At 68.0% G+C, this 57,317-nt stretch carries 49 protein-coding genes and 3 pseudogenes (2 of these 52 only partly in view); 32 read left to right on the top strand and 20 right to left on the bottom strand.

The annotated features are described in order from the left end of the window. The 3 genes in view from ACJASC_RS08675 to ACJASC_RS08665 are tightly spaced (at most 25 nt apart) and all read left to right on the top strand, a layout consistent with a single transcriptional unit that may run on beyond the window. A protein-coding gene (locus tag ACJASC_RS08675) for a glycosyltransferase (protein WP_415145241.1) crosses the window boundary here: on the top strand, positions 1–162 show its 3' end. Its footprint begins 1,824 nt before the window's first position; only the last 162 of its 1,986 coding nucleotides appear in the window; the start codon falls outside the window, past its left edge; it ends in the stop codon at positions 160–162. After that, complete coding sequence (locus ACJASC_RS08670; RefSeq protein WP_415145239.1) at positions 159–1,223, top strand: glycosyl hydrolase family 8; 1,065 nt, start codon at positions 159–161, stop codon at positions 1,221–1,223. Before ACJASC_RS08675 ends, ACJASC_RS08670 begins: the two co-directional genes overlap by 4 nt. Positions 1,224–1,248: 25 nt before the next feature. Then, positions 1,249–1,812 carry a hypothetical protein gene (locus ACJASC_RS08665; protein WP_415145237.1) on the top strand — a complete coding sequence of 188 codons (564 nt, stop codon included), beginning with the start codon at positions 1,249–1,251 and terminating at the stop codon, positions 1,810–1,812. Positions 1,813–1,832: 20 nt separating this feature from the next. On the opposite strand, the gene ACJASC_RS08660 is transcribed toward ACJASC_RS08665, so the two are convergent. The 4 genes from ACJASC_RS08660 to ACJASC_RS08645 form a co-directional block, all read right to left on the bottom strand. After that, the gene (locus tag ACJASC_RS08660) at positions 1,833–2,588 is read right to left on the bottom strand and encodes an SDR family NAD(P)-dependent oxidoreductase (RefSeq protein ID WP_415145332.1); all 756 of its coding nucleotides are present in this window, start codon (positions 2,586–2,588) and stop codon (positions 1,833–1,835) included. 14 nt (positions 2,589–2,602) lie between these two features. Next, positions 2,603–3,934, bottom strand: a complete 1,332-nt coding sequence (locus ACJASC_RS08655) for a TRAP transporter large permease (protein WP_415145236.1) — start codon at positions 3,932–3,934, stop codon at positions 2,603–2,605. After that, positions 3,927–4,418, bottom strand: coding sequence for a TRAP transporter small permease (locus tag ACJASC_RS08650; protein WP_415145234.1), 492 nt, complete (start codon positions 4,416–4,418; stop codon positions 3,927–3,929). The genes ACJASC_RS08655 and ACJASC_RS08650 overlap by 8 nt, the downstream gene beginning before the upstream one ends. A 72-nt stretch (positions 4,419–4,490) precedes the next feature. After that, on the bottom strand, positions 4,491–5,495 hold the full coding sequence (locus ACJASC_RS08645; RefSeq protein ID WP_415145232.1) for a DctP family TRAP transporter solute-binding subunit: 1,005 nt from the start codon (positions 5,493–5,495) through the stop codon (positions 4,491–4,493). Positions 5,496–5,600: 105 nt separating this feature from the next. Between ACJASC_RS08645 and ACJASC_RS08640 the strand changes: the two genes are divergently transcribed. From ACJASC_RS08640 to fahA, 6 genes are all read left to right on the top strand, one after another. Then, entirely contained in the window at positions 5,601–6,497 is an 897-nt protein-coding gene (locus ACJASC_RS08640; protein ID WP_415145230.1) for an IclR family transcriptional regulator, read from the top strand. After that, positions 6,494–8,083 carry an acyl-CoA synthetase gene (locus tag ACJASC_RS08635; RefSeq protein ID WP_415145228.1) on the top strand — a complete coding sequence of 530 codons (1,590 nt, stop codon included), beginning with the start codon at positions 6,494–6,496 and terminating at the stop codon, positions 8,081–8,083. The genes ACJASC_RS08640 and ACJASC_RS08635 overlap by 4 nt, the downstream gene beginning before the upstream one ends. A gap of 7 nt (positions 8,084–8,090) precedes the next feature. Beyond that, positions 8,091–8,957, top strand: coding sequence for a hypothetical protein (locus tag ACJASC_RS08630; RefSeq protein WP_415145226.1), 867 nt, complete (start codon positions 8,091–8,093; stop codon positions 8,955–8,957). Between the two features lie 188 nt (positions 8,958–9,145). Next, on the top strand, positions 9,146–10,252 hold the full coding sequence (gene hppD / locus ACJASC_RS08625; RefSeq protein ID WP_415145224.1) for a 4-hydroxyphenylpyruvate dioxygenase: 1,107 nt from the start codon (positions 9,146–9,148) through the stop codon (positions 10,250–10,252). 3 nt (positions 10,253–10,255) lie between these two features. After that, a complete protein-coding gene (hmgA, locus tag ACJASC_RS08620; protein WP_415145222.1) occupies positions 10,256–11,626 on the top strand; it encodes a homogentisate 1,2-dioxygenase in 1,371 nt (456 codons plus the stop codon). Next, positions 11,623–12,891 carry a fumarylacetoacetase gene (gene fahA, locus ACJASC_RS08615; protein WP_415145220.1) on the top strand — a complete coding sequence of 423 codons (1,269 nt, stop codon included), beginning with the start codon at positions 11,623–11,625 and terminating at the stop codon, positions 12,889–12,891. Before hmgA ends, fahA begins: the two co-directional genes overlap by 4 nt. A 45-nt stretch (positions 12,892–12,936) precedes the next feature. On the opposite strand, the pseudogene ACJASC_RS08610 reads toward fahA, so the two are convergent. Both ACJASC_RS08610 and ACJASC_RS08605 read right to left on the bottom strand, forming a co-directional pair. Continuing rightward, positions 12,937–13,497, bottom strand: a pseudogene (locus tag ACJASC_RS08610) (substrate-binding domain-containing protein); the annotation flags it as partial. A gap of 19 nt (positions 13,498–13,516) precedes the next feature. Beyond that, positions 13,517–13,600, bottom strand: a pseudogene (locus ACJASC_RS08605) (transposase); the annotation flags it as partial. A gap of 443 nt (positions 13,601–14,043) precedes the next feature. Here ACJASC_RS08605 and ACJASC_RS08600 point away from each other — a divergent pair. Then, the gene (locus tag ACJASC_RS08600) at positions 14,044–14,775 is read left to right on the top strand and encodes a hypothetical protein (RefSeq protein WP_415145218.1); all 732 of its coding nucleotides are present in this window, start codon (positions 14,044–14,046) and stop codon (positions 14,773–14,775) included. Position 14,776: 1 nt separating this feature from the next. Continuing rightward, positions 14,777–16,324 (top strand): hypothetical protein, encoded by a 1,548-nt coding sequence (locus ACJASC_RS08595; protein ID WP_415145216.1) that lies wholly within the window; start codon positions 14,777–14,779, stop codon positions 16,322–16,324. A 54-nt stretch (positions 16,325–16,378) separates the two neighbouring features. Here the strand turns inward: ACJASC_RS08595 and ACJASC_RS08590 are convergent, their stop codons facing one another. From ACJASC_RS08590 to ACJASC_RS08570, 5 genes are read right to left on the bottom strand one after another with little or no spacing between them, the layout of a single operon-like run. Further along, a complete protein-coding gene (locus tag ACJASC_RS08590) occupies positions 16,379–17,041 on the bottom strand; it encodes a hypothetical protein (protein ID WP_415145214.1) in 663 nt (220 codons plus the stop codon). Next, positions 17,035–17,823: an ABC transporter ATP-binding protein gene (locus tag ACJASC_RS08585; protein ID WP_415145212.1), complete on the bottom strand. Its 789-nt coding sequence runs from the start codon at positions 17,821–17,823 to the stop codon at positions 17,035–17,037. The genes ACJASC_RS08590 and ACJASC_RS08585 overlap by 7 nt, the downstream gene beginning before the upstream one ends. Then, positions 17,820–18,842: a FecCD family ABC transporter permease gene (locus ACJASC_RS08580; RefSeq protein WP_415145210.1), complete on the bottom strand. Its 1,023-nt coding sequence runs from the start codon at positions 18,840–18,842 to the stop codon at positions 17,820–17,822. Before ACJASC_RS08580 ends, ACJASC_RS08585 begins: the two co-directional genes overlap by 4 nt. Next, positions 18,839–19,879, bottom strand: coding sequence for a FecCD family ABC transporter permease (locus ACJASC_RS08575; protein WP_415145208.1), 1,041 nt, complete (start codon positions 19,877–19,879; stop codon positions 18,839–18,841). The genes ACJASC_RS08580 and ACJASC_RS08575 overlap by 4 nt, the downstream gene beginning before the upstream one ends. Then, complete coding sequence (locus ACJASC_RS08570) at positions 19,876–20,853, bottom strand: iron-siderophore ABC transporter substrate-binding protein (RefSeq protein ID WP_415145206.1); 978 nt, start codon at positions 20,851–20,853, stop codon at positions 19,876–19,878. The genes ACJASC_RS08575 and ACJASC_RS08570 overlap by 4 nt, the downstream gene beginning before the upstream one ends. 273 nt (positions 20,854–21,126) lie before the next feature. Between ACJASC_RS08570 and ACJASC_RS08565 the strand changes: the two are divergent. From ACJASC_RS08565 to ACJASC_RS08520, 10 genes and pseudogenes are all read left to right on the top strand, one after another. Then, positions 21,127–21,768, top strand: a pseudogene (locus ACJASC_RS08565) (MotA/TolQ/ExbB proton channel family protein); the annotation flags it as partial. A gap of 1 nt (position 21,769) precedes the next feature. Further along, complete coding sequence (locus tag ACJASC_RS08560) at positions 21,770–22,153, top strand: ExbD/TolR family protein (RefSeq protein WP_021695817.1); 384 nt, start codon at positions 21,770–21,772, stop codon at positions 22,151–22,153. Positions 22,154–22,157: 4 nt separating this feature from the next. Beyond that, positions 22,158–22,559 carry an ExbD/TolR family protein gene (locus ACJASC_RS08555; protein WP_415145204.1) on the top strand — a complete coding sequence of 134 codons (402 nt, stop codon included), beginning with the start codon at positions 22,158–22,160 and terminating at the stop codon, positions 22,557–22,559. Next, positions 22,556–23,458 carry a TonB family protein gene (locus ACJASC_RS08550; protein WP_415145202.1) on the top strand — a complete coding sequence of 301 codons (903 nt, stop codon included), beginning with the start codon at positions 22,556–22,558 and terminating at the stop codon, positions 23,456–23,458. The genes ACJASC_RS08555 and ACJASC_RS08550 overlap by 4 nt, the downstream gene beginning before the upstream one ends. A gap of 99 nt (positions 23,459–23,557) precedes the next feature. Next, positions 23,558–25,642 carry a TonB-dependent siderophore receptor gene (locus ACJASC_RS08545; RefSeq protein ID WP_415145200.1) on the top strand — a complete coding sequence of 695 codons (2,085 nt, stop codon included), beginning with the start codon at positions 23,558–23,560 and terminating at the stop codon, positions 25,640–25,642. A 146-nt stretch (positions 25,643–25,788) separates the two neighbouring features. Then, positions 25,789–26,634, top strand: coding sequence for a non-homologous end joining protein Ku (gene ku, locus ACJASC_RS08540; protein WP_415145198.1), 846 nt, complete (start codon positions 25,789–25,791; stop codon positions 26,632–26,634). Continuing rightward, a complete protein-coding gene (gene ligD, locus ACJASC_RS08535) occupies positions 26,631–29,141 on the top strand; it encodes a DNA ligase D (protein WP_415145196.1) in 2,511 nt (836 codons plus the stop codon). Before ku ends, ligD begins: the two co-directional genes overlap by 4 nt. A 51-nt stretch (positions 29,142–29,192) precedes the next feature. Further along, entirely contained in the window at positions 29,193–29,483 is a 291-nt protein-coding gene (locus tag ACJASC_RS08530) for a hypothetical protein (RefSeq protein WP_415145194.1), read from the top strand. A gap of 223 nt (positions 29,484–29,706) precedes the next feature. Next, positions 29,707–30,432: a cytochrome c oxidase assembly protein gene (locus ACJASC_RS08525; protein WP_021695368.1), complete on the top strand. Its 726-nt coding sequence runs from the start codon at positions 29,707–29,709 to the stop codon at positions 30,430–30,432. Beyond that, entirely contained in the window at positions 30,429–30,938 is a 510-nt protein-coding gene (locus ACJASC_RS08520) for a CopD family protein (RefSeq protein WP_021695369.1), read from the top strand. The genes ACJASC_RS08525 and ACJASC_RS08520 overlap by 4 nt, the downstream gene beginning before the upstream one ends. On the opposite strand, the gene ACJASC_RS08515 is transcribed toward ACJASC_RS08520, so the two are convergent. Next, a complete protein-coding gene (locus ACJASC_RS08515) occupies positions 30,908–31,420 on the bottom strand; it encodes a DUF2231 domain-containing protein (RefSeq protein WP_415145191.1) in 513 nt (170 codons plus the stop codon). The two genes, ACJASC_RS08520 and ACJASC_RS08515, sit on opposite strands and share 31 nt — an antisense overlap. A 78-nt stretch (positions 31,421–31,498) precedes the next feature. Between ACJASC_RS08515 and ACJASC_RS08510 the strand changes: the two genes are divergently transcribed. From ACJASC_RS08510 to ACJASC_RS08500, 3 genes are read left to right on the top strand one after another with little or no spacing between them, the layout of a single operon-like run. Then, positions 31,499–32,095 carry a cytochrome c oxidase subunit II gene (locus ACJASC_RS08510; protein ID WP_415145189.1) on the top strand — a complete coding sequence of 199 codons (597 nt, stop codon included), beginning with the start codon at positions 31,499–31,501 and terminating at the stop codon, positions 32,093–32,095. After that, the gene (gene ctaD / locus ACJASC_RS08505) at positions 32,092–34,548 is read left to right on the top strand and encodes a cytochrome c oxidase subunit I (RefSeq protein WP_415145187.1); all 2,457 of its coding nucleotides are present in this window, start codon (positions 32,092–32,094) and stop codon (positions 34,546–34,548) included. Before ACJASC_RS08510 ends, ctaD begins: the two co-directional genes overlap by 4 nt. Next, positions 34,545–34,862, top strand: coding sequence for a hypothetical protein (locus ACJASC_RS08500; protein WP_415145185.1), 318 nt, complete (start codon positions 34,545–34,547; stop codon positions 34,860–34,862). The genes ctaD and ACJASC_RS08500 overlap by 4 nt, the downstream gene beginning before the upstream one ends. Positions 34,863–34,905: 43 nt before the next feature. On the opposite strand, the gene ACJASC_RS08495 is transcribed toward ACJASC_RS08500, so the two are convergent. The 6 genes from ACJASC_RS08495 to ACJASC_RS08470 form a co-directional block, all read right to left on the bottom strand. After that, on the bottom strand, positions 34,906–37,980 hold the full coding sequence (locus ACJASC_RS08495) for an efflux RND transporter permease subunit (RefSeq protein WP_415145183.1): 3,075 nt from the start codon (positions 37,978–37,980) through the stop codon (positions 34,906–34,908). A 12-nt stretch (positions 37,981–37,992) separates the two neighbouring features. Then, positions 37,993–39,048 carry an efflux RND transporter periplasmic adaptor subunit gene (locus tag ACJASC_RS08490; protein ID WP_415145181.1) on the bottom strand — a complete coding sequence of 352 codons (1,056 nt, stop codon included), beginning with the start codon at positions 39,046–39,048 and terminating at the stop codon, positions 37,993–37,995. Next, positions 39,045–39,500, bottom strand: a complete 456-nt coding sequence (locus ACJASC_RS08485; RefSeq protein ID WP_415145179.1) for a MarR family winged helix-turn-helix transcriptional regulator — start codon at positions 39,498–39,500, stop codon at positions 39,045–39,047. The genes ACJASC_RS08490 and ACJASC_RS08485 overlap by 4 nt, the downstream gene beginning before the upstream one ends. 298 nt (positions 39,501–39,798) lie before the next feature. After that, positions 39,799–40,569, bottom strand: coding sequence for a LamB/YcsF family protein (locus ACJASC_RS08480; RefSeq protein WP_415145177.1), 771 nt, complete (start codon positions 40,567–40,569; stop codon positions 39,799–39,801). Continuing rightward, the gene (locus ACJASC_RS08475) at positions 40,566–41,630 is read right to left on the bottom strand and encodes a 5-oxoprolinase subunit C family protein (RefSeq protein ID WP_415145175.1); all 1,065 of its coding nucleotides are present in this window, start codon (positions 41,628–41,630) and stop codon (positions 40,566–40,568) included. Before ACJASC_RS08475 ends, ACJASC_RS08480 begins: the two co-directional genes overlap by 4 nt. Next, positions 41,627–42,361: a 5-oxoprolinase subunit B family protein gene (locus tag ACJASC_RS08470; protein ID WP_415145173.1), complete on the bottom strand. Its 735-nt coding sequence runs from the start codon at positions 42,359–42,361 to the stop codon at positions 41,627–41,629. Before ACJASC_RS08470 ends, ACJASC_RS08475 begins: the two co-directional genes overlap by 4 nt. A 204-nt stretch (positions 42,362–42,565) precedes the next feature. Here ACJASC_RS08470 and ACJASC_RS08465 point away from each other — a divergent pair, with 204 nt between their 5' ends. The 6 genes from ACJASC_RS08465 to ACJASC_RS08440 all read left to right on the top strand — a co-directional run bounded on the left by ACJASC_RS08465 (position 42,566) and on the right by ACJASC_RS08440 (position 50,059). Further along, entirely contained in the window at positions 42,566–43,075 is a 510-nt protein-coding gene (locus tag ACJASC_RS08465; protein ID WP_415145171.1) for a winged helix DNA-binding protein, read from the top strand. A gap of 109 nt (positions 43,076–43,184) precedes the next feature. Then, positions 43,185–45,020 carry an ABC transporter ATP-binding protein gene (locus ACJASC_RS08460; protein ID WP_415145169.1) on the top strand — a complete coding sequence of 612 codons (1,836 nt, stop codon included), beginning with the start codon at positions 43,185–43,187 and terminating at the stop codon, positions 45,018–45,020. Next, positions 45,017–46,540, top strand: coding sequence for an ABC transporter substrate-binding protein (locus ACJASC_RS08455; RefSeq protein WP_415145167.1), 1,524 nt, complete (start codon positions 45,017–45,019; stop codon positions 46,538–46,540). Before ACJASC_RS08460 ends, ACJASC_RS08455 begins: the two co-directional genes overlap by 4 nt. Positions 46,541–46,603: 63 nt before the next feature. Continuing rightward, a complete protein-coding gene (locus ACJASC_RS08450) occupies positions 46,604–47,530 on the top strand; it encodes an ABC transporter permease (RefSeq protein WP_021694418.1) in 927 nt (308 codons plus the stop codon). Positions 47,531–47,534: 4 nt separating this feature from the next. Next, positions 47,535–48,359: an ABC transporter permease gene (locus ACJASC_RS08445; RefSeq protein ID WP_415145165.1), complete on the top strand. Its 825-nt coding sequence runs from the start codon at positions 47,535–47,537 to the stop codon at positions 48,357–48,359. A 32-nt stretch (positions 48,360–48,391) separates the two neighbouring features. After that, complete coding sequence (locus ACJASC_RS08440; protein WP_415145163.1) at positions 48,392–50,059, top strand: M14 family metallopeptidase; 1,668 nt, start codon at positions 48,392–48,394, stop codon at positions 50,057–50,059. Between the two features lie 62 nt (positions 50,060–50,121). Here ACJASC_RS08440 and ACJASC_RS08435 read toward each other — a convergent pair whose 3' ends face one another. Then, positions 50,122–55,269 carry a DUF7507 domain-containing protein gene (locus ACJASC_RS08435; protein WP_415145161.1) on the bottom strand — a complete coding sequence of 1,716 codons (5,148 nt, stop codon included), beginning with the start codon at positions 55,267–55,269 and terminating at the stop codon, positions 50,122–50,124. A gap of 147 nt (positions 55,270–55,416) precedes the next feature. Between ACJASC_RS08435 and ACJASC_RS08430 the strand changes: the two genes are divergently transcribed. Together ACJASC_RS08430 and ACJASC_RS08425 are read left to right on the top strand one after the other, a co-directional pair. Then, entirely contained in the window at positions 55,417–55,671 is a 255-nt protein-coding gene (locus ACJASC_RS08430; protein ID WP_415145159.1) for a hypothetical protein, read from the top strand. A 142-nt stretch (positions 55,672–55,813) separates the two neighbouring features. Then, on the top strand, positions 55,814–56,491 hold the full coding sequence (locus ACJASC_RS08425) for a lysozyme family protein (protein WP_415145157.1): 678 nt from the start codon (positions 55,814–55,816) through the stop codon (positions 56,489–56,491). A 387-nt stretch (positions 56,492–56,878) separates the two neighbouring features. On the opposite strand, the gene ACJASC_RS08420 is transcribed toward ACJASC_RS08425, so the two are convergent. Then, positions 56,879–57,317 carry the 3' portion of a GbsR/MarR family transcriptional regulator gene (locus ACJASC_RS08420; RefSeq protein WP_021694427.1) on the bottom strand. Its footprint extends 26 nt past the window's final position, so the window shows 439 of its 465 coding nt (coding positions 27–465); the start codon falls outside the window, past its right edge — the gene reads right to left on this strand; it ends in the stop codon at positions 56,879–56,881.

Here is a 57,317-nt window from a genome sequence, read left to right as displayed (position 1 = left end):
GATGACGGCGCGCGGCTGCACTTGTCGCCCAGCCCCGAGATGCACCACGCGATGCTGCGCCGCTTTTACACCCAAGGGTCCGCGCCCGGCGTGGTCGAGGTGCATTTGGGCCAGCTCATCAGCGACATCGCGCGCCGCCTCAGCTTCAGCAGGGACGCATGAGCGCGCGGGATCTCAACCGCCGCGCCTGCCTCGTTGGGCTGGCCGGTGCGACCGGCCTCGCGGGGCTGGCGCCGGTGCGGGCGCTGGCGCTGGCGCCGGGCTTTGCCGGTTGGGAGGATTGGCGCGCCCGGTTTCTGACGCCCGAAGGGCGGGTGATCGACGACTATCAGGGCGACATCAGCCATTCCGAGGGGCAGGCCTGGGGGCTTTTGTTCGCGGTGGCGGCGAATGACTGGCCCGCCTTCGACGCGATCCGGGGCTGGACCAATGCCTTTCTGGCGGTGCGGCAGGACCCGCTTCTTGCTTGGCGCTTCGTGCCGGGCGAAGCGTGGGAGACGCGCGACTACAACAATGCCAGCGACGGCGACCTATTCTATGCCTGGGCCCTGCTGCGCGGCGGGCGGCAGTTCTCGGACCCAGACGCGCTGGCGCAGGCCGAGCGGATCGCGCGCGGGCTGATCGAGATCTGCGTCGCCGAGGACCCGCGCCGTTCGGGGCGGCTGCAGCTTCTGCCGGGCGCGGAGCATTTCCGCCATGACGGGGGCCTCACGCTCAACCCCTCCTACATCATGCCGCGGGCGCTGCACGAGCTTGCCGCCGCCTTCGATCTGCCGATCCTCGCGCAGGTCGCCGAGGATGGCGCGGCGCTGCTCGAGGAGGTCGCCGCCGAGGGGCTGCCGCCCGACTGGCTCGGCCTCGATGGCGGCGGCTGGTCTGCAGCGGAGGGCGACAAGGGGCGCTTCGGCTATGACGCGATCCGGGTGCCGCTCTATCTGATCTGGTCGGGACGGGCCGGGCACCCGATGGTGCGGCAGGTGGCGCAGCTCTGGTCGCAGGGCGGGGAGGGCACGGCTGTTCGGGCCGGGCGGGACGGGCAGATCCTGCACCGCGACCCCTCGCCGGGCTACGCGGCACTGGCCCGTACCGTGCGATTGGCCACCGCGCCCGAAAAGGTCATCGCTTCGGTCTCGACGCAGGCGGCCCGACAGGGCTACTACCCGGCAACCCTCGGCCTGCTGGCCGAACTCGTGGCGCATGATATCGGCATACCCGATACGTGATCTGCCCAGACCGGAGACCTTGCCGATGCGCCTGCCGAGCCTGACCGCCCTTGCCCTTTGCCTGAGCACAGGTTTCGCGCGCGCCGATGGCGAATACCTGCAATTCGACCTCGGCCCGACCGACGGGACCGCCGTGGGCAGCCTCGAGCGCGACGGCATTTCCACCGGCTTCGTCTGGTCGCGCCATACGGATGGCGGCTCGATCGGCGTCTCGACGACCTTGTCGCGCGCTGTCGCGATCGGGGGCCGGGCGGTCACGCTGCGCTATGGTCCGGCGCTGCGCTTTGACGGCGATCCGGAGATCGGCGCCAAGCTGGTGGCCGAAAGCTACATCCCTACCGATTGGGGCGGCGTCTTCCTGATCGGCGAGATCGGCAGCATCGACCTGTCCTATTTCTCCATGATCGAGGCCAGCCGCAGCGCCGGGGGGATCTCCTTTGCCGCCGTGGCGACGGGCGATGATGACGGCTATTCCGAGCGCAGCCTCGTTCTGGCCAAGCGGCTGGGGCAATCCGACTGGCGGCTCCGGCTGGGCTACCGGCTGGAGGCGCGGGAGCTGTTTCTCGGCGCGGCGCTCAATACCTTCTGAGACGCGGGACCGCTCCTGTCTCAGCCGCGCAGGGCCGGCAGGCCGATGCCGGTGGCCTCGAAGCCGCCATCCGCGGCCACGACCTGACCGGTGACATAGCTCGCCCGGTCCGAGCAGAGGAACACGATCACTTCGGCGATCTCGGCTTCGGTGCCATAGCGGTTGAGCGGCATCGCGTCGTGATAGGCGGCGCGGATCTGCGGGGAGTGCACCGCCAGCGCCAGCTTGGTGTCGACCGGGCCGGGGGCCACGCAGTTGGCGCGGATGCCGTGTTCGCCCAGCTCCACGGCCTGCTGCTTGGTGAGATGGATCACCGCCGCCTTCGAGGTGCCATAGGCGACGCGCAGCGTGCTGGCGCGCAGTCCCGAGATCGAGGCGATGTTGACGATCGCCCCGCGCGTCGCGCACAGATCCGCCAGAAGCTCCTGCGACACGAGGAACACCGCGTCGAGATTGGTTTCCATGACCCGCCGCCAGCGGGCGAAATCGGTCTCGGCTATGGGGCCGAAATCGGCGACGCCGGCATTGTTGACCAGCGCGTCGACGCGGCCCAGCCCGTCGCGCACCGAACTGGCCATCCGCGTCACGTCCTCGGGCCGCGACACGTCGCAGACGACCGGCAGCACGGCGTCGCCGAAATGCGCCGCGGCCTCGCGCAGCGCCTCTTCGTCGCGGTCGATCATCGCGACGCGGCGGCCCTCTTCGACGAAGAGCCGGGTGGTGGCGAGGCCGATGCCGCGCGCGGCGCCGGTCACGAGGGCGGTCTTGGGGGTCATGATCGTCTCTCCCATCAGTTCAGCAATCGCGCGAGGCCCAGCGACAGCCCCGGCACGGCGGCGATCACGACAAGACCCAGCAGGCTCGCCCCGAGGAACGGCAGCGCACCGCGCGCGATCCGCTCGATCGGCAGTCGGGTGACGTTGGCGGCGACATAGAGGTTGATGCCGACGGGCGGCGTGATCAACCCGATCGCTAAGTTGACCATCACCACGACGCCGAACCAGACGGGGTCCCAGCCCAGTTCGCGCATCACCGGCAGGAAGATGGGCAGCGACACGAACATCACCGTCACCGGGTCCATGAACATCCCCGCCACCAGGAGGATTGCCATGATCACCGCGAGGACCACCCATTCGTTGCCGCTGATCCCCAGAAGCGCCGTGGAGTAGCTGCCGACCAGATCCTCGACCGTGACGACCCAGCCGAACAGGCTCGCATAGGCGACGACCAGCATCACGACGGCCGATGAGGCGGCCGCGTCCGCGAGCGCGTCGTAAAGGCCGCGCAGGCTCAGCGTGCGGTAGATCAGACCGCCCACGGCCAGCGCATAGACCGTGGCGACCAGCGCCGCCTCGGTGGGCGTGAAGACGCCCGAATAGATGCCGCCTAGGATCACCACCGGCGTCATCAGCCCCCAGAAGCTGTCGCGAAACGCCGACCAGAGGCGGCGGCCATAGGGCCGCGCCGCGTCAGGCGCGGGCGCGAGGGCGGCGAGCGCGGGGCTGTGGGCGGGCGCGCCCGCGCGGTTCGCCAGCGGCAGCACCGCCAGCATGGCCAGACCCATCACCAGACCCGGCAGGATGGCGGCGATGAACAGCCGCGAGATCGAGGTCTCGGCGATGACGCCGTAGATCACCAGCCCGATCGAGGGCGGGATCACGATCGACAGGGCGGCGCCGGTGCAGACGAGACCGGCGGCATAGGCGCGCGGATAGCCGTCCTCCTCCATGCCCTTGATGATCATCGGGCCGATGGCGGCGACCGAAGCCGGACCCGAGCCGCTCACCGCGCCCCAGAACAGGCAGACCACCGTGCCGACCACCCCCATGCCGCCGGGGGTCGAGCCGATCAGCACCCGAAAGAACCGGATCATCCTCTCGGCGATGCCGAGCGATCCCATCAGCGTGCCCGCGAGGATGAAGAAGGGAATGGCGAGCAGCGAATACTTGGTGATGCCGGTGGCGATCAGGTCGCCCGCCAGATCGAAGCCGAAGCCGATGCGCCACATCGCGTACATCGCCGAGAGCCCGAGCGCGAAGGCCACCGGCACCCGCAGCGCCATCAGCCCGAAAAAGGCCAGCACCATCTGGCTTCCCGCCGAAAGGCCGAAGATCTCAGACATCGGGGATCGACCCGCGATCCGGCGCGCCGCGCAGGGTGGCGAATGCATGTTGCAGGTAGCGCAGCAGCACCAGCGCAAAGCCGAAGGGCACCGCGGCCTGATAGTACCACGCGGGCAGGCCGAGCGCGTAGGAGCGCATGCCGTTGCCCCACAAATTCGCCAGCACCTGCCAAGAGAACCACGCCGACATCGCCAGGAGCAGCGCCGACAACGCCAGCGACAGCACGAACACCGCGCGCCCCAAAGGCCGCGGCAGAGCGTCGGCCACCAGAGTCACCGCCAGATGCTCGCCGCGCCGCGCCGCGATGGCCGCACCGAAGATGGTGAGCAGCAGAAAACCGTTGGTCAGCAGCTCTTCGGTCGCGGCGAGCGAATAGTTCGTGCCGTAGCGCACCACCACATTGGCAAAGCCAAGCAGCGTCATGGCGAGGAAGATCGCGGCGCAGACGATCTTCTCCGCGTCGCGCAGGATGAAGCCCAACATGCGGCTCTCCGAAGGGTCTGGACGGGACGGGCGGTCTGGGTGGGGCGGCGTGGGGCCGCCCCGACGGTCGGGTCACTGGGCCGTGGCGATGGCGTCCTTGAAGGCGGCGACGATCTCGGGGCCGACCTTTTCGGACCACTGGTCGAAGGCAGGCTGGGTCGCCTCGCGGAAGGCGGCGAGCTCGGCCTCGGTGGGCTCGTAGACCTCCATGCCCTTGTCGCGCAGAAAGGCGATGCCTTCCTCGGTGCTCTGGCGGGTGATCTCGCGCTGGTAGCTCATCGCCTCTTCGGCGGCGGCGCGGATCTGCTCTTGGGTGTCGGCGTCGTAGCTGTCCCACTTGGCCTTGGAGATGCCGAGGAAGATCGGGTCGTAGGAGTAGTGCCACGCGGTCAGGTGGTCCTGCACCTCGTAGACCTGCTGCGGGATGATCACCGCGCCGATCGGGTTTTCCTGCCCGTCGACCACGCCCTGCTGCAGCGCGGTCAGCGTCTCGCCCCATTGCATCTGCTGCGGGTTGGCGCCGAGCGCGTTCATCACGTCGATATACATCGGCCCGGCGACGCGCATGTTGAGGCCCTTCATGTCCTCGGGCGACTTGATCGGGCGGACCGAATTGGTCACCTCGCGAAACCCGTTCTCGCCCCAGGCGAGGACCTCGATGCCCTTGTCGCGCAGGATGTCTTCGAGCATGTCGGCGGCGGGGCCTTGGGTGGTCGCGTCGACCTGCGCGTAATCGGCATAGAGATAGGGCAGCGAGAACACCGCCATCTCGGGCACCAGAGGTGTCACGTTGATCGCCGAAGTCACCACGAGATCGAGCGCGCCGCGCCCGACCATCTCGGCCTGCCGCATCTGGTCGCCGCCCGAAAGCTGGGCGTTGGGAAAGACCCGCGCGTCGATCTCGCCGCCCGTCTTTTCGGAGAGAAGCTCGGCGAAACGCTCGGCGCCTTTGTGCCAGGTCGTGGTGTCGCCGGTGTTATGCGACAGCCGCAGCGTTTCGGCAAAGGCGGCCCCGCTCATCAGGCCCCCGGCCACGATCGACGCCACGGTGAGCGCGCCCAGCTTTGCGAATGTCATGCGATTCCTCCCCTATATGATGCGGACCCGAAGGCCTCGCCGCTCCTCCCCGAGCGGTGCGTTCCACATCATGGAGCAAATTACGCCGCATCGAACAAGTAGAACTTGCCAAAAACATGCGGCGCGCCTGAACATGGCGGGCAGGAGGAGATCGTTTTGGGAGAGGCGAGAAGGGCCGAGGTCCACATCGTGGAAGGGCAGGGCAGCGGCGGCGCGCAGAGCGTGGACCGTGCGCTCGGGCTCTTGCGTCTCGTCGGGCGGCAGCCGGAAGAGGGGGTGCCGCTTTCGGCGCTGGTGGCGATGAGCGGGCTCAACAAGCCGACGGTGCGGCGGCTGATGCTGGCGCTGATCCGGGCGGGGATGATTGAGCAGGAAACGGGCCGGCGGCGCTACAGGCTCGGGCAGGAGAGCTATGTTCTGGGCACCCTCGCGGCGGTGCGCCATGGTCTTGCGGAAATGGCGGGCGACGCGCTGGCGGATCTGGCGCGCGACAGCGGCGACACCGCCTTCTTGTCGGTGCGGCGCGGCGATGCGGCGGTCTGCCTGCAGCGCGAGGAGGGGGCCTATCCGATCCGCACCCATGCCCTGATGCCCGGCGCGCGGCATCCGTTGGGCGTCGGCGCGGGGTCGCTGGCGATGCTCGCGGCGCTGCCGCCGGGCGAGGCCGAGGCGGTGCTCGAGGCGAACCGCGAGGTGCTCGCGCGCGATTACCCGGCCCTGCCGCCCGAGCGGCTGCGCGAACTCGCGGCGCGGGCCCGCGAGGCGGGGTACGCTCTCAATCCCGGCCTCGTCTTTCCCGACAGCTGGGGCATCGGCGTGGCGCTGCGCCGCCCCGATGGCGGCGTCGCGGGCGCGGTGTCGATCGCCGCCGTGGCCGGGCGGATGCAGCCGCCCCGCTCGGAGGCGTTCGCGCCGCTCCTGACGGCGGCGGCGGCACGGATCGAGGCACGGCTGGCGCGCGCCTATGCGACCGCACCGCAATCAGAAGGATCGGGGCAATGAACGCGACACCTTGGCCGAACATGACGCCGGTTTCAGACAGGGTGATGAACCTGTCGCAGCTTCTGGGCGAGACCGCGCGGCGGCACGGCGCGGCGGTGGGTTTCGTCTGGGGCGAGGCGCGCTGGAGCTTTTGCGAGATGGAGGCGCGCTCGGCCGCCTTCGCGCAGGCGCTGCTGCACGAGTTCGGGGTGCGGCCGGGCGACCGGCTCCTCGTGCAGTCGGCCAATTGCAACCAGATGTTCGAGGCGATGTTCGCCTGCTGGCGCGTCGGCGCGGTCTGGGTGCCCGCCAATTTCCGGCAGTCGCCGGAGGAGGTCGCATGGCTGGCGCGGGCCTCTGGCGCGCGCGGGCTGATCTGCGGCGCGGGGTTCGCCGATCACGCTGCCGCCTGCGAGGCCGAGTTCACCGTGGCGATCGGCGCGGCCCCGTTCGCGCCCGATTACGAGGCGCTGGTGGCGCGGCACGCTGGGCACGCGCCGACCCCGGTCGCGGTGGGGCGCGATACGCCCGCGTGGTTCTTCTTCACCTCCGGCACCACGGGGCGACCCAAGGCGGCGGTGCTGACACATGGCCAGCTTGCCTTCGTGATCAACAACCATCTGTGCGACCTGATGCCCGGCACCACCGAAGCGGACGCCTCGCTCGTCGTGGCGCCGCTGTCGCACGGGGCGGGCATCCACCAGTTGAGCCAGGTGGCGCGCGGCGTGAAGACGATCCTGCCCGTGGGCGAGACGTTCGACCCCGAGGAGATCTGGCGGCTGGTCGCGAAATGGCGCGTCACCAACGCCTTCACGGTGCCGACCATCGTCAAGATGCTGGTCGAACACCCCGCCATCGCGGCGCATGACCATTCCTCGCTGCGCCATCTGGTCTATGCGGGCGCGCCGATGTACCGCGCCGACCAGATCCGGGCGATCGAGGCGTTGGGTCCGGTGCTGGTGCAGTATTTCGGCCTTGGCGAGGTGACGGGCAACATCACCGTGCTGCCGCCCGCGCATCACCATGCCGATGACGGGGCCATGCGGATCGGCACCTGCGGTTTCGCACGCACCGGCATGCAGGTGCAGGTGCAGGACGCGGCGGGCCGGGCCTGCGCGCCGCACGAGACGGGGGAGATCGCGGTGATCGGCCCGGCGGTCTTCGCGGGCTATTTCGACAACCCGGAGGCCAACGCCAAGGCGTTCCGCGACGGTTGGTTCCTCACCGGCGATCTGGGCCATATGGACGAAGAGGGGTTTCTCTACCTCACGGGCCGGGCCTCGGACATGTACATCTCGGGCGGCTCGAACATCCATCCGCGCGAGATCGAGGAAAAGATCCTCATGCATCCCGACATCTCGGAGGTGGCGGTGCTCGGCGTACCCGACCCGGTCTGGGGCGAGGTCGGCCTCGCGGTCTGCGTGAGCCGAGGCGGGGCAGGGTGCGACGAGGCGGCGCTGCTGGCGTGGCTGGCGACGCGGATCGCGCGCTACAAGCTGCCGCGCCGGGTGGTGTTCTGGGATCGGATGCCGAAATCCGGCTATGGCAAGATCACCAAGAAGATGATCCGCGAGGCCCTCGTCGCGCACGGCGAGATCGCCCCGTGATCACGCGATGATCGAACCGCCCCGCCATCCCGGCCCGCCGCGCGCCCTGCGCATCGCGAGCCATGCCTGCCGGGCACATCCGCTGCGGCTGCGGCTGCGCGCGGGGCTTCCCTTCGACCGGGCGGTGGCCGAGGCCTTTGCGGAGCAGGGGTTCGAGGCGGGGTATCTGCGGCTGCGCGATGTCGGCATGGCGCGGATCGACTATGTCCGCCCCGCCCCCGCCCCCGCCCCCGGTCATGGGCCGGTGGCATGGTACAGTGCGACCCGGCGGCTCGCACCGGCCCGGATAGCGGAGGCGGGCGTGCATCTGGGCCGCCGCGGCGGCACGCCTTTCGTGCATGGTCATGGGCTGTGGCGCGGGGCCGATGAGGATGCCGTGCGGATGGGGCACCTGCTCGGCTCCGAATGCCACCTCGACGCGGAGGTCGAGGCCGAGGGCTGGGGGCTGCGCGGTGCCATGTTTTCGGTCGAGGCCGATGCCGAAACGGGGTTCTCGCTCTTTGCGCCGCAGGGCGTGGCCGATCCGAAGGACGGTCTGGCGAACGAACCGGCGGGCGGGCTGCCCACGGTGCTCTGCGCGCTCAGACCGCATGTCGATCTGCATGCGGGTCTTGCCGAGGCGGCCGCGCGGCACGGGTTGCAGCGGGCGCGGATCGAGGGGTTGGGCAGCCTGGTAGGGGCCACTTTCGCCGACGCCACTGACCTCGACAGCCTCGCCACCGAGATGCTGGTGACGCAAGGCGAGATGCAGGCGGGGCGCGCGCGCATCTCGGCGGCCGCCATCGGTTTCGACGGCGGCCCGTCGCGGGGCCTCCTGCGCGAGGGCGGCAATGCGATCTGCGTCACCGGTGAACTGCTGTTGATCGGGGGCTGAGGCTCGACGCGATAAGGTCGGCCCGGGCCACCGACCGGCCATATTGCGCTCGCGCAATCCATGTTGACGACGCACCATTTGCCCCACTAACCTTTCTTCATGGCCCCGATCCGGGCCATCCCGCGGGCCGGGCGTCTTGGACAGCATGGTGGGGCACGCAACCCATGCGCTTTTCAAGGGGGGAGTCCATGGGACCGTTTCCGCATGATGCGCCGAAGGCCGAGATCAACGAGCAGAACAGGGCGGGGACCGACGGGTTCGAGTTCGTCGAGTTCGCCCATCCCGAGCGGGGCCGGCTCGAGACCTTGTTCGAAAGCATGGGCTACGAGGAGGTGGCCCGGCACAAGACCAAGGACATCTCGCTCTACCGGCAGGGCGGGATCAACTATCTCGTCAACCGCGAACCGGGCAGCCATGCCGCCAGCTTCGTCGAGCGACACGGCCCCTGCGCGCCCGCGATGGCGTGGCGCGTGGTCGATGCGACGCACGCTTTGAAATGCGCGCTCGATTACGGAGCCGAGGAATATACCGGCCCGGGCAAATCGCTCGACGTGCCCGCGGTGATCGGCATCGGCGGCTCGCTTTTGTATTTCGTCGAGACCTATGGCGAAGGGGGCTCGTGCTACGAGGAGGAGTACACGTGGCTGGGCGAACGCGATCCCCGGCCCGAGGGTGCGGGGTTCTACTATCTTGACCATCTCACCCACAACGTCGCGCGCGGCAACATGTCGACATGGTACGACTTCTACGCCAAGGCCTTCAATTTCCGCGAGATCCGCTTCTTCGACATCAAGGGCAGGCAGACCGGCCTGACGAGCCGGGCGCTGACCTCGCCCGACGGCAAGATCCGCATCCCGATCAACGAAAGCGCCGACGAGAACAGCCAGATCGAGGAGTACCTGCGCGCCTACAAGGGCGAGGGGATCCAGCACATCGCCGTCGGCACCGAAGACATCTATGCGGCCACCGACCGGATCGCTGAAAAGGGCATCGCCTTCATGCCGCCGCCGCCCGCGACCTATTACGAGATGAGCCACGACCGCGTCACCGGCCATCAGGAGCCGATCGACGGTCTGAAGAAACACGGCATCCTGATCGACGGCGAAGGCGTGGTCGATGGCGGCACCACGCGGATCCTGCTGCAGGTCTTTTCCAAGACGGTGATCGGGCCGATCTTCTTCGAATTCATCCAGCGCAAGGGCGATGACGGTTTCGGCGAAGGCAACTTCAAGGCGCTGTTCGAGTCGATCGAGGCCGACCAGATCCAACGCGGCGTTCTCAAGGCCGAGGCCTGAGCCATGGACGCCCCCGAGGAGGATATCGTCATCGCCCGGAGCCGGGCGCGCTACAACGAGGGCTACATGCCCGGCTTCGGCAATGATTTCGAAACCGAGGCCATCGAGGGCGCGCTGCCGATCGGGCAGAACTCGCCGCAGCGCTGCCCTTACGGACTTTATGCCGAGCAACTGTCCGGCACGCCCTTCACCGCGCCACGCGCCTCGAACGAACGGACGTGGCTCTACCGGATGCGGCCCTCGGTGCGGCACATCGCCCGGATGCGACGGATCGACCTGCCGCTGTTCCGCTCGGCTCCCACGCCCGACGAAAGCGGCCTGCCGCTGGCCCCGATGCGCTGGGACCCGGCGCCGATCCCCGAGGATGCGGGCACATGGCTTGAGGGCATGCGCAGCATCGCCACCGGCGGCGACGTGCTGACCCAGACGGGCTTTGCGATCCACACCTATGCCGTCACCGAAAGCATGGAGACCGAAGCCTTTTACAACGCCGATGGCGAGATGCTGGTGGTGCCCGAGATCGGCAGGCTGCGCTTCTTCACCGAGATGGGCGTGATCGACATCGCTCCGGGCGAGATCGCGGTGCTGCCGCGCGGCCTCAAGTACAAGGTGCTCCTGAACGGCGACGCCAAGTGCCGCGGCTATGTCTGCGAGAATTACGGCGGGGCCTTTTCGGTGCCCGAACGCGGTCCGATCGGCGCGAACTGCCTCGCCAATCCGCGCGATTTTCTAACCCCCGTCGCGGCCTATGAGCGCCGCGACGGCACGTGCCACGGTCTGACCGTGAAGTGGTGCGGCCAGTTCCACCGCTGCGAGATCGATCACAGCCCGCTCGACGTGGTGGCTTGGCACGGCAATTACGCGCCCTACAAGTACAATCTGCGGCATTACTCGCCGGTGGGGCCGATCCTGAACGACCACGCCGATCCGTCGATCTTCACCGTGCTGACCGCCCCCAGCGGCGAGCCGGGCACCGCAAATATCGACTTCGTGATCTTCCCGCCGCGCTGGCTGGTGGCCGAGAACTCGTTCCGGCCGCCATGGTATCACATGAACATCATGTCCGAGTTCATGGGGCTGATCGAAGGGGTCTATGATGCCAAGCCGGAGGGCTTCGTGCCGGGGGGCATGTCGATCCACAACATGATGCTGCCGCACGGACCCGATGCAGAGGCGTTCTACAAGGCCTCGCTCAAGGATCTGGGTCCGGAGCGGCTCACCAACACCATGGCCTTCATGTTCGAGACCCGCTTTCCGCAGCAGGTGACGCGCCATGCCGCGGGGCTGTCGACGCTGCAGGCGGGCTATCCCAAGGTCTGGGCCTCGCTGCGCAACCATTTCGACCCCGAGCGCCGCGACTGGCGGGGCGAATGACCGGGCGAAACGCCACCCACGACCCCGCCCGCCGCAGCTGGGTCGAGAGCGCCAACGCCAAGGGCACGGATTTCCCGATCCAGAACCTGCCTTACGGCGTGTTCTCCGAAGGCGGTGGGCCGCGCCGGGTCGGCGTGGCGATCGGCGAGATGATCCTCGATCTCACCGCCACCGAGGCGGCGGGTCTCCTACGGCCCGCAGAACCGCCGGTCTTCGACGGTGGCACGCTCAACGCGCTGATGGCGCTCGGGCCCGACGAGTGGTCGCGCGTCCGCGCGGCGGTGGCGGACCTGCTTGATGCCAAGGCGGGCCCGCGCGCCGACCTGGTGCTGCTGCGGCAGGACGCGGTGCGGATGCACCTGCCGGTCTACCTGCGCGGCTTCACCGATTTCTATGCCTCGAAGGAGCACGCGACCAATGTCGGCGCGATGTTCCGCGACCCCGAAAACGCCCTCTTGCCGAACTGGTCGCATATCCCGATCGGCTATAACGGGCGCGCCTCGACGGTGGTGGTCTCGGGCACCGGCATCCGCCGCCCGCTGGGCCAGATCAAGGGACCGGAGGACGTGGCGCCGCGCCTGGCCCCCACCGCCCGGCTCGACCTCGAGCTGGAGTTGGGCACCCTCGTCGGCACGCCATCGCGGATGGGCCAGCCGGTAACGGTGGCGCAGGCGCAGGAGATGATCTTCGGCTTCGTGCTGCTCAACGACTGGTCGGCGCGGGACGTGCAGCTTTGGGAATACCAGCCGCTCGGTCCGTTTCAGGCCAAGGCTTTCGGCACCACGATCGGCCCATGGATCGTCACGCGCGAGGCGCTGGAGCCCTACCGGGTACCGACACCGGACCGGGCGACGCCGCTGTTGCCCTATCTGCGCGAGCCGATGGACTGCAATTACGACATCGATCTGGCCATCGACCTCGCCCCCGCGGGCGGCGCGGCGCGGACGGTCAGCCACAGCAACGCCCGGCATCTCTACTACGCCCCGGCGCAGCAGCTGGTCCATCACGCGATCTCGGGCTGCGCCATGGAGACGGGCGATCTCTTGGGGTCCGGCACGATCTCGGGTCCGACCCACGACAGTTGCGGCTCGCTTCTGGAGTTGACGCGAAATGGCCGCGAGCCGCTCGATCTCGACGGGGTGCGGCGCGGATTTCTGGAGGATGGCGACACGGTGCGCCTGCGCGGCTGGTGCAAGGGGGCGGTGCGGATCGGTTTTGGCACGTGCGAGGGAACGATCCTGCCCGCCCCCGAGCCGCCTGTTTGAGCCGGTCGGCCTATGCGCCGGTCGCGGGGCCGTTGTCGAGTTTCGGATCTGGAACGACACCGGCAGGGTGACGATCTTGTCGGGGGCGCAGTTGGCTCCGGCAAGCTGGCGCAGCAGCAGCCCCGCCGCCTGCGCGCCGATCTGAAGCCGGTCCTGCCGCACGGTGGTGAGCGGCGGGATCATGAACTCGGCCGTCTGGATGTCGTCGAAGCCGATCAGCGACAGGTCTTCGGGCACCCGCAGCCCGCGCGCATGAAGCGCCGAGGCAAGGCCGATGGCGAGCTAGTTCGAGGCGCAGATCACAGCCGTGGGGCGGCGCGGCAGCGCCACGAACGCGGCCGCCACGCGCCTGGCCTCGAGCGAGAAGTCCCCCGATCCGAAACGCGCCTCGGGCAGCACCAGCCCATGCGCGGCCAGCGCCCAGGCCACACCGGCGCGGCGCTCGGTGTCGAGCACGTTGCCTTCGGGGCCGCAAAGATAGGCGATGTCGCGGTGCTCAAGTTCCGCGGATGGTGCCCCACCGACTGGTGTAAGAGCGCCGACTTTCGGAGAGGTCCAAGCCTGATCAGGAGGCCACGGCGGGCAACCTGATGCCGGGCTGACGATCCGCCCGCCGTCACGGACCTTCCCTGACCGGGTAGCCTCGCTCGATGACCTGCGCGACCGCGTCCCGCTTGAACTCGTCGCTGAACCTGCTGCTGCTCATCATGGCCTTTTTGTCTCAAAACCAGCTAAGAAGGCGTCCACGAACCACAGGGCTAATCACCCGAAAATTCATCGCAGATCAAACCGCAACCGCCCGAATGTCCGGTGAGACGGCGACAGGACCAGTCGGGGATAGGATCGCCGGCTCGGGAAACCTTCGCAAAGCGAACACCTCATCCGGCGCGGAAGAGACCAACATAAACATGGCTCTCATAAGATGGTTCCGGTTCTGCACCGTTTCGTACGCGAAACACTTTGATGAGATTCAGGGGCCTAATCGCTAGTCCCCTGAGACGTTAGGTAATAACAGTTAACGAATTGTAAATTTTGCAGGCTGACATGCTTCACGCTCCCACCCTTCGGCCCGGTCCTGTTCACAGTCCAAAATGTGCCAGCGTCACCAGTGCCGATATGCTCGAAGGCGTGGCGACTTTTCCCCGAGCGACCTTGTCGAGCGACCTGCCCGAATTGGCGTCGCGGCGCTGCGATGGAGGAGGCGAGCACATCGTGCGGCACCCTCGGTTGGGCGACATTCACCTGGCGCATCTTCCCTTGCAGATCCTGAGAGACAACTTCCCGGCTACCTGGGCGCTGATACTCTCCGGCCCGAGCTTTGCGGTCGTTCACGATCCGCGAGCCTGTTTCATATCAGCACTCATCCAACGGTTGCAAGAGTTCAAGGGGTACGAAGCCACCGACATCCACCCCGAGGATCTGCAGCGCGAAGCAATCGAGGTGGTGAAACGGCTCGACACGCGCGACGCCTTCGTCGATCTCGAACATATCAACTTCATGCGGCAGTCCGACCATGTCGATCTTGATGACCATCGCGTTGTCACCGCCGTCTTTCCGATCGAGCGTCTCGACGCACTCTGGTCGCGGCTTGGCGAGACATTCGGTCTGAACGACCAGACGACCGCGTGGGCAGGTGCAAGCCTGGCCTCACATGGCCGCTTGCGTGGCGTACACCGTCGTTTGGCCTCGACTTACCGGCGCGTCGTGTCTGAACCCGCCCGTCAACGCATTTTTATGCTGTCGAAGCGGGTCGGCCCGCTCCGGGGGGTGTCAAACGCCTTTGCCAGCCTATCTTTTGGAGAGGATGTGGAGCGGTTCATTAAGACGTTCTACGCCAAGGATATGGAAATTCACCGTGCGGCGCTCGCCGAGTGGGGCCCGTAAGATGATCTCCTTCTTTCAGCCTGTAGGGCAGGCGGACCCATTAAGAGCCAGCGCCGATGCCCGAAACCCGGGCAGTCCTGAGCCCGAGGACATCCCCGTCACGCCCTTGGCCGAGGTCGAAGCCGCGCTCACGCTCAGGGGGCGCGGCGGTTTGTTCGTCGATTTCGATGAAACATTGCTGCTCGACAATTCCACGGCCGCCTACCTTCGAAGCCTGCGGCCACGTATGTTGGCTTGGTTCATCCTGAAGCTCATCACCCTGTCTCGCGTCTGGCTGCTCTTTCCCGGCGATCGCAGGAAGCACGTCTATCACGACTGGCTCAGGGTCGTGATCCCGACGATCCTGATGCCGTGGAGCCTGCCGCTGTGGCGCTGGCACCATGCCCCGCGCATCGCCCGCGAGAGTGCGAACACGCCTCTGATCAACCTTTTGAAGCAACCCGCCAATCGCCCGACCGCCGTCGTGTCGCTCGGGTTCGGGGCGGTGGTCCGACCATTGCACGACCGGCTGCTCCCCGGTGTTCCCCTTGTCTGCGGAACCTTCCTGGGCGGCTTTCGGCTTCGATCGACCGGCAAGCGCAAACATCTTGAGCAGGCATTCGGCAAGGGGGCCGTGGCGGGTTCGACGGTGATCACCAACAGCGAGAACGACCGGGATCTTCTTGATGCCTGCGCCGTTCCGGTCGTTGCGGCCTGGTCCGATGCGCGCGTTGCCGCGCCATTCGCCGACCTCTACATCCCTTTCCGCTATATGGAGAGGGCCAAGCGTCCGGGACAGCGCTACCTGCTGAACGGCGTCATCAAATATGACATCGTGGCCATCGTGCTGGCCTATGCCTGGGATATGCCGCAGCCCGTGCTTGCCGCGTTGGGCTTGGCTTTGATCCATCTTGCCGTGTTCGCGGTCTACGAAGCCGGTTACGTCGATAACGACGTCTCGGGCTCGAAATGGGAAAAGCGTCCGACACTTCATTCGGGCTACGAAGATCACGCCCGCCGGTTCAGCGTCGTCGGTGCGTTCGCCGTGGCTATCGCGGTCTCGGTCTTGGGCGCGGTGCTTTTGAACATCGCCGAGGTCCAAGGCTCGCTGCCGCTCATCGCACTCGCGAAGGTCGTTGTTGTCGATGTGGCCCTCATCGGAGGTCTCTTTGGCGCGATCTTCCTGTTTTTCCGGATCTTCAACCGCAGCGCGCCAGATAGCCGGTCCGTCCTCTATCCCCTGTTGCAGACCCTTCGGCTTGGCATCTACGGCGTGCTGGCATCGGCCACGCCGAGCGGGGCGGCGTTGATCGCCGCGATCTGTCTCGGGCGTTGGTATCCCTACATGATCTACCGCGTGGCGAATGTGCGACCGGAAGGGCCGACCTTTCTTCTGGTTCTCGTCACCTTCCTATTGATCATGGCCTTCATCACGCCCATCGCCCCTGCATCCGTTCTTACCATACAATTCGGCGTCATTCTCGCATGGCTCACTTTCAGGGCACGTCGAGCCATCCTTGCCTATGTCAAGGAGTACCGGCTGGTTGACGGTCGGGGCCGACACAATTGAACCGGCAGCGCATCGACCCTATCCGGCCTCTCCGGTCCATTCCGTCGTAGTGGCTCAGCGGTCGAGCACGCAGCCGTCGCAACGCCGCCCGCCATCCGCAAGGTGGTATCGGCAGCACCCGGCCCGGCGCAGTCGCAGCCCCTCGGGCGCAGGTGCGAATTCGGTGGGCATCTTGGTATGATGCAAGGGGGCGTCGGCGAGGATCACCATCGCGTCGCGGGCCGCGTCCGCCTCCGCCTGCTGCGCGCGACCGGCAAAGAGCGCAGCACTCGCCACAGCATCGGAGACCAGCCGCCATGCCGCTGCGTCCGAAAGCCCGGCGGCCGCGCGCAACGCGCGGACCAGCGGTGTCGCGGCGGCCGTGATGTCGGCGCGCATCGCGACGAGCCTGTCGCTATGCGCGGCATGGCGCGCGCCACCCGCCATGTCGAACCCCGGATCGCCGGTCTGCAGCGTCACCAGCCGGGTCGGCCGGTCCGGCACGACCTCGTCCCTCAGGTGCAGCGCGAAAAGCGCGCAGGCTTGCCAGAACACGGCACGCAGCAGCACGAAGCTGGCCTGCCCCCGCCGGTCTAGGCCCGGCGTGGCGGCGAGGATGCGCTCGAGCGCCCGCGCGAGGGTGTCGGGATCGTGCAGCGCCGGGGCCTCGGCCCCCGCGATCGGCAGGCCGGGGTGGCGCGCCGCGAGCCGGTCGCGGAGGTCGGGGCGGGTCAGCATGCCGGGCCCGCGCGCGGCACCACCAGCGGCGTGCCGGTTTCGGGGTCGGGGATGATCCGCGCCTCGAGGTCGAAAACCTCGCGGATCAGCGCGGGGGTGACGATGTCGCAGGGCGCGCCCTCGGCCCGGATCGCGCCGTCCTTCATCGCCACGAGGTGGTCGGCATAGCGGCAGGCGAGGCCGATCTCGTGCAGCACCATGACCACGCCGCGCCCCAGATCGCGGTTGAGGCGGCGCACGAGGTCGAGCACCTCGATCTGGTGGCGTAGGTCGAGATAGGTGGTCGGCTCGTCCAGCAGCAGGATGCCGGTGTCCTGAGCCAGCGCCAGAGCCAGCCAGACCCGCTGGCGCTGCCCGCCCGAAAGCGCCTCGACGCGGGTCCGGGCGAGATCCTGCGTGCCTGTGGCGCGCAGCGCCGCCACGACTGCGGCCTCGTCGGTGCGCGACCATTGCCGAAAGGCCGTTTGATGCGGCGTGCGCCCGCGCGCCACCAGATCGGCCACGGTGATCCCCTCGGGCGCGACCGGGCTTTGCGGCAGCAGGCCGAGACGGCGCGCCACCTCGCGCGAGGGCTGCCGCGAGATCGCCGTCCCGTCGAGCAGCACCTCGCCCGCGCTCGGGGCGAGGAGCCGCGCCAGCGCGCGCAACAACGTGGACTTGCCGCAGGCGTTGGGGCCGATGATCGCGGTGATCCGGCCATCGGGCACCACGAGCGACAGGTCGCGCGCGACCGGTCGGCCCGGATAGCCCAAGCTGAGACCACGGGCTTCGAGACGGCTCATAGGGCGCCCTTCCGGATCTGGGTGGCGAGCAGCCACAAAAGATAGGGCGCGCCCGCAAGCGCGGTGAAGATACCAGCCGGAAGCTCGGTCGGCGCGAAGGCCAGCCGCCCGGCGAGGTCGGCGGCGGTCAGGATCGCAGCCCCGGTCAGCGCCGCGAGCGCCAGCGATGGCCCCCCCGGCCCGATCCGGCGCGCGAGCGGACCGGCGACGAAGGCGACGAAGCCCACCGGACCGCAGGCGGCGGTGGCGATGGCGGCGAGCAGCACCGCCAGGAGCGCCGCGCCGGCGCGAACCGCACCAATGCGCAGGCCGAGGCCGGTGGCGATGTCGTCGCCCATCTCGATCCGGTCGAGCGCCCGGCCCGAGGCGAGGGCGAGCGGCGCCAGCAGCGCCAGCCCGCCGCCCGCAAGGGCGGCATGGCTCCAGAGCCGGGCATTGAGCGAGCCGGTGAGCCAATGCGTCGCCGCCGCCGCGTCGAACAGCTCGGCGCGCGACATCAGAAAGGTGATCGCGGCCTGCAGCGTCAGCCCCAGCCCGATCCCGACGAGGATGAGCCGCCACAGGCGCAGCCCGCCCCGCCACGACAGCGCCACGACCAGCGCCGCCGCGACGAGCCCGCCCACCGTCGCGCCGATCGTCACCGTCAGGCCCGACGCGCCCCAGAAGAAGATCGCGACGACAGCGCCGAGCCCCGCGCCTTGGGTGAAGCCGATCACGTCCGGCGAGGCGAGCGGGTTGCGCGCCAGCGACTGGAAGATCGCGCCGGAGAGGCCAAAGCACGCCCCCGCCGCCAGCGCCGTGGCGAGGCGTGGGGCGCGCAGCTGCGACAGGATGAAGGCGCCGGGTCCTTCGCCCGACAGCGCCGCCACCATCTCGGCCCATGACAGCGCATAGTCGCCCAGCATCAGTGCCGCCGCCGAGAGAACCGAAAGGACGAGCGCCAGAAGTGCGGCGGCACGCAGCCCGCGACGCGACAGGCGCAGCGACAGCGTGCCGCGCCGCCAGACCAGCGCGCTCATGGCTGCATCACCCGGATGCGGCGCAGCAGCACGACGAAGGCCGGGCCGCCGATCAGCGCGGTCATCACGCCGACCTGCACCTCGTCGGGGCGCAGCACGACCCGGCCGAGGCAATCCGCCGCCAGAAGCAGGATCGGTCCCATCAGCGCCGCGGCTGGCAGGCACCAGCGTTGGTCGGGGCCCATCAGGGCGCGCGCCAGATGCGGCACCACCAGCCCGACGAAGCCGATCGGCCCCGCCAGCGCCACCGCCGCGCCGCAGAGCAGCGTGATCGCCGCCAGCGCCGCCGCCCGCGCCGCGCCGAGCCGCACCCCGAGCGCGCGCGCCGCGTCGTCGCCGAGCGCCACCGCGTTGAGCGCGGCCCCCGACCACAGCGCCAGCGCAAAGCCCGCCGCGAAGGCGGGGACGAGCTGTGCAAGCGCAGCGGGCGTCGCCCCGGCGAGCGATCCGACCATCCAAAAGCGAAAGCCCTGCAACGTCTCGTGGCTCAGGAGCAGCAGCGCCGTGACCAGCGACATCAGCAACCCGCTGACCGCCGCCCCGGCCAGCGCCAGCCGCACCGGCGTCGCGGAGCCTGCGCCGAGCGTGCCCAAGGCCCAGACCAGCGCCGCCACCGCCCCCGCGCCCGCGAAGGCGAACCAGACCAGCGCGCCGGGGGCGGAGAGGCCGAAGGCCGCGATCGCCAGCACCACCGCGGCCGAGGCCCCGGCATTGACGCCGAGCAGGCCGGGATCGGCGAGCGGGTTGCGGGTCAGCGCCTGCATCAGCAGCCCCGCCACCGCGAGCGCCGCGCCAAGGACGACCCCCGCCCCGGCGCGGGGCAGGCGCATCGCGCGGATCACGAGGTGATCGGGGTTGGCAAGGTCGGGCGAAAGCAGCGCCGCCACGACATCGCCCGGCGCGACATCGCGCGCCCCCACCCCGAGCCCCGCGACCGCCACCACGGTCAGCGTCACGCCGAGCCCCGAGAGCGCCAGCGCGCGTCGGGTCCGCGCCGGGACGCCCGGTCGGGGCAGGGTGGCGGTCACGTCGGTCACGGGGCGAGGCCCGCCTCATGCGTGCTCCGGACCGGCGTGGCCGGATCGCCGTCGACCGCCGCCTCGACCAAAGGCAGCATCTCGTCGATCACGTAAGGCAGGCTGAGCAGCGAGCCATGCGAGAAGGCGGCGGTCAGCACCTCGTCGGCATAAAGCTCGCGCCCCTCGCGGTGGGCGCGCAGCCCCTTGCGCAGCGCCAGCGCCTTGAGCTTGCCCACCACCTCGCCATCGTCGAGCCAGACCAGCAGGTCGGTGTCGAGCGGCGACAGGTCCTCGGAGGAAAAGCCCGCCCAGAAGGCGTTGCCGCTGCGCGCGGTGTCGAAGGCCTCGGGAGTGACGAAGCCCAGCTCGGCGAAGAGCTGCGGCCGGATGTCCTCGGAGGTGTAGGCGCCGGGCTGCTCGTTCCAGTGAAAGGCCACGGCAACGCTCTGGCCCTGCCACTCGGGATGCTGCCGGGCAGCTTGGGCGAGGCGGGCCTCGATCGCTTCGATCTGCGCCTCGGCCTCGTCGAGCCTGCCGGTGGCGCGACCGGCGAGGCGGGCGCGCTCCTGCCACGGGGTGCCATAGTCGCTCCGCCCCTTTGGGGCCGCGACCACCGGGGCGATCCGGCTCAGCAGAGCGTATTGGTCCGAGGTGATGCCCGAGGCCATGGCGAGGATCACGTCCGGGTCGAGCGCCGCGATCCTCTCGATGTTGATTTCGCCGCGCAGCACTTCGGGCGTCTGGTTGCCAAGCGCGTCCTGCGCCCAATCCCAGACGCCGAATTCGTCCGATCCGTACCAGTAGCGGATGGCCACCGGCGCAACGCCGAGCGCGAGGAGATTGTCGACGCCGCCGAAATCGAGCGAGACGACGCGTTCGGGTGGAGCGTCGAGACGGACGGTGCCGAACCTGGTCGTAAATTGCTGCGGAAACTCTTGTGCGGCGGCGGGAAAGGCGGTGCCGATGAGAAGGGCGGCGAGGGTCAGGCGCATGGGGTCTCCGGTCGCGGCGGGAAGGGGCTGGGGCGTTCGACGCCCCCTGGTAGGTCGCATTAATTCCTGACTATAACTATCAGCTAAGTCAAGGCGAGGTTTTCATGGGGTTTTCAGGTGATACTGGACCCCGTATTTTATTCCTACTAATAAACTCAAGAATCACGGCATCGCACGCCGACGTGGCAAATACAAACAAGGGGACCCCCCATGGACGAAATCTGGACAGCCGCGCGGGCTGGGTTCGATGGCGGGCTCGAGGTCGTCCTGCTGGGCGGCCCGGCAATCTGGGCGATCGCGGCGCTGTCGGTGATCACGCTGGCGCTGATCCTGTGGAAGGTCTGGCGGCTGGCGCTGCTCGGGGCGTGGAGCGGCGGGCGGCGCAGCCGCCGCGCGGTGGCGCATTGGAGCGCCGGGCGCGAGGCCGAGGCGCTGTCGATGATCGACGGGCGGCGGAGCTGCCGGGCGCTTCTGGCGCAGGCGGCGATGCGGGCGCGGCGCGACCCGAGCCTTGGCGAGGACGGCGCGCGGGCCGAGACCGAGCGGGTCGCGCGGGCGCTGCTGGCGCGGGCGAGGGCCGGGCTTCGGCCGCTCGAACTCATCGCCAGCATCGCACCGCTTCTGGGGCTTCTGGGCACGGTGCTGGGCATGATCGCCGCCTTTCAGGCGCTGCAGGAGGCGGGCAGCCGCGCCGATCCGGCGGCGCTGGCGGGCGGCATCTGGGAGGCGCTTCTGACCACCGCCGCCGGCATGGCGGTGGCGATCCCCGCCGGGGTGACGCTCACTTGGTTCGAAAGCGTCGCGGACCGGCTGCGCCACGAGATGGAGGACGCCGCGACGCGGATCTTCCTGCGTCCCGTGGCGACCGGGGGCGGGACGGTTTCGGCAGAGTCATCAACCGCGCAGGCGGCCTGAGATGCGGCTTGCAGATCTCGCCCGGCCGCGCCGCCGCATCAGCCTGACGCCGATGATCGACGTGGTGTTCCTTCTTTTGGTGTTCTTCATGCTCTCGGCGCGCTTCGGCTTCGATCTGCAGCTGCCGTTGAACGCCGCCGGCGACAGCGCGGGCGGGGGCTGGCAGGGGCCGCCGCGGCTGGTCTCGATCGGCCCCGAGGGGGTCGCGCTCAACGGCGCGCCGCTGGCCGAGCTGGCGTTGCCGGCTGCGCTGGCGGATCTGGTCGAGGATCGCTCTGACACCATCGTGCTGCGCGCCGAGGCCGGAACCGAACTGCAACGCCTCGTCACGGTGATGCAGCGCCTCGAAGCCGCCGGTTATGACCGGCTCGTGCTGGTGGAGTGAGCCGATGACCTTCGACGAGCCGCCCCGCACGCCGCGGGGCGAAAGCATCGTGCCGATGATCAACGTGGTGTTCCTGCTGCTGATCTTCTTTCTCATGACGGCGCAGATCGCGCCGCCCGAACCGTTCGAGGTGACGCCGCCCGAGGCCGAGGCCGACATGCCCGCCATGGTCGAACTGGTGCTGCACCTGTCGGATGCGGGCGGGATCGCGTTCGGCGGCATCGGGGGGGATGGGGCCATTGCCGCCGCCGCCGAGGCCGGGGCCGGGGCCTGCGGGGCGTGCGATCTGCCGCCGCTGACGCTGCGCGCCGATGCGGGGGTGCCAGCGGCGCGGCTCGCGGCGCTCTTGCCCGCGCTGTCGGCGGCAGGGTTCGCACAGATTGAGCTTGTGACGGTCGCGCCATGAGGGGGGTCTTCGAGGGGGCGGGGTTCCTGACGCTGGCGCTCGGGGCGCACTTGGCGCTGCTTGGTCTGCGGCCCGATCAGGGTGCGCCCGGAGATGCCGGGGTGGTCGGGACCGAGGCGATGACGCTCGCCGCCGCCGATGCGCAGATGGCGGCACTGGTAGCGGAGTGGGAGCGTCCGCCGGAGCCCGCCCCGACGCCCGTGGCCCTGCAGCCATCCCCATCCATGCCCGACGCGCCGCCACCGATGGCCCGCCCCGCGACGCCCGAGGCCCCCGTTCCGCCAACCGGGCCGGGCCTTGCCCTACCGCAGGCCCCTGAATTGACGGCGGCGCCCGAGATCGACACCGCCTCGGCCACGCCGCGTCCCGCCGTCCCGCAACAGCCCATGACCGAACCGCCCAAGGACCGGCCAAGGCTTCGGCCCGAGCAACCGCCCGAACCGGCGCCCGCTCCCAAACCCGCGCCCAAGCCGGAACCCGCACCCGCGCGGCAAGCCGAGCCCGCGCCACCGGCAGCCCAACCGCGACAGGCCCAACGGGCCGCGGGCACTGGGGGCGGCGTGCAGGCCGGCGTGGCGCAGCGCCAAGCCGCGCCGAGCCTTTCGGCGGGGCAGCTGCAATCGCTCGCCGCGCAATGGGGCGCGCAGCTTCGCGCGCAGATCGAACGTCGCAAGCGCTATCCCAACGCCGCGCGGGGGGCCTCGGGACAGGTGACGGTGCGGATCACGGTGGACCGGGGCGGGCGCCTAGTGGGGCTCGCGCTCGTGGCGACCTCGGGCAACGCGGCCTTGGATCAGGCGGCGCTCGCAGCGGTGCAGGCCGCGCGCCTGCCCTCGGCGCCGGCGGGGCTGAACGATCCGAGTTACAGCTTCACCCTGCCGATGATGTTCAACGGATGAGCCGAATGTTTCTTGACAATAATTGTCGGGAATACTAGCGAAGCGGAACCCAGCCCGTCAGGCCAGGCAATTTCATCACATCAATACTGGAGACGGGACATGCTGCTTCGGCGCACCGCGATATCCGTCTGCGCCCTGATGGCGGCCCTTCCGGCCGCGGCGCAGGACATTCAGCTCGACGCGATCACCATCGAGGGCGATTTCGAGGACACGTTCTTCGGCGATGCCGTAGCCCTCGACAGCGGGGTCACCAAGACCGGCGCGCCGATCGCCCTGACCCCGCGCGCCGTCTCGGTCGTGACCGAGGCCGAAATCGCCGAGCGCGGCGCGCAGGATGTCGAACAGGCGCTGGCCTACAGCGCCGGGGTCTTCGCGGGGGAATACGGCCTCGACAACCGCTCGGACTGGTATCTCGTGCGCGGCTTCCGCCCGGCGAGCTTCCATGACGGCCTGCCCGCGCGCTATGGCTACTACAACGACACCAAGCCCGAGCCTTTCCTGCTGTCGCAGGTCGACGTGCTGCGCGGTCCGGCTTCGGGGCTTTATGGCAATGGCGAGGTCGGCGGCGTGGTCAACACCGCGTCCAAGACCGCCGCCATGCCGTCGGAGAACGTGGCACAGCTCCAGTTCGGCTCGCATGACCGGCGGCAGGTTGGCCTCGACGTGTCGCATGATCTCACCGCCGATGGCAGCCTGCGCGGCCGGGTCGTGGCGCTCGCGCGCGACAGCGACACGCAGGTGGATCACAGCCGCGACGACGCCTTTGCCATCGCGCCTTCGATCACATGGGAGCCGCAGTTCGGCACCAAGCTGACGCTTCTGGCCAACTACCTGGAGAACCAGGGCAGCCCGATGATCCAGTTCGCCTCGCTCTATGGCGCGTTGGAGCCTGCGCCGAACGGCGCGTTCCTCGATGACGGCCTGTTCGTCGGCGAGCCGGGTTTCGACCGCTTCGATAGCGAGAGCCGTGGCCTGACGCTTCTGGCCGAGCACCGGCTATCACCGGTCTGGTCGATGGACGCCCGCCTGCGCGCCACCCGAAGCGAGGCCGATTATCGCCATGCGTGGTGGGCTTTCGACGACTACCCGACGCGCTACAACGACGACGGCACCATCGACCGCACCTTCTACCGCGCCGAGAACACGCTCGAGACATTCGGCGCGGATCTCACCGCGACGGCCGAATATGCGTTGGGCGCGGTTGCGATGCAATCCCTGCTGGGCCTGAGCTACAACCGGGGCGAATACGACAGCGACTTCGGCTATGGTACGCAGATTGCCTCGATCGATCCCTTCGATCCCGACTATTCTGGCGCCCCCGCGATCACCGTGACCGACACCCCGGCCAGCACCGTCGAGGAGCGCGGAATCTACGCGCAGAACCGCGCCACCTTTGGCGGGCGGCTGCATGTCGATGCCGGGCTGCGATATGGCGAGATCGAGACCGGCGAGACCACCGGCGCCTTCAGCGCGGCGGCGGTCGATGCGCGCGACGACGCGGTGACCGGCAACGCGGCGCTTCTCTACGACCTCGACAACGGCGTCGCGGCCTATGTCAGCTATGCCGAGAGCTTCCGGCAGGAGATTGTCGGCACCGACGCCGAGGGTGATCCGTTCGAGCCGACGCGCGGCGCGCAATACGAGATCGGCGTGAAGTACCAGCCGCAAGGGTCCAACAGCCTGTTCACCGCCGCGCTGTTCGACCTGACCAAGTCCAACCTCGCCATCGCCGATCCCGAAAACCCGAACTTCAGCATCCAGACCGGCGAGGTCGAGGTGCGGGGTCTTGAGATCGAGGCGCAGACCCGCTGGCGTGACCTGCGGATCGACGCGAACTGGACCCTGCTCGACACCGAGAACGCCGACGGCAACGCCATCGCCACCGTCGCCAAGAGCTTTGGCTCGGCCTGGGCGACCTATGCCCCCGAAGCCGGCGTGGCACGGGGCTGGGAGGTCGGCGCGGGCGTGCGCTATTCGGGCGAGAAGCAGGACGGCGGCGGCGCGACCACCACGCCGGACTACACGCTCTATGACGCTCGGATCGCTTATGGCACCGATGATTACGAGGTCTCGCTCAATATCCAGAACCTCGCCGACGAACAGCACGTCACCTATTGCGCAGGCGCGGCCTGCTACTTTGGCGAAGGACGCGACATCTCTCTGACCACCAGCGTCAAGTTCTGAGGCCCACGCCGCTGGACCGACGCGGGTGCGGTCCGGCGGCGTGGATCTGACGCGCGATACGAAACCGGACAGGGGCCCTGGCGCTCGGAACCCTCGCCGGGGCGCGGGGTTCTTGCGGTACCGCACCCACGCATCGGGAGAGTGCCATGGCTTCGCGTCCCGTCTGGAAAGGCCAGCTGCGGCTGTCGCTGGTCGCTATCCCCATCGAGCTGCATTCGGCGCGCGAAAGCGGCTCGAAGACGAGTTTTCGCCAGATCCACAAGCCCTCGGGCAAGTCGGTGAGCTATCAGAAGGTGGTGGCGGGGCTCGGGCCGATCGACACCGCCGAGATCGTGAAGGGCTTTCAGACCGCCAAGAACGAATACGTGCTGATCGAGCCGCAGGAGGTCGAGGAGATCCGGCTCGAAACCAGGAAGACGCTGGAAATGGTGCAGTTCGTCGAACAGGGCGAGATCTCGCCGCTCTATTACGACGCGCCCTATTACGTCGTGCCCGCCGACGAGCTGGCGCAGGATGCCTACCGCGTGGTGCGCGACGCGCTGCGCCAGACCGGCAAGGTCGGGTTGGGCCAGCTCGCGATGCGCGGGCGCGAATATCTTTGTGCGATCCGGCCCTGCGGCGACGGGCTGTTGCTCGAGACGCTGCGCTACGAGGACGAGATCCGCAAGGCCGAGCCGCTGTTCAGCCAGATCGAGGACGACCCGGCGGACAGGTCGCTGCTCGATGTCGCGACGCAGCTCATCGAGGCCAAGACCGCGCTCTTCGACGCCTCGGCCTTCGAGGATCATTACGCGCGCGCCCTGAAGGAGCTCGTGGCGCGCAAGGTGAGATCCAAGAAGGCGCCGCGCGCCAAGCCTGGCGAAGAGGCCCCTGAGGTCGATACCGATGCCAAGGGCAACGTGGTCGATCTCATGGCGGCGCTGAAGAAGAGCCTCGAGAAGGACAAGAAGGGCGGGCGCAAACCCTCCTCGACCCGCAAGAAGGCGTCATGACCCGGCTCGGCCGCTACCGCGAGAAGCGCGATTTCGACGCCACGCCCGAACCGCGGGCGGAGGAAGGGCAAGGCTCAGGCCGAAGCTTCGTGGTGCAAAAGCACGACGCGCGCCGACTGCACTACGACTTCAGGCTCGAACATGAGGGCGCGCTCTGGTCTTGGGCGGTGACGCGCGGCCCGTCTGACGATCCGCGCGAAAAACGCCTCGCCGTGCGGACCGAGGATCACCCGATCGATTATGCGGGCTTCGAGGGCGTTATCCCCGAAGGGAGCTATGGCGCAGGCACGGTGATGATCTGGGACAGGGGCGAATGGGAGCCGCTGGACGAGGATCCCGGCGCGGCGCTGGCCGCGGGCAAGCTGAAGTTCCGGCTCGGTGGCGAGCGGATGCGCGGCGGCTGGACCATGGTGCGCATGAAGGGCCGCGCGCGCGATCGCGGGCGCGAGAACTGGCTGCTCATCAAGGAACGCGACGCGGAGGCGGGGGACGACGCCGAAGGGCTGACAACGCGGCACGCCACTTCGGTGACGACCGGTCGCGATCTCGATGCGATCGCCGCCGGGGCCGAGGCCGACGCGCCATCAAAGACCGGGCCTGCGGCACCGCCCGAGGATGGCGGGGCCTCGCCCGCGCGCGTGGGCGAGGCCCCGGGCTTCGTCGCGCTGCAGTTCGCGACGCTGCGCGCGGATGCACCCTCGGGCGCGGATTGGTGGCAGGAGCCCAAGTTCGACGGCTATCGCTGCCTGCTCTCCATCGGGGGGAACGGCATCCGCGCCTACAGCCGCAACGGCCATGACTGGTCCGACCGGTTCGCGGCGCTGATCGGCCCGGCCAAGACCATCCCCTGCGACACTGCCCTGATCGACGGCGAGGTCACGGCGGGCAAAGGCGGCGGCGATTTCTCGACGCTGCAGAAGGCGCTCGGGAACGGCGATCCGCTGAGCTTCTTCGCCTTCGACCTGCTGCATCTCGATGGCGAGGACCTGCGCGACGCCCCCTTGCGCGAGCGGCGCGAGGCGCTCGACGCGCTGTTGGGCGAGCTTCCCGGCGATGGCGAGATACGGCTTTCGCCGCATATCGAAGGCTCCGCCGACGAGGTGCTGACGCATATGTGCGGCGCGGGGGCCGAGGGCATCATCTGCAAGCGGGCCGATGCGCCCTATCGCTCGGGGCGCGGCGCCGACTGGATCAAGGTCAAATGCGTGAAGGGCGCGGAGTTCGTGATCGGCGGCTGGTCGCCTTCGGACAAGCCCGGCCGCGCCTTCGCCTCGCTGCTGCTGGGCAGCTTCGAGGATGGGCGGCTGGTCTATCGCGGGCGGGTCGGGACCGGCTTCGACGCGCAGGTGATGCGCGACCTGTCGGAGGCGATGGCTCCGATGGCGCGCAAGACCCCGGCCTTCGAGGCGGTGCCGCGCGACATCGCGCGCGGCGCGGTCTGGGTCCGGCCCGAGCTGGTGGCTCAGATCCGCTATGCCGAGCTGACGGCGGATGGCCAGATCCGGCACGGCGTCTTTCTCGGGCTGCGCGAGGACAAGCCTGCCAAGGAGGTCAGCGCCGCGCGGGAGGTGGCGGTCGAGCGGGGCGAGACGGAGGAGGGCGATCCGGTCCTGCGCGGCATCCGTATCTCCAGCGCCGGGCGCGTCGTCTATCCTGGCCCAGGCCTGACCAAGGGCGGCATCGCGCGGTATTACGACGCGATCGCCGAGCGTATGATGCAGCATGCCGCCAACCGGCCGGTGGCGCTGATGCGGATGCCCTCGGGGCTCGACGGGCAACGTTTTTTCCAGCGCCATGCTGGAAAGGGGTTTCCCGACGCCATCGGCACGGTGCGGCTGACCGAGGCGAGCGGGCGCGAGGCCGACTATATCACCCTGCCGGACGCGACGGCGCTTTTGGGGGCGGTGCAGATGGGCACGCTCGAGGTGCATATCCACGGGGCACGCAACGACCGGCTGGACCGGCCCGACCGGCTGGTCTTCGATCTCGATCCCGACGAGGGGCTGGCGTTCGAGGAGGTGAAGCGTGCGGCCCGCGAGATGGGCGATCTGATGCGGCGGCTTGGCCTCTCCTGCGCGCCGATGGTGACGGGGGGCAAGGGCGTGCATGTCGTCGTGCCGCTGCGCCGCGTCGCGGGCTGGGAGACGCTGTGCGGCTTTGCCCAGGCGGTGGCGCAGGGGTTCGAGCGCCGCGCGCCGGATCGCTATACCGCGACGATGTCCAAGGCCCGGCGCGAGGGGCGGGTCTTCATCGACTGGCTGCGCAACGACACCGCCGCTACCGCCATTTCCCCCTACAGCCTGCGCGCCCGCCCCATGGCCCCGGTCGCCGTCCCGGTCGAATGGGAGGAGCTGGATCGGCTCGATCGCGCGGACGGGTTCGACGTGGAGGCCGCGACGGCGCGGCTGGATGCAGCCTGCCCCCTGCTGGAGGCGTCGAAGGGCGCGCCCGGCCTGTCCGAGCGGACCTTGGACGCGCTTGAGGATTGGCTGGAGGAGAGCGCCTGATGCGCAGGCCCGTGCGGTAGGGTACGGACTGGGGCGGGTCGGAACACGGGCGTGGCTGATCGGTTCGGCAAGAGCAGGCGCATGGAGGCGTGGGAGGGCGCGCCCCTCTGGACGGCCTGCCTGCAAGGGCAACCGCAGGGAGCCGACGACGTGCATGAATACCATCCCCCCGACCGGCCCGCGCCGCCGCGTCTCGTCTTCGGGGCTGCTACGGTGAAGGCGCGTGTCTTCCTCAACCCGACAGCCGCAGGAGGCGACCGGCGCGCCGGCGGAGGCATGGCGTCGCAAATTCCGACCGCGGAGGAGTTCGACATGACGCATCCCGCGACCGGTGGCGCGTAAGTATCTTCGTGGCGGTTCAGGGTGGTGCGGCGCAAGTCGCCCTCTGATCGGTGCCTTTGAGGCACCGGCGGCGGAAGCGGAACTCGGGTCCAGGGGAGGCGACCATGATTTCCGCGACTTATTCGTTTGAGGCGGCGGTGCGCAGCCCTAGCTTACCCGGAAAGAAGACCATGATGAAAGCATCGCCGCGACGATGCGTCCGGGGCCAGGGGGGAGAAGGTCGATGTCGGAATGGGTGCTGCCGGGCAGCTATTGTGGCGCGGCGCCCGCGCCCGGTGCCGCCCTGTCCGCGTGGAACTTCGATCCGGTCCTGCTGGCCGGGCTTGTGGTCCTTGCCGTCGCCTTGCGCCACAGCCGGGCGGGATCGGTCGCCGTGATGGTGCTCGGGGTCGCCTTCGTGTCGCCGCTCTGCGCAATGTCGGTCGCGCTCTTCTCGGCCCGCGTGGTGCATCACGTTCTTCTGGTGGCCGTCGCGGCACCGCTTCTTGCCGCCGCTTGGCCGGCGAAGCGCGCGGGCGGGTCGGCGGCCTTGCCCTTCCTCTTGTCGACCGCGCTGCTGTGGGGCTGGCACATCCCGGCGGCTTATGACCTCGCGCTTGGCGACATGGCCGTCTACTGGATCATGCAGGCCACGCTTCTGGGGTCGGCCACGCTGTTCTGGCGCACGGTCCTGTCCGGCGGCCCGGCGATCGAGGCGGTGCTCTGGGCGCTGGCGGGGCTGATGCAGATGGGACTTCTGGGCGCGATCCTCACATTTTCACCGGCCCAGCTCTATGCCTCGCACGCGGTGGCGCCGTTGGCTTGGGGGATCACGCCGCTCGCGGACCAGCAGCTTGGCGGCCTGATCATGTGGGTGCCCGCGATGCTGCCTTACCTGGCGGTTATCGCCCTTGTGGCGCGCCGGGGCTGGCGCGCATCGGACACGGCACCGGAGCGGTCGGCGGCATGAGCTGGCTGACCGCGCTGATCCCGCATCTGAAGGCGGTGCATGTCGGGATGCTGCTTTTATGGTGCGGCGGGCTCTTCGCGCTGCCCTTGATGCTGTCGCGCCACGATCCGGCGATCGGTCAGGCCGATTACAGCCGCATCCGCCGCGCCACGCATTACGCCTATACCTATTTCGTCACGCCCTCGGCGGTGCTCGCCATCGCCTCGGGAACGGCGCTCATCTTTCTGCGCGAGGTCTTCGTGACATGGATGTTCGCCAAGCTGGTCTTCGTGGCGCTGCTGGTCACCTTCCATGTCTGGGTCGGCTATGTCCTCGTCGCGGTGGCCGAGCGAGAAGGCTCCCACCAATCACCGAACCCGGTGGTGCCGCTTCTGCTGCTGCTCGTGCCGATCCTCGCGATCCTGTCGCTGGTGCTCGCCAAGCCGGAGCTTGGCGAGATCCCGGTGCCCGGCTGGCTCGCCGAGCCGCGCGGCAATCAGCTGCCTTTCGACGTGCCCAGACGATAATCGAAGACGAGTTTGCCGCCATGCCATCCCGTGACCATCACCACGAGCACGTTGAAGCCCGACATCAGGATACCGTAGGGCAGCACCGCCGCCTCGTAGCCCTGCAGCCGGTAGCCCCAGTTCAGCCCCAGAAGCGACAGCAGCAGCACAGCGATCACGAAGTGGGTCCATGCGGGCGCGCGGATGCGAATGCCGGGCACCATCAGAAGCTCGGCGGTGCCTGTGGCCCCCGCGGCGAGGCCGAACAGGAAGGCGGTGCCCGCCGCCCAGATCGCCGCACGCGCCCAGAACAGTTCGCCCGACCACCAGTAGAGGACGTCGGCGCCGAAATTGCAGAAGGTCAGCGCCACGGGGAAGGCCACGCTCATCGCGTGAAGCGGGTGGCCCCAGATGCCGACGAAGGATTCCGTTTCGTCATAGCCCGGCGACTGCGCGATCGGATCGATCAGCTCTTCCTTTTCATTGACCATCTCTTCGGACATGCCGGGCCTCTCCTGCGCTGCGGTATCGCGGGCTCAACACTCCTGTTGCTCGTCGGTTGCGAAAAGAGCCTTTCGGCGGTGCATCCAGCGGGACCGGCGGCCTCGGTGATCGCGACGCTGTGGTGGGTACTTCTGATCGGCGCGACGCTGATCTTCCTCTTTGTCGCGGGGCTGATCGTCTGGGCGTGGCGGCGGCCGCCGGGCGAGGTCTCCGAGCGGCGCTTCGTGGTCTGGCTGGGCCTTGCCTTTCCGATCACCGTGCTCGTGGCGCTTTTGGGTTACGGCCTCGTCGTGGGCGAACGGCTCCTGCCGCGGGCGGGCCCCGAGGTGGTCGAGGTGCGCGCCGAGGCGCGGCAATGGGAATGGCGCTTCGGCTATGCCGATGCGCCGGGGCGCGAGACCGAGAACCTGCTGCACATTCCCGCGGCCCGCCCGGTCGACGTGGCGATCACCTCGATCGACGTGATCCACAGCTTCTGGGTGCCGCGTCTCGCGGGCAAGCTCGACGCGGTGCCGGGGCACGTCAACGTTCTCAGGATCGAGGCCGACCGCCCCGGCCGCTACGAGGGGCTGAGTGCCGAGTTCAACGGCGTGGGATACCGCGATCACCGCTTCACGGTGGTCGCGCATGATGAAGCTGGCTGGCAGGACTTCCTGCAAGGAGAAACACCATGAACGCGCTGCGGCGTCACCGCGCTCTGTCGCGCATCTGGGCCTCGGATCCCGGCCTCAGGGGATGGTTCACCACCGTGAACCACACCGATCTGGGTCGCATGTTCCTTGCCGTGGCGGTGTTCTTCTTCGTGGTGGGCGGCGTCCTCGCGATGCTGATCCGGGCGCAGCTGGCGAGCCCGCGTTCGGCCTTTCTGGGCTCCGACCACTACAATCAGGTGTTCACGATGCACGGGACCATCATGATGTTCCTGTTCGCGATCCCGCTCTTCGAGGGGCTCGCGGTGTATCTGCTGCCCAAGATGCTCGGCACCCGCGATCTCGCCTTTCCGCGCCTCACCGCCTACGGCTTCTGGTGCTACGTCTTCGGCGGCGCAATGATGGTGTTCTCGCTTCTGGCGGGGGTGGCGCCCGACAGCGGCTGGTTCATGTATCCGCCGCTGTCTTCGACCATCGGCGCGCCGGGGATCAACCCGGATTTCTGGCTGATCGGCATCACCTTCGTAGAGATTTCGGCGATTTCAGCAGCGGTCGAGATCACGGTGACGGTGCTGCGCTACCGCGCGCCCGGCATGTCGCTGTCGAAGATGCCGATTTTCGCGTGGTACGCGCTGGTCACGGCGGTGATGATCCTCACCGGCTTTCCGCCGCTGATCCTTGGCTCGATCCTCCTGGAGCTGGAACGCGCCTTCGGCATGCCGTTCTTCCAGGTGGCGGCAGGCGGCGACGCGCTCTTGTGGCAGCACCTGTTCTGGCTCTTCGGTCATCCGGAGGTCTACATCATCTTCCTGCCGGCGGCCGGCGCGATCTCGACCATCCTGCCGGTGATGGCACGCACCACATTGATGGGCTACGGCTGGATCGTCGCGGCTGCGGTCTCCTTGGGCGTGCTGAGCTTCGGGCTCTGGGTGCACCACATGTTCACCACCGGTATCCCGCATATGGGGCTGGCCTTCTTCTCGGCGGCCTCGACGCTGGTGGCGGTGCCGACGGCGGTGCAGATCTTCGCGTGGATCGGCACGCTGTCAAAGGGTCGCCCGAGCCTGCATCTGCCGATGCTGTGGCTGCTGGCCTTCTTCGCGACCTTCGTGATCGGCGGCCTCACCGGGGTGATGGTGGCGATCGTGCCCTTCGACTGGCAGGCGCATGACACCTACTTCATCGTGGCACACCTGCACTACGTGCTGATCGGCGGCTTCGTCTTTCCGATGCTGGCGGCGCTCTATTACTGGATGCCGCATTTCACCGGGCGCAAGACCTACTTCAAGCTCGGCAATACCGCCTTCTGGCTCGTCTTCTTCGGGTTTCACGGCACCTTTTTGCTACTGCACTGGGCCGGGCTGCTGGGGATGCGGCGGCGAATCGACACCTATGAGGCGGGCCAAGGCTGGGAGGCGATCAACCTGATCGCCTCGATCAGCGGTTTCGTCATGGCGATCGGCTTCGCGCTGGTGTTGATCGACGTGGTGATCAACGCGGTGGTGGCGATCCGCGGGTCGCGCGATCCATGGAAGGCGGGGACGCTGGAATGGGCGATGCCGACGCCGTCGGCCCCCTATAATTTCGCCAGCCTGCCGCATGTGACCTCGCGCGATCCGCTCTATGACGACCCCGAACTTCCGGTGCGGCTGGCGCGGGGCGAAGGCTATCTCGGCGATCCGGGCCGCGCTCGCCGCGAGACGATCTCGGTCGAGATCGCCAGCGGCGCGCCGCGTTACATCACCGTCTTTCCCGGCAACACGGCCCTGCCGATGCTGATGTCGGCAATCACCGGCCTGTTCTTTCTCGGCATGCTGCTCAAGGCCTACTGGCTGGTGCCGATCTCGGCCTCGGGTGTCATCGCCTGCGCGCTCTACTGGGTCTGGAGCCTTGGCGGCACGACGCGCGAGGGCCCCTTGCCGGTGGGGCGCGGCCCGGATCTGCTGACGGCGGCCGAAACCGCCGATCCGCCGGGCTGGTGGGGGTCGATCTTCCTGCTGCTGGCGAACGGCACATTCTTCGGCTCGCTGCTCTTCGGATATGTCTTCTTGTGGACCATCGCGCCGAACTGGCCGCCGCCGAACTTTGCCGAACCGGGCCTCGGCATCGGCCTCACGGCGCTGGCGGGGGCGGCGTTGACGGCTCTCGGGACGCGCTGGCGTCCGGGCGCGGCCCTGCTGTTCGCCGCGCCGGGCCTCGTCGCGCTGGCCGTCACGGGCGTCATGACCCTGATGCTGGTGCCCGACCCCACGGCGCATGCCTATGACGCGACGCTTTGGGTGCTGATCGGCTACGGGCTGCTGCATCAGGCCGTGGCACTCCTGATGCTGCTGTTCCTCGGGGCGCGCAGGCGGGCGGGGCATGTCGGCGCGCATGTCGGTGGCGAGGCGCGGATCGTGCGGCTCTGGTGCGACTACGCGGTGCTGGTGTCGCTCGTCGTGGCGTTGGCGGTCGGCCTGCCGGGGTGGCTGGCATGATCACGGTGCTGCGCCTGTCGCTGCCGCTGGCGATCTGGCTCGCCTCCTTCAGCGGCGTTTACGGGCTGCATGGCCTGATGTGTTCGAGCCGCTGGGCTGGACCGCCCATCGGCCTGTCCGAGCGTGGGCTGCTGATCGGGGCGGCGATCCTGGCCATCGCGGTGCAATCGCTGTGCCTGCTGGTGCTGCGCACGCCGAAGTGGCGGGACCCTGACCCCGCGATGCGGCGCATCGGCCTCGTTCTCGCCACGATCGCGCTCGTCGCCGCGATCTGGACATTGCTGCCCCCGACGGTGCTGGCCTCCTGCATGTGAGGCGTGGCGGGCGGCGGCCGCGGCGCGCCGCCCGCCATCTGGTTCAGACGGGCAACGGTGCTGCCTGCGCCTCTCGGGCCTCGCGCGCCTTCGCCCGTCTCTCGGAACCGGCGAAGAAGACGTAGTAGAACACCGGCGCGGCGATCAGGGTCAGCACCGAGGCGAAGGCGAGGCCGCCCATGATCGTGACCGCCATCGAGACGAAGAACGCATCGCTCAGAAGCGGCAGCATGCCGAGGATCGTCGTCGCCGCCGCCAGCACCACGGGCCGCAGGCGCGACACGCAGGCGGTCACGATCGCCTCGCGCAGCTCCACTCCTTCGGCGCGCACGAGGTCGATCTCCTCGACCAGAACGATGCCGTTCTTGATCAGCATCCCCGACAGCGACAGGAGACCCAGAAGCGCGGTGAAGGTGAAGGGCAGGCCGGTGCCCAAGAGCCCCAGCGCCACGCCGTTGACCGACATCGGCACCAAGAGCCAGATGATCACCGGCTGCTTGATCGCGTTGAAAAGCAGCACCGAGATCAGCACCATCACCAGAAGCGACAGCGGAAGCTGCTTGCCGAGGCTTTCCTGCGCATCGCCCGAGGCCTCGAATTCGCCGCCCCAGTCAAGCGCGTAGCCCGGCGGCACCTCGATCGCCTCGACCGCCGCGCGCACCTGCGTGAACACCTCGGCGGCGGTGCGTTCGGGTGGGATGTCGGCGCCGACGGTGAGGGTCGGCACCCGGTCGCGGCGATGCACAAGCGTGTTCTGCACCTCGTGACCGAGACCGTCGATCACCTGCTCGATCGGCAGGAAATGCTGGCCGGTCTCGGACCAGACCGGCTGGTCGCGCAGGTCGGAGGTGGCATCGCGCGGCAGCCGCACGGTGATCGGGATCAGCCGCTCGCCTTCTCGGTAGACGCCGCTGGAGACGCCGTCGGTGGCAAAGCGCAGCGCGTTGGCCACGTCGTCGCGGCTGATGCCGGCGCTCTGCGCACGGTCGGTGGCGTAATCGGGGCGCAGCACCAACTCGGGCTCGCGCCAGTCGGTGCGCGGATCGAGGATGTCGGGCGAGGCGGCGCGCAGAACCTCGATCACCTCGTCGCCGACCTCGCGCAGCACGGCCGGGTCGGGGCCCGAGACGCGCACCTCGATCGGATCGCCGCCGCCGGGGCCGAAGACCAGCCGTCGGGTGCGGAACTCGCCCGCGGGCAGGGCTTCGCGGCCGAACGCCTCGAGTTCCTCCTGCAGGGCCGGGATGGTCGAGATGTCCTTGGTCCGGATGATCATGTGACCATAGCTCGGGTTGGCGCTCTCGGCGGCATAGGTGAGCATGAAGCGGGTCGCGCCCTGACCGGCATAGCTGGTGTAGGAGACGACCTCGTCGCGTGTCGCCAGCCATTCTTCGACCAGCGCCAGATCTTCCGAGGTCTGCTGGATCGTGCTGCCTTGGGGCAGCTTGTAATGCACGAAGAACAGCGGCGTGTTGGAGTTGGGAAAGAACTGCTGCCGGACTTGGCCGAAGCCCGCATAGCTGACCACCGTGATCGCCAGCAGCGCCGGGATCACCAGCCAGCGGCCCTTGATAGCGCCGCGCAGCACGGCGGCATAGCCGCGGAACAGCGCCCCGTCATAGGCCCCCGCGCCGCCCGCCATGCCCCGCTTGAAGAAGTAGTGACCCAAGAGCGGCGTCACCGTGATCGCAAGCACCCAGCTCAGCAGCAGCGAGATGCCGATGACGGCGAAGAGGGAGAACATGAACTCGCCCGTCGCGTCGGGTGACAACCCGATGCCGGCAAAGGCCATGATGCCGATCACCGTGGCGCCCAAGAGCGGGATCTGTGTCTTGCCGGCGGTCTCGGCCGCCGCCTCGCGCGAGGATTTGCCCCCCTGCATGGAGATCTGCATCCCCTCGGCCACGACGATGGCGTTGTCCACGAGCATGCCCATGGCGATGATCAGCGCGCCGAGCGAGATGCGCTCCATCTCGATCGCGAAGATGGCCATGAAGAACAGCGTGCCGACCACGGTGAGCAGCAAGGTCACGCCGACCACCACCGAGGCGCGCCAGCCCATGAACAGAGCCAGCACCGCCACCACGATGGCGACCGACATGGCAAGGTTCACCAAAAAGGCGTTCGACGCCTCCTCGACCACCAGATGCTGCTGGTAGATGGGGTTCAGCTCGACCCCGGCGGGGATCTCGTCGAACAGCTCGGCAAGCCGGTCGTCGACGAGGTGGCCGACGGCGACGATGTTCTCGGTGGCGAGGCCCGCCACGCCGAAGGTGAAGGCCTCGGTGCCGTCATGGCGCAGGATCAGCGAAGGCTGCTCGACCCGTCCGCGATGCACCTGCGCCACGTCGTAGAGGTTGAGGATCTCGCCGCCGACCCCGACCGAGAGGCCCGAAATCTCGGAGACGCTGTCGGAGCCTTCGGGTGCGGCGATCCGCACGCGCCGCCCGGCGGTGTCGACCGAGCCCGCGGGCACCACCGAATCCGCCGATGCGAGCGCGCCGACCAGCGCCTCGGCGGGCAGGTTCTGCGCCGCGAGAAGCGCCAGCTCCGGCTCCACGAAGATCGCCTCTTCCGGTAGCCCCGCAAGCTCCACATCCGCCACGCCCTCGACCGCGAGCAGCTCGCGCCGCAGCCATGTCGCAAGGCGGTGGATCTCGGCGTCGGAATAGCCCGGCGCGGTAACGGCGTAGTAGAGGCCGAACACGTCGCCGAAGCTGTCATTGACCAGCGGCTCGCCCACGCCCGAAGGCAGGTCGCGCGCCGCGTCGCGCACCCGCGCGCGCAGCTTGGTCCAGATGCCGGGCAGCTCGTCGCCGCCATAGGTCGATTTCACCTCGACCTCGATCAGCGACACGCCGGGGCGGTTGGTCGAGGTGATCCGGTCGATTTCGCCCATCTTCTGGATCGCGGATTCGAGCGGCTCGGACACCTCGCGGGCGACCTGCTCGGCCGAGGCGCCGGGATAGGAGGTGACGATCACCGATTGCTTGATGGTGAAGGCGGGGTCTTCGAGACGGCCCAGAGTGGCAAAGCCCCAGATGCCGCCGAAGAGGCAGCCCAGGATCAGCAGCCAGGTCAGGATCGGCTTTTCGATGGAGGCGCGTGCGATGGTCATGATGGGCGGTCCTTACTTCGGAAAGCCGGCAAAGCGGCGCACCGCCTGGCCGTCTTCGAGTGCTGCGGCGCCCGCGGCGACGATCTCGGCGCCGCGCTCGACGCCACCCGTCACGAGAAAGCCGCCGTCATCGGCGATCTCGATCTCGACCTCGCGGGCTGCCACGCGGCCCCGGTCGGGGGTCTCGCCCGGCTCGAACACCATCACCTTGACCGTGCCGTCGAGATCGCCCACCAGCGCGGTGGGCGGCACCGGCAGGCCGCCCGCCATGCCGTCGAGACGGCTCGTCACGGTGACCGAGGAGCCGGGCAGCACGTCGGGCGCGGTCTCGGCCGCGAAGGCCAGCGTCAGGCCGAAGCTCTGGCCCACCGCCGTCGCGTCTGAGGTGAATTCGCGGATCTCGAGCGGGTAGCTGTCGCTCATGCCAGGAAAGCGCGCGGTGATCTCGACATCGGGGTCGCGCCCGGCGCGCTGGAACAGGATCTCGGGGACCTCGACCTCGACGCGCAGCTCGGACATGTCGTGCAGTCGCACGATCGGCGTGCCCGCCGAGACGGTGGTGAAATTGGCGACCAGCCGCTCGGCTACCAGCGCCTCGAAGGGGGCGTCGAGCCGCGCCTTAGACAGCGCGCGCTCGGCGTCGCGCAGCGCCACCTGCGCCAAGGCGGCATTGGTGCGCGATTCTTCCTGCGCCGCCTCGCTCACGGTGGAGCGGCTGAGCTGGTTCAGACGGTCGAGGTCGCGCTCGGCCTGTGCCTGGCGCAGCTCGGCCTGCTCGAACGCCAGTTCGAAGGGTTCGGGGTCGAGCCGGGCCACGAGGTCGCCCTCGCGGATGATCTGCCCTTCGAGCACGGGGAACTCGACCAGCTGGCCGCCGATCTGGAAGGCGAGATCGACGGTTTGGCGCGCCGCGACCTGACCATAGAATTCGCGGGTGAGCCCGGTGTCTTCGGTGCCGAGCGTCATCAGCTTGACAGGACGGGGGGCCGCGTCGGCATCGGCCTGTTGCGTGGCGCCCGGCGTGGCGAGCAGCGCCAGCATCACGAGAGGGGGAAGGAAGCGGGTCAAAACGGCAGTCCTTTCGGCAGGCCTTCGGCCTTGATGTGAGCGCGGATGCGGGCGAGCAGATCGCCCAGAATGTCGAGGTCGGCCTCGGGCAGGCCGGTGGCGTCGCGCAGCGCCCGGTCGGCCTCGGCGAGCATCTCCTCGCGGCGGGCACGGCCTGTCCCGGTCAGCTCGATCAGCCAGGCGCGGCGATCCTCGGGGTCGCGGTTGCGCTGGACCAGCCCGCGCGTCTCGAGCCCGTCCACCACGACCGTGAGGGTCGAGGGCAGGGCCTGCATCCGCCGGGCGAGATCGCCCATCCGGCTTGGCCGCGACAGCCGCAGCAGCGTCAGCCGCTCCTGCTTGGACAGGTCGGGTTCGGCGCATTCTAGCCGCTCGTGCAATGCCCAATAGAGCAGCACGATGCCGAGCAGCATGTCACCGCGCCCACCGTCGATCTCGTCGATCTCGGTCATTTCGCCTCTCCGCAGCTAGCGAGTCGGCGCGGATATACTTCATAGAATGAAACATTCAAATCGGAAAGCAATTCGACCCGGGGCGGTGCGATCCTGAACGGCTTGAATAGGGCGGGCGCGCTGCGCCGCCGTTGTCATTTTGTTTCAACGCGCTGACTTGCTCAGGGTCGCTGCCACAAACCTTGATTAGCCCGGTCGGGCGCGCAGGGCTCGGGGGAGACGGATTGGACCGTCTGCCCCGTGAACCTGAGGACCATCGGCCCGAGCAAACTGAGCGGATGAAGCGTGGCGCTGCGCCCTATCGCGCTACCGCCTCGGGCAGCGTGACGAGCGCGTGGCCCCAACCGGCAAGCTCTTCACGGAGCGCGCGTGCGGTGTCGAGGGCCTCGGCCCCGTCGCCATGCACGCAGATCGAATGGAACGGCGTCGGCAGCACCGTGCCTTCGCGGGTGACGATGCCGCCCGCCTCGATCATCCGCTTCACATGCGCCAGCGCCTCGGCCCGCCCGTGCAGCACCGATCCCGGGCGGCTGCGCGGGGTCAGGCTGGCATCGGCCTCATAGGTCCGGTCGGCAAAGATCTCGAGCGCGACCCGGAGCCCCGCCGCCTCGCCCGCAGCGGCCAGTTGAGACAGGGCGGGGGCCAGCAGGATCAGGTCGGGATCGGTTTCGGCCACGGCGCGGGCGATGATGTCGGCCATGGCGCGGTCGGCACAGGCCTGGTTGTTCATCGCGCCATGCGGTTTGACATGGCTGATCGGGTGGCCGAGCGCGCGGGCCATGCCCGCCACGGCCGAGACCTGATAGATCACCGACAGGCGCAGCTCCTCGGCCGAGAGCGTCATGGCGCGGCGGCCGAACCCCTGCAGATCGGCATGGCCGGGATGCGCGCCGATGCTGGCGCCGGTTTCCTTGGCCCGGGCGATGGCGCGGGCGATCACCACCGGATCGCCACCGTGAAAGCCACAGGCGATATTGGCCGCGCCGACCACGCCGAGCAGATCCTCGTCATTGCCGATGACATAGGCGCCGAAGCTTTCGCCGAGATCGGCGTTGAGGCTGATCTTCACGGACGGCCCTCCGGTTCGGGGTGATGCGGGAAATGATCGGGGCAAAGCGCGTCAACCGCGCCGCCTACGAGGTTGGCCCGCCACAGCGCGCGCGGATCGACCCTTCCGGCATTGGCGGGGATGACGCTCTCGGCGATCCGGTCGAGCGCGGCGCGGCGGTCGCGCGCCGCCGCCTCGGCCTCCTCGACGGTGACGGCGGCAAAGCGCAGCCTGTCGCCCGGGGCGAGCCGGGCGAGGCGCGACAGGTCGGCGCCGATCACCGTCGCGATCTTGGGGTATCCGCCGGTGGTCTGGGCATCGGCCAGAAGCACGATGGGCTGGCCGCTGCCGGGCACCTGGATCGCGCCGGGCGCGATGCCGTCCGAGACGATGTCGGCGCCGCGCTCGGAATGGGCGAGCTTCGGCCCCTCCAGCCGCATGCCCATGCGGTCGGTCTCGACCCCGACGATGTAATCGTCGCCGAAGAAGCTCTCGCGCGCGGCATCGGTGAACCATTCGGTCTGAGGTCCCGGCACCGCGCGCAGCGGTCCGGTTTCGGGCCGGGGCGGGGCGGCAAAGGTCAGGTCGCCCGGATCGTCCGCCGAGGCGCGGATTGGAATGGCGTCGCCATCCTCGAGCTTGCGACCGAAGGGGCCGAGACCGGCGCGGGGCAGGGTGGAGCGGCTGTGCAGCGCGGGCACGAGGTCGAGCTCGCCGCCGATGCCGATCAGCGCCACGGGGCAGCCCGCATCGAAGCGCAGGGCGACCGTCTCGCCCGGATGCAGGGTGAAGGCGGTCCATGCCCTCACCGGGCGCGGGTTCTCGCCCGAGACCTGTCCGCTCAATCCGGGGCCGAGCGCCAGCCGCACCGCCCCTTCCTCGGCCCGCAGCTTTGGTGGCACGAGGGCGATTTCGATGGCGGCGGCGTCGGGGGCGTTGCCCATAAGGCGGTTCAGCAAATAGAGCGCGTCGCGGTCGAGCGCGCCCGCCGCGGGCACGCCAATCCCGCGTCCGCCGCGAAAACCGGTATCCTGTAACAGGCTGCGCGCCCCCGCACGGTCAAGGACAAGGCGGGCGCTCACCGGGCCGCCTCGGCATAGCTGGCGGGATCGAGAGCGCCCTGCGCCAGCGCCGCGCCGATCCTGTCGCACTCGTCGGAGGGCACCGGGTCGAAGCGCACGCGGTCGCCGGCTTCGAGCAGCGCCGGGGTGGCGCGCTCCGCGTCGAAGAGCGGCACCGGACAACGCCCGACGATGTGCCAGCCGCCGGGGCTTTCGAACGGGTAGATCACGGTCAGACCGTTGGCGATGGCGACCGATCCCTGCGGCACGCGGGTGCGCGGGCTGCTCCGGCGCGGCACCGAGAACCCTTCGGGCAGTTCGCCCATGAAGGGCAGGCCGGGCAGGAAACCGATCGCATAAACCTCGTGCACGGTCTTGGCGTGGTGCCTTACGATCCCCTCGCGCGACAGCGCCAGCCGTTCAGCTAGATGGTCGAGATCCTCGCCCTCGTAGCAGCAGGGCAATCGCCACAGCCGCCCCGCCTCACGCGTGGCGGGCGCGGTGTCCTCGAGGGCTGCGCGGACCCGGTCGACCAGATCAGCCTGCCGGCCTTCGAGCGGGTCGTAATGCAGGGTGATCGAGCAGAAGGCGCGCGACAACTCCTGCGCGCCCGGCAGCTCACCGGCCTCTAGCATGGCCGCCAGCCGCGCCTGCGCCGCGCCGACGCGCGCGGCGGCCTCGGGGCCCACCCGGGTCGCGAGTTCGAAAGTGACGGCCCGGTCGGCCAAGGGGCGGGCGGCGATCAGCTCCATCTCGGATCTCCGGATCAAGGGTCGGGGCGACGCTAGAACGGTTGTCCCCCTATATCAACGATATGTCGATAAATTATCGACGAAGATCGCGACGAAATTCGGCAGATTGATTGTTTCGGCCCCGCGTTGCAGCCTGTCGGATGTAACCAAGGGAAGGCCAAGGACATGAGCGGACGGACGAAACGGAGCACCGGCGGGCAGAATATGAAAGCCCACAAGATCGTCTCATCCGAGCACCTCGCACAGGATGAGGGTTGGGAATTGTCCGAATACGAATACGGGCTGATCGTGGCACACAACGCTTTCACCCGTTGGATGGCGCGCTGCCTCGCGGCCGTGGTCGGGCACTCCAATTTCAGCGCGCTCGACGTGCTGGTGCTGCATAACGTCAACCATCGCGGACGCTCGAAACGCCTGTCCGACATCTGTTTCGTGCTCAACATCGAAGATCAGCACACGGTCACCTACGCGCTCAAGAAGCTGGTGGCCGAGGGGTTGGTCGAGGGCGAGCGGCGCGGCAAGGAGCGCTACTATACCACCACCGAGCACGGGGCCGAGATCTGCCAGAAATACCGGCAATTGCGCGAAATCTGCCTGCTCGACACGCTTAATTCCATGGACTCCGACAGCGAGGAATTGCGCCGCTTGGCGACGGTTCTTCGTGGAATGTCGGGGCTTTACGATCAAGCGGCGCGATCCGTCGCCTCGGTTTGAGGATGCTTCGATCGAAAAATGTCGGCAAATTATCAACAATACGTTTACAACGGGCGCGGGGTCCGGCTAGCGTCACGTAACTGTTGCGAAAGGCCGGAGGGACTTCGATTTGGGTGACACGACCGCTCCGATCCTGACCGTCGAGGATCTGTCGATCTCCTTCGGCGACACCGAGGCCGTGCGCGGCCTGAGCTTCGAGGTGCCGCGCGGCGGCACGCTGGCCATCGTCGGCGAAAGCGGCTCGGGCAAATCGGTGACCTCGATGGCCGCGATGGGGCTCTTGAAGTTCACTGGCGGCCGCGCCACCTCGGGCCGGATCAGGCTGCACGGCAAGGACGGGGAGACCGAGATCACCGGCGCCTCCGAAGCCGCGCTGCGGCGCATCCGCGGCAACCGCATTTCGATGATCTTCCAGGAGCCGATGACCTCGCTCGACCCGGTCTTCACGATCGGCAGCCAGATCGGCGAGGCGCTGAAGCTGCACCGGGGCCTGCGCGGCCGGGCGGCGCGAGACGAGGCGGCGCGCCTTCTGGAACTGGTGCGGCTGCCCAATGCGCGCGCCCAGCTCGACCGCTACCCGCACCAGCTTTCGGGCGGCATGCGGCAGCGGGTGATGATCGCGATGGCGGTGTCCTGCCGCCCCGACCTGCTGATCGCCGATGAGCCGACGACGGCGCTCGACGTGACGATCCAGGCGCAGATCCTGCAGATCATCCGCGACATGCAGTCCGAGTTCGGCACCTCGGTGATCTTCATCAGCCACGACATGGGCGTGGTCTCCGAGATGGCCGACGAGATCGTGGTGATGCGTCATGGTGAGGTGGTCGAGACCGGTCGCGCCGAAGAGGTGATCCTGCGGCCCAAGGCGGATTACACCCGCGCGCTGATGGCCGCGGTGCCGAAGATCGGTGCCATGCAGGGTCAGGAAAACCCGCGCAAGTTCGACCTGCCGGGGCGGGCCGCCGAGGAGGCGGGTGCGCATCCCGCGCCGACGCGCGCCGAGCCGCTGGTCCGGCTCGAGAAGGTGACGACGCGCTACGATCTCACCTCGGGCTTTCTTGGCCGGGTCAGCCACCGCGTCCACGCCGCCGAGGAGGTCAGCTTCGAAATCCATCCCGGCGAGACGCTGGCGCTGGTCGGCGAGAGCGGCTCGGGCAAATCGACGGTCGGCAAGACGTTGCAGCAGCTGGTAAGCCCGGTCTCAGGGCGCATCCTCTATCGCGGCACCGACATCCTGTCGCTCGATCCGGCCGAGCGGCAGCGCTTCAAGCGCGAGATCCAGTACATCTTCCAAGACCCCTACGGCTCTCTGAACCCGCGCAAGACCGTGCGCCAGAGCCTGATCGAGCCGATGGCCACGCATGGGCTCATCACGAACGCCGACGCGCAGGTGGCCGAGCTGCTGACCTCGGTGGGGCTCAAGCCCGAACACGCAGGACGCTACCCGCACGAGTTCTCCGGCGGCCAGCGTCAGCGCATCGCCATCGCCCGCGCGCTCTCGGTCGATCCGGGGCTGATCATCGCCGACGAGGCGGTCTCGGCGCTCGATGTCAGCGTGCAGGCGCAGGTGATCAACCTGATGATGGACATCCAAGCCCGGCGCGGGCTGGCCTATCTCTTCATCAGCCACGACATGGCCGTGGTCGAGCGGGTCAGCCACCGCGTCGCGGTGATGTATCTGGGCGAGATCGTCGAGATGGGCACCCGCCGACAGGTCTTCGAGACACCGAAACACCCCTATACGAAGCGCCTGCTGCGCGCCGTGCCGGTGATGGACCCGACCCGTCCGCCCGAGCGCGTCACGCTGACGGGCGACATCCCCAGCCCGGTCAGACCGGTCGGCGATCCGCGCCGCAGCCACGGCTTCGTCGAGGTCGCGCCGGGTCACCTGCTGGCCGACAATCACCAAGACTTCGAAACATACAGGGAAGGTATCGCATCATGACGGATCTGAAATCGCGCCTGCTGGTCACGGCGCTCGCGGCCACCACCGCGCTCACCGCCGCCCCCGCCATCGCCGAAGGCACGCTCACCGTGGCGCAGCGGCAGGACCCGGCCAACTGGGACCCGGTCGACACCTTCCTCGTCGCATGGGGCGCGGTCGCCTCGAACATCTATGACGGCCTCGTGCGCCGCGACGAGAACCTCGAACTGCAGCCCGGCCTCGCCGAAAGCTGGGAGGTGCTCGACGAGGGCATGCGCATCCGTTTCCAGCTGCGCGAGGGCGTGCAGTTCCACAATGGCGAGCCGTTCGACGCCGAAGCGGTGAAGTACACCTTCGACCGGCTTCTGGGCGAGGTCGGCGGCGCCGGTCCGCAGCAGTCGAACTACACCACGATCGAGAGCGTCGAGATCGTCGACGAGACCACCGTTGATTTCCACATGGCCCAGCCCGACCCGGTGATCCTGACCAAACTTTCGGGCTACGGCGCGATGATCGTGCCGCCGCAATACATCGAGGATAACGGCCAGGAGCATTTCGACATGAACCCGGTCGGCACCGGCCCGTTCAAGTTCGTCAGCTACGAGCAGGGCGCTCGGATCGAGCTTCAGGCCAACGAGGACTATTTCGAGGGCGCGCCGGAACTCGACGGGCTGGTGTTCCGCTTCATCCGCGAGGATGCGACGCGTCTGGCCGAGCTGCAATCGGGTGGCGTGGATCTCGTCTCGGACGTGGCCTTCTCGGCGGTGCCAACCATCGAGGCGTCGGACAATGCCGGGATCGTCGCGGTCTCCGGCCCCTCCATCTATTCGCTGGCGCTCAGAACCAAGGACGCCGTGACCGAGGATGTGCGGGTGCGCCGCGCGCTCAACATGGCGATCGACAAGCAGGCCCTGATCGACGCCTTCCTCGCCGGGCGCGGTAGCCCGATCGCCAGCCTGCAGGGCGAGCTGTCCTTCGGCTACGACCCCGAGCTGACGGGCTATCCCTTCGATCCGCAGCAGGCGATGGCGCTGCTCGAGGAGGCCGGCGTCGCGCCCGGCACCGAGATGACCATCGACTACCGGGCCGGCAACTCGACCTTCAACGAGGTGGCGCAGGCGCTGACCGGCTTTTTCGCAGGGATCGGGCTCAATGTCGGGCTGAACCCGGTCGAGGACGGCGTCTTCCTCAACGAGATCGTGCCGCAGGGCCGGACCAACGAGATGTTCCAGTTCAGCTGGGGCGGCTGGACCTTCGATTTCGACAACACCGCCTATCTCTCCTACCACGAGGGCGAGAAGTGGAACCCCTATGGCACCTCCGAGGAGATGAACGCGCTTCTCGAAGAGCAGCGCCGCTCGCCCGATCAGGAGTTGCGCGAGGACATCCTGCAGCAGGTGGCCGAGCTGGCCCATGAAGAGGCCTACCACATCCCGCTCTACAACGAAGAGACGGTCTATGCGGTGGCCAACCGGGTCGAAGGCTTCGTTCCCGCCCCCGACAAGCGGCTGCGCCTCACCGAGGTGAGCGTCGCAGAGTAAGACTATACAGCTGGCGCGGGGGGCCGCCCCTCCCGCGCCGGAACCTCGCTTCCGGAGGCCGCCTTGCCCATCCTCTCCTTCATCCTCAAACGCGTGATCCAGGCCGGCTTCGTGCTGATCGCGGTGACGCTGTTCGTCTCATTCGCGATCCGTCTCACCGGCGATCCGGCGGTGATGATGCTGCGCGAATCCGCGAACGTGACCCCGGAGGATCTCGCGCGGATCCGCGAGGGGCTCGGCTTGAACCGGCCCTTCCTCGTGCAATACGGCGATTTCATCGGCGGGCTGCTGACCGGCGATCTGGGCAACAGCTTCTTCAGGGGCGCGATCGCGCCGCTGGTCTCCGGCGCGCTCGGCGCGACGCTTCTGCTGGCGCTGACGTCGCTGGCGGTGTCACTGCTGATCTCGGTGCCGCTGGGCATCTACGCGGCCACGCATCGCGGCTCCTTCGGGGATCAGTTGGTGCGGGTGCTGTCGCTGGCGGGGCTGTCCTTTCCGAATTTCTGGCTCGGCATCATGCTGGTGCTGATCTTCTCGGTGACGCTGCGCTGGCTGCCGCCATCGGGCTTCACGGGGCCGCAATCGCTGATCATGCCCGCCGTGACTATCGGCGTGATCCTGACCTCGACCAATTTGCGCATCGTGCGTACCACCATGCTCGACGTGCTGTCGTCGCAGTTCATCATGGTGGCCCGCGCCAAGGGGCTGTCGCAGGCCAAGGTGATCTACAAGCACGCGCTGCGGAACAGCTCGATCGCGCTGGTCACCTATCTCGGCCTGCAGTTCGGCTCGCTCATGGGCGGTCTCGTGGTGGTCGAGCTGGTGTTCAACTGGCCCGGCATGGGCACGCTCGCAATCGAGGCGATCGCGCAGCGCGATTACCCGATCCTGCAGACGGTGATCTCGATCCTCGCGGTGCTGATCGTCGCCGTGAACCTTCTGGTCGATCTTACCTACATGCTGCTCGACCCCCGCATCAGACTGGAGTGACGCCATGACGGGCTTCAAGAATTTCGAGTTCGTCGCGGGCCTCGTGCTGATCGTGCTGATCGGCGGTGCCGTGGCGCTGTCGCCGCTGCTCTTTCCCGATGGCGGCCGGGCCATGGACCTGACCGCGCGGCTGACCGCGCCTTTCGCGGGCTGGGAACACCCTCTGGGCACCGACCCGCTCGGGCGCGACATCTTCGCCCGTGTCGTCGTCGGAGGCCGCGTGTCGTTCTTCGTCGGCATCGTCTCGGCGCTCGGCGCGGTGGTGATCGGCACGGTGGTGGGCCTTCTGGCGGGCTATTACCGTGGGCCGTGGGACATGTTCCTGATGCGCTTTGCCGACATCCAGCTGGCGCTCCCGTTCATCCTTCTGGCGATGACGGTGATCGCGATCATCGGGCCCGGTCTCGACCGGATCATCGTGCTGATGATCGTTGCGCAATGGGTGCAGTATGCGCGTCTGATCCGCGGCTCGGTGCTGTCATTGAGGCAGGCGGAATTCGTGCAGGCGGCGCAGAGCTACGGCTTGCCGGACCGCAAGATCCTGTTCGGCCACATTCTGCCCAACGCGATGGGTCCGCTTGTGATCCTCGCCACGCTGAACGTCGCCAACAACATCCTGCTCGAAAGCAGCCTGACCTTCCTCGGCCTCGGGATCGACCCGCTGGTGCCGAGCTGGGGCGGCATGCTGGCGGATGGTCGCAACTACATCCAGACCGCGCCTTGGGTCACGATCTTCCCCGGCCTTGCGATCATGCTGACGGTGCTGGGTCTGAACCTGCTGGGCGACTGGCTGCGCGACCGGCTCGACCCGCTGGGCGCAATGAAATGACGAAGCGCGACTTCATTCGCACGATTGACGCGTTGCCCGGGAAGGCAACCGCCGCTTGGGTGTTCGAAGGCCCGAGCGCGCGGCGCGTCGCGCAGGCGCGGGCCCGCGCCGAGGGGCGCGATCTGCGATTGCGCTCGGCCTACAAGACATTGCTGCACGAGGTGCTGGAGCAGGGGCTGCTCGACGACGCGCCCCGCGCCACGATCCACTACCCGGTGGTCGAGGGCTGCCCCGAGGACCGGTTCCGGCTCGAATGCTACCCGCTGCACGCGCTGGTCTCGCATTGCGAGATCGCCTTCGCGCCGCGCCCGCACGAGGGGGGCGGGCTGCCGGCCTACGAAATCGAGACGCCGGAGGCGCGCCATGTCGTGCCGGTACCGGTGCGCTGGGTCGAGCTCGAGGATGGAAGCCGGGCGCTCGCCGCCTGCGGCTGGGTCGAGGACGGGCAGGGTGGGCGGCACCTGCCGACCGAGTACGAGGCGATCTACGAGGCGGTTTGCAAGCATCTGCGCGCGATGCCGCTCGATCCGCTTTCGCCGGACGAGCCCGACGGGCCGTTCTTCGACCGGCTCGAGGTGATCGTGGAGTTGCCCTATGAGGATCAGGTCCTGCCGGTCGGCTCGGAAGTGATCTCGCTCGCCGAAGCGATGCATGAGGAGATCTACTTCACCGCGCTGGAAATCTTTCAGGAGCGGCTCGGCCTCGCGCCGGGACAACGCTCGGTCAAGGCCGGTCAGGTCGTGCCGCTGGTCCGGCGCGGCGACGCGCCCCGGTTGCAGATCCGCACCGTGCAGGCCGAGCCGGCGCTTGACCGCGACCAGCCTGGCCGCCCGGCGCTCGACACGGCGACGCAGTGGCTCTACCCGGCGCAGATCTCGGCGCATCTCGGCGCTATTGATGGTACAGGATATTCTACCCGGTCGCGTCAGGGGCGGCTGGTCGAGGGGCGGCACGTCGCCGGGCGCGGCGCGGCGCGGCTCGCCATTTCGGCCGGGCAGCACGCCAATGAAAGCTCGCCCATGGTCGGGGCGCTGCGCGCAGGCCGCGACCTCGCCGCCGAGGGTGATGTAAGCTTCACCCTGAACCCGCTTGAAAACCCCGATGGCTATGCGCTCTTCCGCGAGCTTTGCGCCGACAACACGCGCCACATGCACCACGCCGCTCGCTACACCGCGAGCGGTGCCGATCTGAGCAACGGGGCGGGACGCTACGAGAGCGCGATCCGCGATCTCGCCCATGCGCGGCTGCCGGCCGAGGTGCATGTGAACCTGCATGGCTACCCGTCGCATGAATGGACCCGGCCCCTCACCGGCTACATCCCGCGCGGCTTTGGCCAATGGACCATCCCCAAGGGGTTCTTCCTGATCCTGCGCCACGATGCGGCACAGGAGTCGCTGGCCCGCGCGGTGTTGCAGGCCGGTCTTGAGGCGCTGGCCGCGTTCCCCGAACTCGCGGCGCAGAACCGCCGGATGCTCGACCTTTACCGCCGCTATGTCGGGGCGGAGAGCTTTGAGGTACATGGAGGCTGCATCCCCTTTACCGTTAGTCGCGAGGCCGAGGCGCTCTATCCGGTGACGCTGATCACCGAGGCTGCGGACGAGACCATCGGCGGCGAGGATTTCCGCATCGCGCAGGAAGGCCAGTACCGCGTCGTGCGTGCGGTGGCCGGGATGCTGCAGCGCCACGCCATGGTCGCCTGACCCTCGGTCGATGGCGGACACCTGAGCGATCCGCGGTGCCGGGGGCGCAGGGCCGGGCAGGGTCAGGGCACGATCTCCACGACGAAGACGACCGAGCCGTGATCCCCGGGCGAAAGCGCACCCGTGCAGGTCCAGTTCAGCGGACCGCTATAGCCGGCAGGGGCGGGGGTGGCGACGTTGCAGGTCACGCCCGTGGCCAGAGCGACCGGACTGGCAGGGGCGGCATCGAGGGCCGTGTAGGGCGGCGTGCGATCGAATATGGCGATGTCGGTCACGGGTTCGGTCCCTGCATTGATGACCTCTATACGGTAGGACAGGCGATCGCCGGGAAAGCCTTCATTCGCCGTGCCCTCGCTGGTGCCCATCGTCACGTTCTCGACCGTCTTGCGCAGGATCAGCCCCGAGGCGGTTTCGCTGCCGAGCCGATCGGTGTTGATGCTTTGGTGCAAGGTCGTGGTCCGTGCAAAGGCCGTATCGGCGGACAGACGGAGCGCGAGGCTGCCGCCCGGACCTATGCGCCCTGCCGAAACCCGCACGACGAGACAGACGACATCGCCCGCAACCACCGGCACCGCGCCGGACAAGGGCGCATCAGGCGCGCCATTGCAGCCGGGATCATCGAACAACGCAATGGCGTAGCTGCCCGTCGGCGTTTCACTGAGTACGCTGGTATCGAATGATACCGTGCCCTCCGACGTCGCGTGATACCGATGCCGCAGGCTGACCACCTGACCCGAGGAGATGGAAGCCACTTGGCTTTCGGTCAGGCGCGGAGCCGGCAACACGCCGAGATCGAGATCGAGATAGTCGGTTCCCGCAGCGGGTTCGAAGGCAAAGGTTCCGTCATGCGGGGACGCGTCGACGAGACCCGGCAGGCCGGAACTTCGTTCGGAGATCGGGATGTCGCCCGGCGCCGGAACGAGTTGGAGCGTGACGTTTCCGACATAGCTTGCCGGCAGGACATGGGACCAACTGCCATCGGTGGCGACGACCTTCTCCGCCAAGAGTGAGCCGTCGGTGCCCAGAATACGCAGCCGGGCCGCCTGCGCGCTGGTTTCCGCGCCGCTTCGGATCGCGTCATGCGCCGTCGCCCCGCCAGAGCCGTCATCGACGAAGACTTGGCCCGCGAGGCGGCGTCCGCCGGTCATCCGCGCCATCGCATAGATGGCCTCGTCGTCATCGGCCACGCTGTCATTGCCGTCATCCACCAGCGGGCCGGTGTTCGGATCGCTGTCCGGGTCGGGCAGGGAGCTGTAGATGATCTCGGCGCGGTTCGTGGTTTCCCCCGTATCGAGCAGCCGCGCCGTGATGGTCAGCGTCTCGGAGCTGCCCGCCAGTATCTCATCGACGAACCACAGCCCCGTCGCGGGATCATAGGTGTCCCCCGTCGCGGGTGCGTCATCCGACACGTATTCGAAGCCATCGGGCAGGCGGTCGATCACCTTGACCCCCGATGGCGACCCGCCGCCGCTGTTCTGCACGGTGATGATCCAGTCGATCAGATCTCCCGGCGCAGCCGAACTGCGCGGGGCGGTGGCCCCGCTCAGAGCCGCGTATTTGGTGATCGACAGATCCGCACCGGCCGCATCGAAGCCGAAATCCTGATCCGTGGTCACGCTGTTGGCGGTGACGGCGACGCCGAGGCGGGGATTGGAGGTGCCGATGGTGCGCCCGGTGCCAAGATCGGGGTCGGCCTCGTCGAGCAGGATGCGGTAGGTCGCGTTGACCAGAAGATCGCCGAAGCCGAACGTGCCGTCCGCCGCGGTTTCGACGGTGCCAAGGAGCAGGTCATCGGATGGGTCTGCGGGCGTTCGTGCATCATCGAACAGCGTGATCCCGATCCCGGCCCCGAAATTCGCCTCGCCTGCATCGCGGACATCCGATGCGTTGTCGTCCTCATAAACATTGCCGGACACCGCGCCGAAAGGCACCGGAGCGGGGCCACGGCAGGACGCGCCATCGCTGACGCCACCTTCGTCGAAAGGCAGGGCCGCGATCTGGCGCGCCTGACCCGTGACGGTATCGATCAGGAAGAGGTTGTTGGTCGTGTTTGAATATCCATAGAGGCGTCCGTCCTCGTCGAACCAGACCGAGGCGAAGGTTCCCGCGTAGATGGCTGGTCCGAACAGCACGGGCGTGATCGTGCCCGGCAGCCCGCCATTGACGGGGGCACGAAACATCCGGCCCGTCGCCTGATCGACGCCATAGACGAGGCCATCGGCGGGGTTCCAGGCGAAATCCTCGGTAAAGATGTCGCGCGACAGCTCCAAGAGACCGAGATTCGATGGTGCCGCCGGAACGGACAGGTCGATGATCTGCCACGTCACCTCGTCAACGGCGTAGATCATCGTGCCGTCGGGCAGGATATCACCGGCGTTGGCCGCGTCTTCTGCGCCCCCGATATTTCCCAGATCGGTAAAGGTGCCCCCGCCGTCGACCCGGTACAGCCGCCTGCTGTTCGTGCGGACGCCGTAGAGGTAGCTGTCGACGGCGTTGAACCCCCATGCCCCGTCGCGCCTGTTGCCAGCGGAGCCCAGCGTCGTCTGGCCGACGGCATAGCTGTTGCCCGAAGCGGTGATCTGCAGCCGCCTCAGGATCGTGTCGCTTTCGTCGAAGCGAAAAATCGATGCATCGCAAAGAAAGGGCGGCGGGTCGTTCGAGATGGTCAGGACATAATCCTCGACCTCGCCATCGAAGGCGGTCTGCGCGTCGAAGGTGTCGGTCGACCAGCGCAGTCGCGCATGTGTCGGAAGGCTGGTCGCACCGGCGGGAACCGACACTTCGAAGGTGATGGAGCCGTTCACCGCCCCGTCCTTGTCCCCCGGAGCGCCGTCCTGCAGATCGCGGGCCACCCGCTCGTTCGTCTGCGCGAAAGTGCCGTCTCCGTCGAAATCGATGAACCCCTGCAGGTGGGCGGTCGCGGGTGCGGGTTCGACCACCTTGACCGTGATCTCGGCCAGCCCCCCGGCGTAGAGCTGGGGCAGGACAACGCCGTCCTCGTCGTCGCTGCCATCCAGATCGTCGCCGTCGGAGGCGGGCGTGTTCTGCGCGATCAGGTCCACGTCGGGGGGCACGGTCCCGAGGTAAATGGTCGTCGCACCTTCGATCACGTGCTGCGGATCACCATAGCTGGCGGGCGCGTCGCCCCGATCGGCGTCTGGCGGTGTCTTGAGGGTGATCGCATAATCTTCGACCTCGCCATCCGCGGCCGCGGTGATCGCGTCGAGACCGGCTACCGAGGAAAAGCGTAGCCGGGCAAAGGTCGGCACAAGGGGCGCGGTGGGCGGCACGGCGATATCGAAGGTGATGACACCATCGGCCGCACCATCCAGATCGCCCGCCCCCCCGTCGGTCAGATCGGCCGCAACCTGATCGCCCGGCGTCAGGAAGGTCCCGTCGGCACCGAAATCGACGAAGACCGACAGCCGTCCCGTGCCGGGCGAGGGTTCCCCGACCGGAATCGCGACGCTGCGGGTCAATCCGCCATAAAGCTGGGGGAAGGCCCCTTCATCCTCGTCATCGCCGCGGGCATCGGTGTCGTCCCCCGACGCGTCCGCGCTGTGTTGGGCGCTGCCGTCGCCGTCGCCGTTCACCGCCCCGATGCGAAGCGTCGAGGTGTCGGCATGTTCGGGGTCGCCATATGTGACGGGGGCGTCGCCACGGTCGGGACCCGAGCTGGCATAGATGGTCGTGGGATCGTCGCGTCCCGCGCCCGGTCCGTTTTGCGCCACGCCATCGCCGTCGCCCTCATTCTCGCTGTCGGAGAGATCGGACACAGGCGTGCCCGAAGGCGTGGTCCCGGTGACCTCCGCCTGATTGCTGATCGAGGTGTCGAGATCCTCGGGGATGAGGGTGTAGGTGGCCGTATAGATGGCCCTTTCGCCCGGCTCCAGCGTTCCTTCGGGCGACAGGGCGGTCGATGATTGGAAGGTGATGACGGGCGGCGTGCCTTTGCCGCTGAACTGCGTTTCGGCCAGTGCGACGTTGGTCAGCGTCACGTTGCCGAAATTCTCGGCCGTGAAGACATAGGCGATGGTCTCGCCCGGATCGGCATAGCCGTTCAGGTTGGCATCCGCCAAGGTGGCGAGTTTGAGAAGACCGACCGCCCCGACATCTATGGTCACGGTGGCAGGTGTCGAAAAAACCGCCCCCGCGCCGTTCTCGGGCCTTTGGTAGCGGTACTCGATGGGTGTCGGGACGCCGAAGAACGCGACGAAGGGGGTGAACGTCAGCTCGCCGGTCAGGTCGTCATAGCTCCATGTTCCCTCGCCGGGCATCTCGAAACCAATGCGATGATTGTCGGCATCCGTGATCACGTTGACTGCGCCGGCGGGGGGCACGAGGTCGATGGCCTGAAGCGCATAACGGCTCGGCTGGCCCGTATCGTTGGCCGGCGCGTTGTTGTTCTCGATGGCGATGGAATCGTTGTAGAGGATGTTGAGCGTCACGGGCTGGCCGAGCTGCTGCTCCTTCACGTCATCGATCAGGTTCGTCGGACGAAAATCCGCACAGGCGAAATCGAGCGTGTCCGCCTCCTCATAGGTGGGATTGGCGAGCAGGACGAGAAATCGTGTGTTCGCGGTGCGCCCGAACCTGAAAACCGACGTCTGCGGATAGAAGATCTCAAGCCCGGAAACCGGTTCGTTGTTGTAACCCTGGTCGCCTGACAGGATGAAGGTTTCGAAGCCGATGGTGCCGGGCCCGGTAAAGAAGGAGCGTTGCGTCGTCGCTGATTTGTCGATCCGGATGAACTCCACCTGTCCGCTGCAGATCTGCGAATACACCTGCTCGTTCGAGGGCCCGTCGATGTCGTTGATCTGGATGTGGACATCCGCCGTGACAGGGACGCCGCCGGTGTCGGAGTTTATGTCGTAGGTGCCAGCCTCATAGAGGTAGAAGTTCATGAAATGAGGATCTTGCGCCACTGAGGTGACCATGATCCTGCCATTGCCGGTGCCAAAGCTATGATCGAGCGTCGTCTCCGTCATCACGCCGACGATATCGACCGTCTGCCCGGCGACGGTGCCGGCGTTCTGCCAGATCGCGCGCTTGCCGACGGCAGAACCCACCACCTGCGGCGCACCGACCGGCTGTAGGATCAGCTGCTGCGCGACAAGGGCACCGGGCATTCCCATCAAGGCCAGCAGCGCCGCGATCGCCGGGGCCGCGCGCGTGAGAATTGCTCGGACGAACTGAGCCTTATTGATCATGGAGTGACTTTCCTCATCACCGCGCAAAGATGCGCCGCGCATGGCAACCGTCTTGCCAGAATAGGGCGAGGGTGCTTACGAAAACACTACCGAGGGGAATGGGCGCCGGTCCTGTCGGACAGTCGGACATAGCCATGTGAGCTCGGGATGATGCTTGCGCAGGTGTTCCTTGCCGGTAGCACGGTCATCGTCATCGTCATCGTCATCGTCATCGTCATCGTCATCGTCATCGTCATCGTCATCGCCATGGCGATCGCGGATCGTGCCAAGCATTCGTGGCAACTTGCCCGCCGCACCACCGTCCGGTTCAAAGAGGATCCGGATCGGAGATGCAGCCTCGTCCAAGAGGGACTTCGTGGAAAACGCGATGCGTTAGGGGTCGATCAACACCCGTCGGTGTAAGCACTTCGGCAAGGCCGCATGTGGTTGACATGCCGATGCTGCATAGCTGCCGATCTGCGCCTGACCGGCGTCGCCATCCCCACGTATCTGGAGGACTGCAATGTATCGTCGACTGCCCCACTCATTCGCGCTTCTGCTTTGCATGACACTGCCCGGAGCGGGTGCTCTGGCCGATACAGGATTACGCGCGGGCCTTTTCGCGGCCTATGGGGGGGCACATTCGGTCCGGAGCGGGAACGATCTGCTGCTTGGCGATCAAGTGCCGGTGACCCTGCGACGCTGGGCGCCCGTCCCGGGGAGAAGTGCGCATGTGCTGCGGGAGGCGATTCTTCGCATCGAAGGCGGCGATGCGCGGGCACGGCTGCGATCGCTCATCGCTTCGGCCGAGGTAGGGCGTGCCGGATATGATGCGATACAGCACGGTGCCCGTCGCCGCCCCTCGGAGGCCCCGACACGGATGACGATCGGACAGATTTTCGATTGGGTTGCCCGGACCCCGGGCCAGCCCCATGCCATCGGCCGATATCAGTTCATTCCCCCGACCCTGCGCAACCTCGTGCGCCGGTCGGGTCTGTCACGGGACACCCGTTTCTCTCCCGCCGTGCAGGATCATCTTGCCGACCTGTTGCTTGCGGATGCAGGTATCGCCCGCTTCGAGAGCGGACGCTTGGGCCGTCGCGACTTCATGAACAATCTCGCGCGGATCTGGGCCGGGTTGCCAAGCAGTTCCGGACGTTCGCATTATCACGGTGTCGCCGGCAACCGGGCGACGATCAGCTGGGTCAGTTTCGAGCGTGGAATGGACGCGATATACCGTTGAGACCCCCTTGATTGGCAAAGGCGCGCAGTCGTTGGCCCGATGATCCATGAACCGCTTCCGAAAGCCATGCGCATCGATATCCCCGAAGAGGAAGATGTCGGCCATGCTCTTGTTCATGAAGAGCCCCCGGTTCCGAGGCTTGCAGTCGCAATGGCGCGACCCTATGGCGCCCGGAACGCGATTGTGCAGTTTCGTGTAAAGTGAACGTTCACCCTCCGCTGACCTTTCGGGGCATGGGTAAACGCGACCCGTATTCGGCGGAGCGGGCCGCCTCGCGACGTCGTGTCGAATGGTCAAGTGCCCCCCTAGGCCAGTTCGGGTAGAACCAGTTACAAGCCAATCGGTCCCGGTTCTTCGGGCGGCCGGGGAGCAGCTTCTGAAAAGAAGCTATTTCAGGTTCTCGATCGACTGGCTGACCGCGCGGCCCATCTCTTCGTAAAACCGGGCGTAGTTCTGCACCCTTTGGCGGATCTCGGGCCGGTCTCGCGGTACGCGCTGCAACGTCTCACCGATCTCATCCCTGGCCCGTTCGAGACCGGTCACTACGGCGCCGAGCATGTTCTGGTAGGGGTTGTCAGCGAGGCGGAAGAAATCCTGCCGCTGGCCCGGCTTGCCAACCCGTTTGATCAGGCCGCGATCCTCGAGCAGCCGCGTGGCCGAGCTGACGCTGCCGCGGCTCACCTGAAGCGTCTCCGTGATCTCGCCGAAGGAGATGACGTCACCATCGAACACCAGAAGCGCGAAGATGCGCCCGGCGATGCGCGGCAGGCCTTCGTTCTGGGCGATCAGCCCGACCTTCTCGATGAAGTCGCTGCGAACTTCGTCC

This window comes from Limimaricola cinnabarinus (genome assembly GCF_047631075.1).
GTDB lineage: Bacteria > Pseudomonadota > Alphaproteobacteria > Rhodobacterales > Rhodobacteraceae > Limimaricola > Limimaricola cinnabarinus.
The sequence above is the reverse complement of the archived record's forward strand: the minus strand, read 5'-3'. Positions and strand labels throughout refer to the sequence as shown.

Bases quoted from the DNA above. Each gene is read 5' to 3' on its own strand.
- ACJASC_RS08520 (WP_021695369.1), top strand. From the start codon at position 30,429: ATGAGCTGGCTGACCGCGCTGATCCCGCATCTGAAGGCGGTGCATGTC.
- ACJASC_RS08590 (WP_415145214.1), bottom strand. From the start codon at position 17,041: ATGCTGACCCGCCCCGACCTCCGCGACCGGCTCGCGGCGCGCCACCCC.
- ACJASC_RS08595 (WP_415145216.1), top strand. From the start codon at position 14,777: ATGATCTCCTTCTTTCAGCCTGTAGGGCAGGCGGACCCATTAAGAGCC.
- ACJASC_RS08665 (WP_415145237.1), top strand. From the start codon at position 1,249: ATGCGCCTGCCGAGCCTGACCGCCCTTGCCCTTTGCCTGAGCACAGGT.
- fahA (WP_415145220.1), top strand. From the start codon at position 11,623: ATGACCGGGCGAAACGCCACCCACGACCCCGCCCGCCGCAGCTGGGTC.
- ACJASC_RS08645 (WP_415145232.1), bottom strand. From the start codon at position 5,495: ATGACATTCGCAAAGCTGGGCGCGCTCACCGTGGCGTCGATCGTGGCC.
- ACJASC_RS08650 (WP_415145234.1), bottom strand. From the start codon at position 4,418: ATGTTGGGCTTCATCCTGCGCGACGCGGAGAAGATCGTCTGCGCCGCG.
- ACJASC_RS08655 (WP_415145236.1), bottom strand. From the start codon at position 3,934: ATGTCTGAGATCTTCGGCCTTTCGGCGGGAAGCCAGATGGTGCTGGCC.
- ACJASC_RS08495 (WP_415145183.1), bottom strand. From the start codon at position 37,980: ATGACCATCGCACGCGCCTCCATCGAAAAGCCGATCCTGACCTGGCTG.
- ACJASC_RS08630 (WP_415145226.1), top strand. From the start codon at position 8,091: ATGATCGAACCGCCCCGCCATCCCGGCCCGCCGCGCGCCCTGCGCATC.
- ACJASC_RS08430 (WP_415145159.1), top strand. From the start codon at position 55,417: ATGATGCTTGCGCAGGTGTTCCTTGCCGGTAGCACGGTCATCGTCATC.
- ACJASC_RS08660 (WP_415145332.1), bottom strand. From the start codon at position 2,588: ATGACCCCCAAGACCGCCCTCGTGACCGGCGCCGCGCGCGGCATCGGC.
- hmgA (WP_415145222.1), top strand. From the start codon at position 10,256: ATGGACGCCCCCGAGGAGGATATCGTCATCGCCCGGAGCCGGGCGCGC.
- ACJASC_RS08560 (WP_021695817.1), top strand. From the start codon at position 21,770: ATGCGGCTTGCAGATCTCGCCCGGCCGCGCCGCCGCATCAGCCTGACG.
- ACJASC_RS08435 (WP_415145161.1), bottom strand. From the start codon at position 55,269: ATGATCAATAAGGCTCAGTTCGTCCGAGCAATTCTCACGCGCGCGGCC.
- hppD (WP_415145224.1), top strand. From the start codon at position 9,146: ATGGGACCGTTTCCGCATGATGCGCCGAAGGCCGAGATCAACGAGCAG.
- ACJASC_RS08635 (WP_415145228.1), top strand. From the start codon at position 6,494: ATGAACGCGACACCTTGGCCGAACATGACGCCGGTTTCAGACAGGGTG.
- ACJASC_RS08465 (WP_415145171.1), top strand. From the start codon at position 42,566: ATGAAAGCCCACAAGATCGTCTCATCCGAGCACCTCGCACAGGATGAG.
- ACJASC_RS08470 (WP_415145173.1), bottom strand. From the start codon at position 42,361: ATGGAGCTGATCGCCGCCCGCCCCTTGGCCGACCGGGCCGTCACTTTC.
- ACJASC_RS08555 (WP_415145204.1), top strand. From the start codon at position 22,158: ATGACCTTCGACGAGCCGCCCCGCACGCCGCGGGGCGAAAGCATCGTG.
- ctaD (WP_415145187.1), top strand. From the start codon at position 32,092: ATGAACGCGCTGCGGCGTCACCGCGCTCTGTCGCGCATCTGGGCCTCG.
- ACJASC_RS08445 (WP_415145165.1), top strand. From the start codon at position 47,535: ATGACGGGCTTCAAGAATTTCGAGTTCGTCGCGGGCCTCGTGCTGATC.
- ACJASC_RS08485 (WP_415145179.1), bottom strand. From the start codon at position 39,500: ATGACCGAGATCGACGAGATCGACGGTGGGCGCGGTGACATGCTGCTC.
- ACJASC_RS08585 (WP_415145212.1), bottom strand. From the start codon at position 17,823: ATGAGCCGTCTCGAAGCCCGTGGTCTCAGCTTGGGCTATCCGGGCCGA.
- ACJASC_RS08525 (WP_021695368.1), top strand. From the start codon at position 29,707: ATGTCGGAATGGGTGCTGCCGGGCAGCTATTGTGGCGCGGCGCCCGCG.
- ACJASC_RS08550 (WP_415145202.1), top strand. From the start codon at position 22,556: ATGAGGGGGGTCTTCGAGGGGGCGGGGTTCCTGACGCTGGCGCTCGGG.
- ligD (WP_415145196.1), top strand. From the start codon at position 26,631: ATGACCCGGCTCGGCCGCTACCGCGAGAAGCGCGATTTCGACGCCACG.
- ACJASC_RS08425 (WP_415145157.1), top strand. From the start codon at position 55,814: ATGACACTGCCCGGAGCGGGTGCTCTGGCCGATACAGGATTACGCGCG.
- ACJASC_RS08580 (WP_415145210.1), bottom strand. From the start codon at position 18,842: ATGAGCGCGCTGGTCTGGCGGCGCGGCACGCTGTCGCTGCGCCTGTCG.
- ku (WP_415145198.1), top strand. From the start codon at position 25,789: ATGGCTTCGCGTCCCGTCTGGAAAGGCCAGCTGCGGCTGTCGCTGGTC.
- ACJASC_RS08545 (WP_415145200.1), top strand. From the start codon at position 23,558: ATGCTGCTTCGGCGCACCGCGATATCCGTCTGCGCCCTGATGGCGGCC.
- ACJASC_RS08500 (WP_415145185.1), top strand. From the start codon at position 34,545: ATGATCACGGTGCTGCGCCTGTCGCTGCCGCTGGCGATCTGGCTCGCC.
- ACJASC_RS08515 (WP_415145191.1), bottom strand. From the start codon at position 31,420: ATGTCCGAAGAGATGGTCAATGAAAAGGAAGAGCTGATCGATCCGATC.
- ACJASC_RS08455 (WP_415145167.1), top strand. From the start codon at position 45,017: ATGACGGATCTGAAATCGCGCCTGCTGGTCACGGCGCTCGCGGCCACC.
- ACJASC_RS08570 (WP_415145206.1), bottom strand. From the start codon at position 20,853: ATGCGCCTGACCCTCGCCGCCCTTCTCATCGGCACCGCCTTTCCCGCC.
- ACJASC_RS08670 (WP_415145239.1), top strand. From the start codon at position 159: ATGAGCGCGCGGGATCTCAACCGCCGCGCCTGCCTCGTTGGGCTGGCC.